This is a genomic window from Pseudomonas sp. (assembly GCF_002796985.1).
Taxonomy (GTDB): domain Bacteria; phylum Pseudomonadota; class Gammaproteobacteria; order Pseudomonadales; family Pseudomonadaceae; genus Pseudomonas.
In genome coordinates this window covers 978,517-1,034,525 of record NZ_PEKX01000007.1, presented here as the reverse complement: position 1 = coordinate 1,034,525, position 56,009 = coordinate 978,517, and the positions used below count along the sequence as shown (strand labels likewise).

Below are 56,009 nucleotides of genomic sequence, written 5' to 3'. Positions count from 1 at the left end.
GAGCACGGCGGCCACTTCATCGCGGCGCTGCTCGCTGTAACGCACGCCGGACGGATTCTGGAAAGTCGGGATCAGGTAGGCGAACGCTGGCTTGCTGGTCTCCAGGCGTTGGCGCAGCGCGGCGACGTCCGGGCCTTCGGCGCCCAGCGGCACGGTCAGGCAGTTCGCGCCGAACAGCTGGAAGGCCTGCAGCGCAGCGAGGTAAGTCGGCGCTTCGAGCAGCACTTCAGTGCCCGGATCGATAAACAGCTTGCTGGCCAGGTCCAGGGTCTGCTGCGAGCCGCTGACGATCAACACCTGGCTCGCTTCGCAGGGCACACCCAGCGCTCGCGCCTCGGCGGCGATGGCTTCACGCAGCGCCGGCTCCCCTTCGCTCATGCCGTACTGACCCACGCTCGCCGGCATGTCGTCCCAGTTCACCTTCGGCAGCATCGGCTCGGCGGGCAGGCCACCGGCGAAGGACATCACCTCCGGGCGCTGCGCCGCGGCGAGAATTTCACGGATCAGAGAGCTTTTCAGTCGGGCGATGCGTTCGGAGAAGGCCATGGGGTCACCGGTAGCGGGAGCGCGGAAGAATGAGTCAAACTGTTTGACCGAAGCTACGACGCCCGAGACGGATACGTCAATATGCCTGACCTAATAAAAAATGCCCTGCAACTCCAGGCCATGGAAGCCTTCTTCTACAGCTACCGGGCCTTCACCGCGAAACCCGACGAAATGCTGGCGCGCCGCGGCCTGGGCCGGGTGCACCACCGCATCCTGTTCTTCATCGCCCGCAATCCGGGGCTGAGCGTGAGCCAGCTGCTCGCTGCATTGGGCGTGACCAAGCAGGCGCTGAACGTGCCGTTGCGCCAGCTGCAGGAGCTGGACCTGATCCACAGCGAGGCTTGCGACAACGACAAGCGCAAGCGCCTGCTGGAGCTGACGACCGAAGGCGGCAAGCTGGAAAAGGCCCTGCGCCAGGAGCAGGGGCGCCTGCTGCAACTGGCCTTCGACGAAGCCGGGGAAGACGCCGTGCGCGGCTGGCTGGCGGTGAATCAGGCCATCGCCTGGTCGCAGGACGAAGACTAGCGCGCGGCGGCTTCCAACTCGCGGGCGGCGCGCAGAAACATCAGCGCCAGCGGCAGCAGGCTGGCCATCGCCAAGGCAGTGCCGGGCAGGAACAGCAGGACGCTGAGCAGGCACACGCCAGAAGTGACCTCCAGCCAGCCCATGACCTTCACCGACGGGTACGGCAACTCGATCTTCAGCAGGCGGATGCCATACCACAGGGTGACAATGCCGGTGGGCACGAACAGCCCCATGAAGCCCATCAGCGCGCCGTTGAATTCGCCGCTGAGCTGTTCGTCGAAGATCAGGCTGTAGACCTGCATCACCAGCGCGATGGCAATCGACAGCCCGACGGGCCAGCCCAGCCCGCGCGCATTGAAGCGATCCTCGAGAAAACGGCGGGCGCGCCACAGCAGGAAGCAGCCGAGCACCGTGCTGAGCACACCGACCCAGAGTTCGTAGCGTTGCCAGGTGCTCGACTCATGCAGCGCGGCCGCGAAGGACAAGGCGAACAGCACCCCATTGCACAGCAGCAGCGCGAGGCTCAGGCCGCCGAGCAGGCGCAGATGGCCCGGGCTCCAACGCCCGCCGAGGAATGCCCCCGGAGCGCGCTGATCCACCAGTTCCACCTTGGGAGCGGCGTAGGGATTCTGTTCCATGGTGGCGATCTTCCATCAGTCGTACGGCTTTCCCGCACCCTACCGGCGCACGTCCCCGAATGCCACTGTCGCTCGCACTGTACGGGCCACTCGGCCGCTGGCTGTTATGGGACAGCCCGGAGGCTGCGGGATTAGGCTGGTCCTACAACAAGACCGGTACCCCGCCATGCCCCTCGAACTCCTCGGCGCCTTTGTGCTCTTCGCCTTCGTCACCTCCATCACCCCTGGCCCCAACAACATGATGCTGCTGGCCTCGGGCGTGAACTTCGGCGTGCGCCGCACCATCCCGCACATGCTCGGCATCAGCATCGGCTTCCTGCTGCTGGTGGTCGCTGTAGGCCTGGGCCTGCATCAACTGTTCGAGCGCTTGCCGGCCACCTACACCGCGCTGCGCTATGCCGGTGGCGCCTACCTGCTCTATCTTGCCTGGAAGATCGCCCGCTCCGGCGCGCCCGAGGCGAAGGGCGGAGACTCCGCCAAGCCGATGACCTTCCTCCAGGCCGCCGCCTTCCAGTGGGTCAACCCCAAGGCCTGGGTGATGGCCGTCGGCGCCATCGCCACCTACCTGCCGGCCAACAGCTGGATCGGCAACGTGGTGCTGATCGCCACCCTGTTCGCCGTGGTCAACCTGCCCAGCGTCGGCGTCTGGACGGTGCTCGGCAGCCTGCTGCGGCGCTGGCTGGAAGACCCTCTGCGACTTCGCCTGTTCAACGTCGGCATGGCTGCGCTGCTGGTCGCTTCGCTTTACCCTCTGCTCACCCGCACCTGATGGAAGTTCGTGCATGACTGACACCACCCCCGCCACCGCGCCGCTGCGCCCGCTGGCCGACTCCTCCCCCGCTGCCGTTGTCGCCGGGTTCGTCGCCATGCTCACCGGCTACACCAGCTCGCTGGTGCTGATGTTCCAGGCCGGCCAGGCGGCGGGGCTCACCACCGCGCAGATTTCCTCGTGGATCTGGGCGCTGTCCATCGGCATGGCCGTGACCACCATCGGCCTGACCCTGCGCTACCGCACACCCATCGTCATCGCCTGGTCCACCCCCGGCGCCGCGCTGCTGATCAGCAGCCTGCCCGGCGTGCCTTACGGCGAGGCCATTGGCGCGTTCATCGTGTGCGCCGCGCTGATCACGATCTGCGGCGTCACCGGCAGCTTCGAGCGGCTGATGCGCCAGGTGCCCGGCTCGCTGGCCTCGGCGCTGCTGGCCGGCGTGCTGTTCCGCATCTGCATCGAAATCTGCAACGCCGCGCAGCAGCAGACGGCGCTGGTGGTGGCGATGTTCGTCAGCTACCTGGTCGCCAAGCGCCTGTCACCGCGCTACGCGGTATTCGCCGCGCTGCTGGTGGGTGTCGCCCTGGCCGGCTTCCTCGGCCTGCTCAACTTCAGCCACTTCCAGCTGGAAATCGCCCGCCCGGTGTGGACCACCCCGAGCTTCTCGCTGGCTGCCACCATCAGCATCGCCATTCCGCTGTTCATCGTCGCCATGGCCTCGCAGAACATGCCGGGGCTCGCCGTGCTGCGCGCCGATGGCTACCAGGTGCCGGCCTCGCCACTGATCTCCACCACCGGCATCGCCTCGCTGCTGCTGGCGCCGTTCGGCTCCCACGGCATCAATCTGGCAGCCATCAGCGCCGCCATCTGCACCGGTCCGGAAGCCCACGAGAACGCACAAAAGCGCTACACCGCCGCGCTCTGGTGCGGGCTGTTCTACGGCATCGCCGGCATCTTCGGCGCCACCCTGGCCGCGCTGTTCGCCGCGTTGCCCAAGGCGTTGGTGCTGTCCATCGCCGCGCTGGCCCTGCTCGGCTCGATCACCAACGGCCTGACCAACGCCATGGCCGATGCGCGCCAGCGCGAAGCAGCGATGGTTACCTTCCTGGTCACCGCCTCGGGCTTCACCCTGTTCTCCGTGGGCTCGGCGTTCTGGGGGCTGGTCGCCGGCCTGCTGACCCAGCTGGTGCTGAACTGGCGCCGCGCGCCCTGAAGCGAGTTTGCTAGCATCGGGCGATTGCCTGAACCGGATCGCCCGCATGCTGCACACCCTCGCCGTCGCCAACTACCGCTCGATCAACTCGCTGGTGCTACCGCTGGGCCGGCTGAACCTGATCACCGGCGCCAACGGCAGCGGCAAATCCAACCTCTACCGCGCCCTGCGCCTGCTCGCCGAAACCGCCCAGGGCGGCGTGGTGAATGCACTGGCGCGCGAGGGCGGGCTGGAATCCACCTTCTGGGCCGGGCCGGAAACCCATTCGCGGCGCATGCGTTCGGGCGAAGTGGAAGTCCAGGGCGGCCCGCGCAATGAAGTGAAGCGACTGCGTCTGGGCTTTGCCGGCGAAGATTTCGGCTACGCCATCGCCCTCGGCCTGCCACCACCGCCGGTGGTCAGCGCCTTCGGCCTGGACCCGGAGATCAAGCACGAAAGCATCTGGGCCGGCCCCTGGTATCGCCCCGCCTCGCAACTGGTGGAGCGCAATGGCCCGATGCTGCGCGCCCGCGAAGGCCGTAGCTGGCAGGTGCTGGCGCAGCACATCCCGACTTTCGACAGCCTGTTCACCCAGATCGGCAGCGGCTCGGATTGCCCCGAAGCCCTGCTGCTGCGCGAGCAGATTCGCGGCTGGCGCTTCTACGACCACTTCCGCACCGACGCCGACGCCCCCGCACGCCAGCCGCAGCTCGGCACCCGCACACCGGTGCTACACCACGATGGCCGTGACCTGGCAGCGGCGCTGCAAACCATCCGCGAAATCGGCGACGCCCACGCACTGGAAACCGCAATCAGCGACGCCTTCCCCGGCGCCGAACTGCAGATCGACTGCCAGCCCGGCGGGCGCTTCGCCGTGGCACTGAAGCAACACGGCCTGCTGCGGCCGCTGAGCGCATCGGAGCTCTCCGACGGCACCCTGCGCTACCTGCTGCTGGTCGCCGCCCTGCTCACCCCGCGCCCACCGTCACTGATGGTGCTCAACGAACCGGAAACCAGCCTGCACCCGGACCTGCTGCCGGCGCTGGGGCGATTGATCATCGCCGCGTCGAAACACACCCAGGTCTGGGTGGTGTCCCACGCTAGCCGGCTGATCGCCACGCTGGAGGAACACCCCGCGTGCAACGGCCTGCACCTGGACAAGGAACTGGGCCAGACGCGCATCCGCGACCAGGGCATGTTCGATGCCCCGGCGTGGCATTGGGCGGATTGAGCCCGCGCCTTCAGGTCGATGCCGAAGTTCAGGGGGCGCAGGAGCGGGCTTCGTCCGCGATAGATTCGAATCACGCCGGAAATCATTGCGGACAGAGTCCGCTCTACCTGGAGAATCGCGCGAGGGCTTGCCCCCACCCTAGCCCTCTCCCTGGGGGAGGGCTGGGGTGAGGGGGAAACACCGGCACGGACTATCCAGAGGAAGACAGTTGCTCCTACCTCGAAAATCCTGCGCGGCGGGTAATCGCGGAGCCATTCTGTAGGCTCGCGCCAAGCGCGCGATTGTGTATAGGCTAGGCGCGCCCGTCCTGCACCACATCGATGGGTATCGCTACGCTCCACGCCATCCTACATCGCGTTCATCCGGCAAGATTGAGCCTGTGCAGCAACCGCCCGGTCAGGAGCGAGCTGGCTTGCATACCGATTGGTTCAAGCGTGGAGCACCGCCGAGGCAGCAGTGCCCATCAGTCGTTGCTGTACGCGCCAGAAGAACGCCGCTTCATAAGCCACGCGCTGTGTGTAGCTCTCCTGTTCGCTGCGGCCGGCGAAGAAGGCCGCCCACAGGTTGGATGAGTATCCCTGCTCGTCGAACCAGCGCTCGACATGCCGAACGGCCGCGTCCATGGCCGGTTGGCAGTCGACCGGCCAATCCATCGCCATGCCGGGCTGGCCATCGGCCGGTGCGACGTGGCCCCAGTACTCGCCGGGGTGTTTGGGTTGTGTGCTTCCCATGTATGAACTCCTTGTGAGCCGCACCGGAGCGGAGCGACCGCGATTCGATGGACTTCCAAAGGGCCGCCAGGTGTCCCAATACACCCGGCGGCCTGCCGCAAACCTCAGGTGCTCGGCAGGGTGAGCACCGAGAGCCGGCCAGATTGGCTACTCGATAGAAGGAATTCCGGAGGGGACGGTCGGTGGTGCGCGGGGGTAAAAGCGGGGTAATGCATCGCTCAGTTCCTACGTAGTGATAAGAGGAACCCGACTCACCCAACTTTCCACTGAAGGGTGGCAGGACCGTGCAAGGGTGGAAATACCGGCTACGTAGGGCCCGGCCGGACCGAAGCCCGCCTTGCACGATCCCACCATAGACAGCACATGACGGGCACAAAAAAGCGCCAGTCGAACCGCCATGGCGCTACCGCGCCTACGTAGCAAAACACCGGGTTTCCACGCCCAGGTCACGACGACTGTCGCGACCCGGAAACCTTACCGGCGGCCTTGCAGGCGCAGCAATGCGGGATGCTACCGGTTCTTCCGAAGGCTGTGCAGGACGGTTCCCGAGTACCTTGTCGCAATTGCGTAGGATCATGCGACTCTGCTTGCAGCTCACTACCAACTCATTGGTAGGAGAACGTGTAGGTGGCTACGGCATTGGCATCGCCCGGCGCCACCACAGCATTGATCTTGATGTAGTTGGCGGTAAAGGGCACGTCCAGTACGCCGTTGGGCGAAGTGCCAACGGAAAACTGGTTGGTGTTGCCGGCGACAGAGGCATCCGGCCCGAAGCGCACCGGAGTGCCGTTGCGCCGTACCTGGACACCAACACCACGAGCCTGAGTCGGCGATGGGCTGAGGCTGAGGATGTCGGACGTGTTGCCGAGATTGTTGGCGTCAGTCAGCGTCATGTAGACATTCATGCCGGTGCTGCAATTGAGGCGCACACTGAAGCTGGCGTTGCCTGCCGTTGTCCCCACCGGCCCGGCGAGGCCCGGCGCGCTGGTCGTGCCGAGGCTGACACTCATGTTCACCGAGCCGGCATCCACGGAGCAGGTCTGGGCTGCCACGCTGGTGCCGGTGATCTTGATGGGTGCGGCTGCCGATGTCGTTCCCGAGCTTTTCTCCGCCACGAAGGTGTTGGCGATGGTTGTTGCGGCAAGGGTACCGGTGGCGATGGGCTCGCCGGTGGCGACCAGCCTTATGGAAGCGCCAAAATCCCAGAAGGTGGACCATCCCTTGACCAGATCGGTGGGCGTCGGTGCTATCGGCACCATGGCGGCATTCTGATCCTTGATGCCGAGAATCAGCCCCACGCCTTTCTGCGAGGTCGCATAAACGGTGTACGTTGCTCCGCCGTCGACCAGTGTTTTGCCGGTTGGATTCAGCAACCCGCGCGCCTGGCCATAGGTGGTGGAGGTGTCACTGGCGGTACAGCTGTTTTCCATTCGCGTGACGCTGGAGGAGATCCAGCCGGTCAACGGAGTACCGAAGCTGCGGTCGCGCGGCGCTGTGATGCTGGCAGGCAGGCTGAGTGTGATACCCGCGGTTGGCGTGCAGGTCACTGTCGCCTCGGCGCGGCCGAGCCATAGCGTCGTCAGCGCGATCAGCAGGATGCTCAGATGGGTTTTGCTCGAAGTCCCGCTCATTTGGCTTCTCCGGGTTAACCTGCGCAAGGCGCATCGATAGCTTCAAGGGGAGCGTCCTTGTCGCCGACCTGATTGCTCGGGACGCTGTAGTGAAGGGTGCAACTCTTGTCGCCATCGAGCGGAACGCGCAGGGTGCCGCTGTCGCCTTCGACACGGGCGAAGATCTTGCCCCCCTGCCCGACCACACCGACTTCCTGGTTTTTCTCATCGTAGACACTGGCGCCGAACGGCAGCGGGCTGCCGTCGCTCTGGCGGCTCTGGATCAGCAGCGCGCGGCCGGTTACCGCGTCGAACTTGACCAGCATGACCGAGCCGCTACGCGGTACGACGTCCTGCGTGGTGCTTTTGAGTTCGACGTCGTCGGACAGGCCCTTGGGGTCCAGTTCCAGGGTGTTCACGCGGTAGGCCGTGAGGTACGGCACCACGGCCTGGCCCTGGCTATTGAGCTTGACGTTGCTGGCACTGCTGACCTGGGCGCCAGCGGCGCCGGGGGCGTCGATGATGGCGATGCTGTCGCCCAGGGTCTGGCCGAAGGTGACGCCCCTGGGGTGGGCGACCACGGAGCCGGCGATGCCGGCCGACAGTTGCCGGTAGTCGCTGCCCTGGCTCACGGAGCCGTTGAGGGTGCCGTAGGCGTCACGGTACTGGGCATTGCCGCCGAGGCTGGCGGCGCCCTGGCCATCGGCCGGGCTGTCGTAGGCGCTGGTGATGCCGTAGTTGATCTGGCCGTCCTGGCCGGCGGTGCCGCTCAGGGTGCTCTGCAGGTTGCTGGCGCCGCTGCTGCTGTGGCTGACGCTGCTGGTGAGGTACGGACGATTGCCGCCGGCCGAGCCGATGGGCAGGGAGACGCTGAGCAGCACCTGGTTCTCGGAGCCGCCGAAGGCGTCCTGGGTCCGCGAGGCGCTGACAGAGGCGCTGCCCCAGTTCCAGCTGTGGTTGTAGCCGGCCTGGAACTGGGTGTCGGAACCCGTGTCGTTCCAGTAGTCCTGCCTTGAGCCGCTGACGAACAGGTAGCCGCGCCCGATGTTCTGGCTGACGTTGATTTCACTGCGGCTGCGGGCACGGCGGATGGCGTCGGCGCCGCCTTTTTCGTCGCCAAACGCCTCGAGCTGGTCACGGGCGTTGAGGGCATCGTTGAGGCCGAAATAGCCATCGGTGGAATAGCGGTACGAGGCGACGGTGAAGTTCGTGCCGGTACTCTGCAGGATCTTGTTGTAGCTGATGCGCAGCGAGCGGCCGCTGTACTGCTGGCTGTTCAGGTCGGTGCTGGCCTGGGTCAGGTCCGCGCCAAAGGCGCCGTATTCGGTATTGAGCACGCCACCGAGCAACAGGGCGGTGTAGCCGTCGGAGCCTGTGCCGCCGGTGTAGGCGGTGACGCTGTTGGTGAGGCCGCGCTGGTAGGTGGCCTGGGCGACGTAAGGGCTGTAGCCGTAGGTGAGGCCCCGTACCTGGCCGACGCTTGCGCTGTAGCGCGAGACGCCGGGGCGCAGGGAACGAGCGACGGAGGAGAACGGCACGCTGAAGTGGCTTTCCTGGCCGCTGGCTTCGGTCACGGTGACGTCGAGGTCGCCATTGTCGCTGGTGGGGTTGAGATCACTGATCTCGAAGGCGCCGGGGGCTACGGTTTCCTCGTGGATGATGTAGCCATTCTGGCGGATGGTGACGCGGGCGTTGGTCGCGGCGATGCCGCGTACCACCGGCGCATAGCCGCGCTGGGAGTCGGGCAGCATGCGTTCGTCGCTGTTCAGGCGCACGCCGCGCAGGGGGACCGAGTCGAACAGGTCGCCGTCGGTATAGGCATCGCCGAGGGTCAGCTGGGAGCGGAGCGAGTCGACGTCGCGCTGGGCGTAGGTGGCGAGGTTCTGTAGGGTTTTGCCGTCCTGGCCCCAGTTGAGCGACGAGCGCTGGCGCAGGCGCCAGTCCCCCAGATTGAGCCCGCCATTGAGGCTGGCATAGGCGGTTTGCTGATCTCTGCCCTGGCTGCTGCTCTGGTAACCGCTGAGGTTATAGTCCAGGAAGCCGGCGTTGACGCCATGGTCCCAGCGCTCGGGGCTGACGTAGCCGCGCGGGTTGCGGCGCAGCATGGCCTGGGGAATGCTCAGATCCAGCCGCTGCTCGCCAACATCGACACTGGCGCTGGCGCCTTCGATAAGGGCCGGCAGGTCGAGGCAGTCGCCGGTCAGTTTGTCTGGCGGCAGTTGGTCGAGCTTGACGCCAAACTGCTCCAGTTGCAGGCGTGAGAAGCAGGCTTTGCCATGGCCGGGCTGGTCGCCCTCGACAAAGTGGATGTCCTGGGGACCGAGCGGCGTTCCATTGAGCTGCACGGCAAGGTTGTGGACGCCCGGCTCGACCAGGTTGCTTTCACGAAAGCGCGACAGGTTCATCGAACGTGCCCCCTGCCCCCAAAGCATGTCGCTCTCGAAGTTGGCTACCTCACCCTCATCCGGCCCCGCCAGCGCAAGGCCGCTGCAAAGACCGCCCAGCAGGCAGACGGCCAGCGCCAGCGGCTTGAACGGAAAAGCCATGGGTTGGGACAGTGGAAAGTAACGTGCGCTGTTCATGCTCGAACCCTGCAGTGGCAGTGCTTTCCGCCTTGCCAGCAAGGGCGGAAGCGATGGGTTCAGTCTCCGATTCGCGCACGAATCGTCCTACCGTAGGTTCCCGGTAAGCCTGTAGGAATTATCCCAACGAATAGCGAGCTATCGAATGAGCGGAGCAGCGAAACTTCTCCGCACGAAGGCGCAAACACGCGAATGGGTGGGGCGGTCCGGTGCAGCTCTGGCTGGCACCGGACCTGGTACGGCGAGGGAGTTGTGCTGGCAGTCAGGGCTTCAAGGGCTGGGAATGCTCGATCATCGCGCCCAGGTCACTGATGCTCGTGTAGTCCACCTTGCTACCCGATGCGAGGCCGGCGGCGCTCTTCAACGGCATCAGCTTGCGCTCGCCTGGGGCGAGCATGCTGGAGTTGATGTCGAGGGCCGGGCTGACGGTCTGCCCGCCTCCGCTCACGCTGACCTTGCCCAGGGAGACGTAGTACGGGCTGTCGTTGCGGCACTCCAGCGTCCACTCGGCACCCTTTTGCTGCAGGCGCCACTGCAGTTGCTCGGCGGCGGCCGTGGCGTTGCCCGGCAATCCCGCAGGGCGATAAAAGAGTTTCAGGCGGCTGCGGAAGGCGATCTTCAGCTTGTTCTGCCCTTCGGCCGATGACGGCGGAACCTCCAGTACGTTGAGCCAGAACAGCGACTCCTTGTCTTGCGGCAGGCTCTTCTGCCCGGTGTAGCGGACTCGCAACGCCTGGCCCTTGTTCGGATCGATCCGAGCGATGGGAGGCGTGAGCACGAAGGGAGCGGCGGAGGTATCGGGCGTCGCCTGGACGTTGCCTTCGTCTATCCATGACTGCACCAGCATCGGCGATTGGCCGTCATTGCCGAGCTTGACCGTCACCTCCCGCTGGGACGCATCGTAGACCACGCGGGTACCGGTGATCACGATGGAGGCTTGCGCCTGACCGATCGTCAGGCAGGCCGCCAGCAGGAGCCCCAGGCCGGAAAAAGCACGCTTCATGGTGAACCTCGGATTGTCAGTGGATGCTCCGCACCCGGCGAAGGCCGAGCATCAGCCTTCGCCGGGTAGTGCCGGGGTGCGTTCGACTTACGGGTAAACGATCGAATAGGTCACGCTGGATTTCACTTCGCCCGCGCTCGGGGTGGCCGAGTTGGAGTAGTACTTCACGGTGAAGGGCATGCTCGCGCCGGTACCCGAGATATTAGTGAATGCCGAGGCCGGCGCAGCGCCCAGTTGCAGAGCCGAACCATTGCGGAAGATCGCCAGGTCGACTTCCGGCGCCCCGCTGCCGATGTTCTTCAGGCGGCCCTGGGAAGTGACGTTGGCGCCAGGCTCGAAGAACACGGCCACACCAGGGTTGCCGCTGACTTCGCTGCCAGTGCAACCGGAGAGGTCGATGGTGAAGGTGGTGTCGCCGCCGGTGGTGCCGACGCCGGCCAGGGAAGTCTTGGAGACCGTGGGCAGGGTGACGGTGCCATCACCCGTGCCTGCGCCGTTGATCTTGATGGTGCAGGTGACGTCCTGGACCTTGCCGTTGAAGTTGATGGTGCCATCGGAAGCCTGTGCGTGCATGGCGGAAGCGGACAGAGCAGCCAGGGTGGCGAAGGCAATCAGGGACTTTTTCATCTGAGGGTTTCCTGCATGAGTGAGTTGGCTCGCTGCACCGGCCCCGGTGAGCGCGATGGCCAAATTCTCATCCTGTGCAGGAAGCAGTCCTACCGTACTTTCCTCATCAGCATGTAGGAGAAATCCCGTTAACAACTCTCCCTGTAGGAACGCCAACGCCTACAGGGGGAGCAGCATGTCAGGCAGCCGCTTGCTCCGGCGCGGTCTTGGCCACACCCCGGCTGACCCACCAGCCGAAGAGGCCAGCGGTGAAGAACATCAGCACGCCGTAGATGGCGGCCGGGATCGCCATGGTCTTGTTGTTCAGCAGCATCGGGCTGAGCGCCAGGGCGATGGCGAGGGTGCCGTTGTGGATGCCGATCTCCATGCCGATGGCGATGGATTGCGGCTTGGATAGCTTGAGCAGGCGCGGCATCCAGTAGCCCACGGCCAGGCTCAGCAGGTTGAAGCACAGCGCCGCCGCGCCGACGATGGGCGCATAGACGAGGAAGGTCTGCCAGTCCTTGGTCACGGCCACGCCGATGATCACCGCCAGCAGCAGTGCGGAGAGGATCTTCACCGGCTTCTGCAACGCCGCCGCTACGCCCGGTAGCAGGCGCCGCACGAGCATGCCGATGGCCACCGGGCCGAGGACGATGATGAACACCTGCACCACCTTGGCGAACTGCAGCGGGATGGTCTGGCCGTCGTTCATGAAGTACAGCAGCGACAGATTGACGATCAGCGGCATGGTGAGAATGGCGATCACCGAGTTCACCGCGGTCAGCGTGATGTTCAGCGCCACGTCGCCGTGGGCCAGGTGGCTGTAGAGGTTGGCGGTGGTGCCGCCGGGGGAGGCGGCGAGCAGCATCATGCCCACGGCCAGCGCCGCTTCCAGGGCGAAGCCAACGGTGATGAGGAAGCAGGCCAGGGGCAGCAGGATGATCTGGCAGACCAGGCCGATGAGCACCGGCTTGGGATAGCGCACCACGCGGGCGAAGTCGGCAATGGTCAGGGACAGGCCGAGGCCCAGCATGATGATGCCCAGGGCGATGGGCATGAAAAGCGTCAGCAAGGGATCGTTGGTCATTGTCATTATTCTCCAACTGGGGGTGGGCCGATTGTTTCGGCCTCTTGGGCGCTTGTAACTGGCCTTGCGAGCCAAAACCACTTCATCCTGTAACAGAGTGCAAAGTCTTGTAGCAAACGGGGCGGGATCGTGCGGGAGGCGGGCTTGTTGTAGGAGCGAGCAAGCGCGCTCCTACAACAAGAAAATCAGCGTCAGGCGGGGACTTTCTGCAACCGGCGACGCACCACTTCCACCAGTTGGTCCGGCTGGAACTTGGAGAGGAAGTCGTCGCAGCCGACCTTCTTCACCATGGCGTCATTGAAGCTGCCCGACAGAGAGGTGTGCAGCACCACGTAGAGGTCACGCAGGCGCGGGTCGTTGCGGATCTCGGTGGTCAGCCGGTAGCCGTCCATTTCCGGCATCTCGGCGTCGGTGAAAACCATCAGCAGCTTCTCTTCCATGTCGTGGCCTTCGTCCGCCCAGCGCTTGAGCTGGTTGAGCGCGCGCAGGCCGTCGGTCGCCACGTTCAGGCGCAGGCCAAGCTGGCCGAGCGTGTCACGCAGTTGGGAAATGGCGACGCTGGAATCATCCACCACCAGCACTTCGCGGCCACGGGTCTGGCTGAGCAGAGTGTCGTCCAGGCGATCGCTGGAAACGCGGGTGTTCATCGGCACGATCTCGGCGAGCACCTTCTCCACGTCGATGATCTCCACCAGGCGGTCTTCCACCTTGGTGATCGCGGTCAGGTAATGCTGGCGACCAGCGCCACCGGGCGGCGGCTGGATCGCCTCCCAATTGAGGTTGAGGATGCGCTCCACCCCGCCCACTAGGAAGGCCTGCACCGAGCGGTTGTACTCGGTGACGATGATGGTGCTGTTGGCATCCGGGGTCAGCGCGCGCATGCCGATGGCGCGGGACAGGTCGATCACCGGCAACGTCTGGCCGCGCAGGTTGATCACCCCGCAGATCATCGGGTGGCGCTGCGGGATCAGGGTCAGGCGCGGCAGTTGCAGCACTTCCTGCACCTTGAACACGTTGATCGCGAACTGCTGCCGCCCGGCCAGGCGGAAGACCAGGATTTCCAGGCGGTTCTCGCCTACCAGTTGGGTGCGTTGATCGACAGTGTCGAGAATACCGGCCATGCCTGCTCCAGATTCGGAATGAGTCGTGCGGGAACGCTATCGGCCGCATCCTCCGAAACAAGATAATGGCCGTGCGCCATCATGCACGACTTGCCCGGCCCGGGCCAGACCGATCATCCCTTCGGCGCGCCGAGCCGCCCGGAGGAAGAGAGTAGCGGCGAGTCCGCCGGCAGGTGCAGGGTGATCGCCGCCGGGCGTATTTCGAAGCGCATTTTTCGGCCTTCCAAAGGTTCGCCGTCGAGGTTGACGTCCAATCCCTCGCGGGCCTCCACCTCGACCCAGGGCAGGCGCGCGCGGACGAACAGGTCCTGGATGCCCAGCCCGCTGCCCAGCAGCGCGCCGAGAGTGCCGACCATGTCCTGCGGCGTCGGCAGGATGCTCACGTCCAGCAGCCCGTCGTCCGCCATCGCCTGCGGGCAGAGCACATGCCCGCCGCCCGCCTGCCGGCCGTTACCGATGCCCAGGGCAAGGAACTCGCCCTCCCAGCTGAAACCCGGCCCGCTGAAGCGACCTTGCGCCGCATGCACCTCGGAAAAACGCGTCAGCCCGGTGAGCAGGTAGGCCGCGCCGCCGAGCAGCTTCTTCAGGTCTTCCGGGGTGTTGGCCGTGACCTTCGAGCCGAAGCCGCCGGTGGCCATATTGAGGAACAGCTGCCCGTCCACTTCGCCCAGGTCGATGGGGCGCGCCGGTACGTCCAGCAGCGCCAGCGCGGCGGCCGGCTCCAGCGGCACGCCGGCAGCACGGGCAAAATCATTGGCGGTGCCCAGTGGCAGGACCGCCAGGCTGGCCTTGCCGCCAGCCTGGGCCAGCGCCTCGGCGACTTCGCGCACGGTGCCATCGCCGCCACCGGCAATCAGCGTCGTGTAGCCCGCCGCCAGCCCCTCCTCCACCAGCCGCCGGGCGTCCCCGCCTTCCCAGGTCACCCTGACATCCAGCTCTCGCCCCGCCTTGCGCGTGGCCAACACGGCGGCGCGCACTTCTTCGTTGGCGGCTTGCTTGCCATGCAGGATCAGCAGGGCCTTGGGTGGCGTCATGGTGGGTTTCCTCCCGCTAGGTTCACTGAACGAATAGTTCACTGACCGAATAGTCCACTGGATATGGACTCAGATTAGCGGGAGGAAATTTCCTCAAGCTTAATTTGCCGCTCAGGCCGGGTAGCCGGTGATTTCCCGAATGCTCTGGTACAGCGGCTTGAGCTGCTTGTACATGCGCTGGTAGACCTCGTTGTACAGCCGCTCGTAGGTGCGCTGCGCCTCGGGGCGCGGGTGGAAGACATCACCGACGCGGGTCATGGCGGCGATGGCGCTGGAGAAGTCCGGGTAGAGCTTGAGCCCCACCGCGCAATCGATGGCCGCGCCGAGGCCGGAAGCCTCGTAGACGTGCGGCCGCTCCGCCGGCAGGCCGAAGATGTCGGCAGTCAGCTGCATCGCCGCATCGCTCTGCGAACCGCCGCCAGCCACCCGCAGGCGCTGGATGCGGGTGCCGGAGCGCTTCTCGATGCGCTCCTTGCCCTGGCGCAGCGCGTAGGCCAGGCCTTCGAGGATGGCGCGATAGATGTGCGCGCGGGTGTGCACGTCGCCGAAACCGATGATCGAGCCCTTCGCCTCCAGCCCCGGCTCGCGGATGCCCGGCGTCCAGTAGGGCTGCAACATCAGGCCCATGGAGCCGGCGGGCACGCTGTTGACCAGTTCGTCGAACAGCTTCTCCGGCTCGATGCCCAGCTCTTCGGCGCGCTGCATCTCGCGCAGGCCGAACTCGCGCTTGAACCAGCTGACCATCCAGAAGCCGCGGTAGATCATCACCTCGGTGTTGAAGTGATCGGGAATCGCCGCCGGGTACGGCGGGATCAGCGGGATGGTCTCCAGGTAGCGCGAACGGGTGGTATTGATGGTCGCGGTGGTGCCGTAGGACAGGCAGGCCACGGTCGGGTCGATGGCGCCCGCGCCGAGCACTTCGCAGGCTTTGTCGGCGCCAGCGGCGATCAGCGGCAGGCCCTCGGGAATGCCCGTCAGGCGGCTGGCCTCGGCGGTGATCGAGCCCAGTGTTTCACCCGGTTTGAACAGCTCCGGCAGTTGCTCGCGGCGCACGTCCAGGGCCTGCCATTTCCAGTCCCGCGGCGCGGCCCATTGCAGTTTCTTGTAGTCGAACGGCAGGTAGGCAACGCTACAGGCCACCGAGTCCACGTAGCGCCCACACAGGCGCTGGGTGAGGAAGCCGGAGAGCAGCAGTACCTTGTGCGTGCGCCGGTGGATGTCCGGCTGCTGCTGGGCGACCCAGTTCACTTCGGCCTGGGTACGGAAGTAGTCCACCGCACCCTGCGCGCCCACCAGCTTGAACAGCCAGCCCCAGGGGCCCTTGATCGATTCGCCAAGCTCGGCGCGCCGCTGGTCCAGCCAGATGATCGCCGGGCGCAGGGCCTGGCCCGCTTCGTCGACATGGATCACCGTGCCGCGCTGGGTCGTCAGCGATACGCCACGGATGCGGCTGCGGTCGATGTCCACGCTGGCCCACAAGCGCTTGCAGGCCTCGCCCAACTGCTCCCAGTAGTAGTCCGGGTGCTGCTCGGCCCAGCCGGGCTGCGAGGAGAAATAGGCTTCCAGCTCGACCTTGCCCTTGCCCACCAGGTTGCCCTGGAGATCGAAGAGCAGTGCGCGCACGCTCTGAGTGCCATTGTCGATGGCCAGCAGGTAGTTGTTGTTATCCATGCGTCTCTCGGTAAATGGGACTCTCGGTCAGTGCGGAAGGCTGTAGCAGCGACGCCACAAGGCCTGGTAGTCCTGTTCTTCGCGTTTCCAGCGCGCGTCGTCCCAGCCCAGGCGTGGCTGGCACAGTGCGCGAATGCTTGGCAGCTCGTGGGCGCCGCCGTCGGCCAGCAACAGGCCGATGCGGGTGCGGCGCAGCAGCAGGTCATCCAGGTGCAGCACCAGCTCGCCTTCCGCCGCCCAGGCCAGCTCGGCCCAGAGCGAATCGGTGTGGCCGATGCATTCGCTGCCCACGCTTTTCAGTACCCGCGCCAGCTCCGGCAGTGCACGGCCGTGGCGACCGCGCAAGCGACGCTGCTGCGGCGGTGTCAGCCCCGGCAGCGCAAGGTCTTCGATAGAAGCGAAGACCTGTTCGCCCGCCGCTTCCACCGGGCGCTCCAGCATCGGCGCGCAGGCCGCGAGCACCTCCAGTGCCAGCAGGCGGAAGGTGGTGAGCTTGCCGCCGGCCAGGGTCACGCAGCCGGGCTCGACCCACAGCGCGTGCTCGCGCTTCTCGTCCGAGGGCTTGAGCGACGGCGCGCCATCGCTGACCACCGGGCGCACGCCGGCCCAGGTGGAGCGCACATCCGCCGCGCTGATCTGGGCAGAGGGGAACTGTTGTGCGCAGGCCGCCAGCAGGTAGTCCACTTCCTCGCGGCTGATGGCCGCGTCGTCATCCAGCGTGTCGCGGTGATCGAGGTCGGTGGTGCCGACCACGGTCGCGCCCTCCCAGGGGAAGACGAACACCGGGCGTTTATCCTGCCCGTGCATGAAACTGAAGGCATGGGCGACCGGCAGGCGCCAGGCCGGCAGCAGCAGGTGGCTGCCACGCAGCGGGCGAATGTGCTCGCTGCCGTGCTTCTGCCGCAAGGCATCAGCCCAGGCGCCGGTGGCCAGCGCCACTGCGCGGGCGCGGAAGGTGAAGTGCTCGCCGCTCTCGCTGTCCTCGGCGACCAGCCCCTGCACACGGCCGTCGCGGCGATCCAGCTCGATCACCTTCAGGCCGTTCAGCGCTTCGCCGCCTTCGGCGCGCGCCTCGCCAAGCACGCGCATCACCAGGCGTGCGTCATCAGTGACAGCGTCCTGGAAGCGGGTACCGCCCAGCAGACGGTCTTCCTTCAGACCCGGCGCCACGTAGCGCAGCTCTTCCAGGCGATAGAACAGATGATTGCGCCGCCCTGCCAGCGCGTCGTACAGCGACAGCAGCGTGCCAAACACACGTGGGCCGGGGAAGCCGCCCTGGTAGTGCGGCATGATGAAACTGAGCGGGTCGACCAAGCCCGGCGCCTCGCCCAGCAGGCGCTGGCGCTCGCGCACCGAGTCGCGGGTCAGGCCGAACTGGCCCTTGGCGATGTAGCGCAGGCCGCCGTGGACCATCTTCGAAGAGCGACTGGAGGTGCCCCAGGCGAAGTCGCGCTGCTCGATCAACAGGCAGCGCCAGCCACGCCGCGCGGCTTCACGCAGGATGCCGGCGCCGGTGATGCCGCCACCGACCACGATCAGGTCCCAGTCGCGCGCCGCCAGCTCCGGCAACGCCTCGGCGCGCCATGCCGCATTCCAGGCAGGCATCGGCTCAGTCCTGCAGCAGGGTGCCGGGGTTGAGCCGGCCGGACGGGTCGAAATGCTCGGCCAGCACCTTGATCGCGGCCATGCCCAGCGGGCCCTTCTCTACTGGCAAATACGGCGCGTGGTCCTTGCCCACGCCGTGCTGGTGGCTGATGGTGCCGCGGTTGTTGGCGATGGTCTGGCTGGCGGCTTGCTTGAGCTTGCGCCAGCGCTCGTGAGTCTCGGCGTAACTGCCGGCCGGGCGGAACACGTAGGTGGTGTAGATGCTCGACCCTTCGCCATAGACGTGGGACAGGTGGGTGAACACGTGCACGCGCTCGCCCTCGGCGGCCAGCCCGTCGCGCAGGCTGCCCTCGATGCGATTGAGCAGGTTGTCGACGTTGCACCAGTCGGTGGCGGTTTCCAGGGTGTCGACCACGTAGCCGTTCTCCCACAGCGCCTCGCGCAGGTAGGGGAAGCGGAAGCGGTTCTGCGCCCACTTCTTGCCCAGCAGGGTGCCGGTGAATACGCCACCGAAGCCTTTGAGCAAGCGGCGCGCGGCGCGCAGCGAAGTCGCGTTCTGGGCGCGGTCGCCGGTGACGCCGAAGGTCAACATGCACTTGCCCTCGGCCGCACCACGCAACTTCAGGTAGCGCTCCAGCCAGGCGATCTGCCCCGGATGGCCGGCCAGCGCCAGTTGGGTAGTGGTCTCGATGGCGTTGGAGAGGCGCAGCATGGACAGTGGCACACGCGCCTGCACCAGGGTGCGGATGCCTTCCAGCGCCTGCTCCCAGGAGGGCAGGAACACTGCATAGAAGCGCTCGTCTTCGGCGATGCGCGTCACCCGCACCTTCACCGACGAGAGAATGCCGAAACGGCCTTCGGAGCCCATCACCACTTCGCGCAGGTCGGGGCCGGCGGAGGACGCCGGGAAGGTCGGGATTTCCAGGCTGCCGGCGAAGGTTTCCAGGGTGCCGCCAGCGAATAATTGCTCGATGCGCCCATAGCGCAGCGACTGCTGGCCGCTGGAACGGCTGACGACCCAACCACCGAGGGTCGAGAGCTCCCAGGACTGCGGGAAGTGGCCGAGGGTGTAGCCACGGGCGCGCAGTTGGCTTTCCACCTGCGGGCCGTTGGCGCCGGGGCCGAAGGTGGCGATCAGGCTCTGCTCGTCCAGCTCCAGCAGGCGGTTCATGTGCTCCAGGGAAACGGTGAGCACCGCCTTGTCGGACACCGGCGGGTTGATGTGGCCGGCCACCGACGTGCCGCCGCCGTAGGGAATCACCAGGCAGTCCCAGAGTTCGGCGAACTTCAGCAGCTCGCGGATCTGCTCGGCGGTCTGCGGGTAGGCCACGCCATCGGGGAACACGCCGAAGTCACCTTCGCGCATCGCCAGCCAGTCCGGCAGGCTCTGGCCGCGGGCGTGCAGCAGGCGATCACGGGCCTCCCGCACCACCAGCGGATGCTCGGGCAGGCGCGATGCCGGCACCTTGGCCAGCACCTGTTCCAGCGTCGCGTCCGGCAGCGTCAGGCCAGGGCCGACCAGCTCGGCGAGAAAGCCGCGCCCGTTATCGGGCAGTTCCACCACCGTCGTTTCTTCACCCCAGCCGTTCCAGCGTCGCATGCCCGCTCCTTCTTGTTCAGGGTCTGAACCCGCTATTTCGATTGCTATTTCGGTGCCGCGTAATGGCTGCCTATACTAGCCAGCCGCCCTGCCCTGTCACTGTCGGATCAAGACAGGCGCAGTTGCCGATCGAGACACCGAAGAACAAGAACGAACGCCATGCATTCCCTCGGCTATACCTCCGTCCCCGCACTGCTGAAGTACCTGCGCCACGCCGAGTCCCTCGGCATGGACCTGGACATCGCCCTTGAGACCGCGGGTCTCGAGCGCTCGCAACTGAGCGACAACAGCCAGCGCCTGCCCAGCGAGGCCCACGAGCGCCTGCTGCAACACCTGTGCGCGCACTCCGGCGATCCGCTGTTCGGCCTGCACTCCGCGCGCTTCGTGCAGCCCGGCTCGTGGAGCGTGCTGGGTTACATCACCATGAACTGCGCCAACCTGGGCGAGGCCATGGGCCGCATCATTCCCTACGAAAAGCTGGTCGGCGACATGGGCGTCAGCCGCCTGGAGCCCGGCGAAGGCCACATCAAGCTGATCTGGAACTGCCGCCACGAGGCCGAGCAGATTCGCCGACACATGGTAGAAAACGTGCTGGCGTCCTGGCTGCTCTATGCCCGCTGGATCGCCGACACCCAGGGCTCGCCGCAGGAAGTCTGGTTCGAGCACGCGCAGCCTGAAGGCACCGACATTGCCGAGTACGAGCAGTTGTTCGGCTGCCCGGTGCGCTTCGCACAAACCTGCAGCGCGCTGCTGGTGCCACTGAACCTGCTGGCCTACCCACTGCGCCAGGCCGACGCCAACCTGTTGCGCACCCTGGAAGAGCATGCCCTGGCGCTAATGGCCGAACTGGATGACGACGAACCGCTGCCGCTACGGGTGAAGAACGCCCTGCGCCTGCTGCTCAAGGATGGCCTGCCGCGCAAGGAGCGAGTCGCCGAGCGCTTCGAGATGACCGTGCGCACCCTCCAGCGCCACCTGCAGCAGGCCGGCACCAGCTACCAGCAGATCCTCGACGAACTGCGCCAGGAACTGGCCGAGCACTACCTGGTGCACAGCGACCTGCCGATTCAGGACATCGCCCAATACCTGGGCTTCACCGAATCGCGCTCGTTCCACCGCAGCTTCAAGGGCTGGACCGACCAGACACCCGGCGAATATCGCCAGCTGAATAAAAAAACGCCGGTCTGAGACCGGCGTTTTTCATCGAACCGCAAGCGGGTTCGGCCTTGCGTAGGAGCGGACTCCGTCCGCGATTGGCTGATCGCCACGCCAGGCTCACCCAAGGAGCGGCTGACAAGACATCGCGGACAGAGTCCGCTCCTACATTCAGTCCAGCAACTCGCTGAACGGAATGAACGCCAGCCAATCACCCTCCGCGAGCGTCATCCCCTCGCGCACCTCCGCCAACCCCTCCGCCCAGGCCGCGCTGCGCAGCACGCCGGAGCTCTGGTTGGCGTAAGGCACCGCGCGGCCATTCTCCAGACGAGCGCGCAGGTACTCGCGGCGGTTGCCCGGCTTGGTCCAGTGGAAGCCCGCCGGCACCTGCAGGCGCAACGGCTCGACCTTCTGCATGCCGAGACGGCGCATCAGGTAGGGCCGCGCCAGCAGCGCAAAGGTCACCAGGGTGGACGCAGGGTTGCCCGGCAGGCCAATCACCGGCACCTGCTGGTAATGCCCGACGGTCAGCGGCTTGCCCGGCTTGATCGCCAGCTTCCACAGCGCCAGCTCGCCCGCTTCGCGCAGGGCCGCGCCGAGGAAGTCCGCCTCGCCGACGGACACACCGCCGGTGGAGAGGATCAGGTCCACATTCGACAATCCGGCCAGTGCCGCGCGGGTGCGCTCCAGGTCGTCCGGCAGGATGCCGGCATCCACCACTTCACAACCGAAACGCTGCAGCCAGGTGCGCAGCAGATGGCGGTTGCTGTTGTAGATCTGCCCCAGCGCCAGCGGCCGGCCTGGTTCGACCAACTCGTCGCCGGTAGAAAGCAAAGCCACGCGCGGGCGGCGACGGACTTTCAGCTCGGCCTGACCGAGCGAGGCGGCCAGGCCGATCTCTATGGGGCCCAGGCGCGTGCCTGCCGGCAGCACACAGTCACCCTTGCGGGTTTCCTGGCCTTGCGGGCGTATATGCTGGCCAACCTTGAGCGCTTCGCGGAAACGCACGCGGCCATCGTCCAGCACTTCGACGTTTTCCTGCATCTCGACGCAGTCGGCGCCTTCAGGCACCGGCGCGCCGGTAAAGATGCGCACACAGGTACCCGGCTGCAGCGGCTCCCCCGCCTGCCCGGCGAAGATCTTCTGGCTGACCGGCAGCGCCTCGCCCTGCCAATCGGCCTGGCGCAGCGCATAGCCGTCCATGGCGCTATTCGGCCACGGCGGCAGATCCAGGCCAGCCAGCAGCGGCTCGGCCAGAACGCGGCCGTCCACCTCCGCCAGCGGCAGGGTTTCGCTGTCGAGGATCGGGGATTGCTCGGCCAGGGTCAGCAGGCGCGCCAGGGCGTCCTCGACCGGCAGCAGGCCAGGCTTGTCGCAGCAGCTCATCCGCGGCTCTCGCAGGGCGCCGCCTTCTTCAGGTGCGGCACGAAGTTGCACGGGCGGTGGCTGGCATCCAGTTGCTCGCCGAGGATGCCGTCCCAGGCGGTGCGGCAAGCATTGGTGGAGCCCGGCAGGCAGCAGACCAGGGTGCCGTTGGACAGGCCAGCCAGCGCGCGGGACTGCACGGTGGAGGTGCCGATGTCGGCCACGGAAATCTGCCGGAACAGCTCGCCGAAGCCGTCCACCACTTTATCCAGCAGGCAGGTCACGGCTTCCGGGGTACTGTCGCGGCCGGTGAAGCCGGTGCCGCCGGTGACCAGCACGACCTGCACTTCATCCTCGGCGATCCAGGTCGCGACCTGGGCGCGGATGCGGTAGAGGTCATCCTTGAGCAGGACGCGGGCAGCCAGGTTGTGCCCGGCGGCCTTCAGGCGGTCGACGAACAGCTGGCCGGAGGTGTCGGTTTCCAGGGTGCGGGTGTCGCTGACGGTGAGGACGGCGATGTTCAGCGGGACGAATGGCTGCTCGGCCTTGTGGCTCATGATGAGGGCCCTTGCTTGTGAGGTGGGAATGCGCGGTGTTATATCACAGGCCCGTTCCGGAGACCCTGACATGCCACAAGCCCTGCTGCCCCCCTGTTCCGTCCTGATTCTCGCCGGTGGACGCGGCCAGCGCATGGGCGGCCAGGACAAGGGCCTGCTGGATTGGCAAGGCCGCCCGCTGGTGAGCTATGCCGCCGCCCTCGCCCGCCCCTTCAGCGACGACCTGATCATCTCCTGCAACCGCAACGCGGACGTCTATGCCGGCTTCGCCGACCGCCTGGTGCAGGACGACAGCGTGGACTTCCCCGGCCCGCTGGCCGGTATCCGCGCGGGCCTTGCCGCCGCACGTCACCCTCATCTATTGGTACTGCCCTGCGATGCGCCACGTCTGGATGCCGAGTTGCTTGAGCGCCTACTGCTCGCATCAGCCGCCGCACCGGACGTGGTGCATATGCTGCGCTGCGGCACGCAGTGGGAACCGCTGTTCAGCATCATTCCGCTGACCCTGCGCGCACGGATAGAAGAAGCCTGGCATCAGGGCGACCGCAGCCCGCGCCATGTATTCTCCAACCTGGGCCTGCAAGCGGTGGATTGCCCGGCCGAAGATCCGCGTCTGGCTAATCTGAATACCCCCGAGCTGCTCTATCACGCCCGATAGCAACGCATTGGAAAATTTTCCGGGAACTATGGCGCGAAACCGTCGGTCAGACTTTTCGTACCTTTTTGTTCGCTCATCAGGAGATTCACTCATGAACAAACGGATGCTTCCCGCCTTCCTGCTCGCCCTGGGCTTCGGAGTGCTCGCTGGTTGCTCCACTCCGTCCGTCATCACCCTGAACGATGGTCGTGAGATTCAGTCGGTCGACAAACCCCAGTACGACGAAGAATCCGGCTTCTATGAGTTCGAACAGCTGGATGGTAAAACCGCCCGTGTGAACAAGGATCAGGTACGGACCGTCAAGGACCTCTGATTCCCCCGCGGATGAGAACGCCCCGCTGGCCCTGATCGGTCTGCGGGGCGTTCGTGTTTTCACGGGGGGACCAAGTTATTTTCAAAAAATTTTCGCTAACCCCTTGTGCATCAAAAGTTTTTCGGTAGAATGCGCGCCATCAAACGGAGCGTAGCGCAGCTTGGTAGCGCGTCTCGTTCGGGACGAGAAGGTCGCTGGTTCGAATCCAGTCGCTCCGACCAAATCCCGAAAAACCCGCCTAACGGCGGGTTTTTTATTGCCTGCGATTTTCCCCCAATGAAGAACTCGTAGGCATGAAAAAGCCCGTCCAACAGGACGGGCTTTTTCATGGGCGACTCCAAGCCGCCCGGACTTGCGCAACGCCAGCGGCGGGGACGCACTCACGGCCAGCTCGCCATTCTCACGGTGGACCGATAGCGAATGCATCAGCGGCTGAGGAAGGCGGCGACCTGTTCGGCATCAAAGGGCCAGTTGAGTTCGCCACCGGAATCGCAGCGACGTAATACGGGGATAGTCAGGCCGTATTGCTCGACCCATTCCTCGCGGTCGGCGATGTCCACCAGTTCGACCAGCAGGCCGTGCTCGACAAAGGGCATCAGCACCGCTTCGGCCACTTCGCAGAGGTGGCAGCCGAGGGTGCCGAATAGTTGGCATTCCGGGGGCATGGAGGGCTCCAGGGTTGGCGGCATGGGTTCAGACTCCGGCGTGCTTGAGCAGAGTGTCTGCCACGGCGCGGGCTTCTCGCCCCTGCTGCGCCGGGCCCTGCATGTGCGCCATCACTAGCACGCCCTCGAGCAGGTACTGCAACTGGCGGGCCAGGGCTTCCGGCTCTGCGGCGCCAAGGCGCGATAGCTGGGCGGCGAAGAAACGGCCAAGGAAGGCCTTGTGCTCGGCGGCCTGCTGGTGAATGGGGTGTTCGCGGTCATGGAATTCGCCGGCGGCGTGGATGAAGGCGCAGCCGCAGAAGTCCGGGCTGTTCAGCACCTCCTGCAAGCCGTCGAAGATCGCCAGGATCGCCTCACGGGGCGCGAGAATGCGTTCAGCCACTTCCATCCGCTCGACCATGCGGGCGTGACGCTGCTCCAGCGCCGCCATGATCAGTTCGTCCTTGGACTTGAAGTGCTTGTACAGCGTCATCTTCGCGACGCCCGACTCGGCGAGGATGCGGTCGATGCCGGTGGCGTGGTAGCCCTCGCGGTAGAACAGATCCTGGGCGGTGTTGAGCAGCAGTTCGCGTTTGCTGGATGCCATGGCATTACCTCCTGACCGGACATTATGCGCGAGGCTTGGCCCCCATGGGGAGCCGGGCCGTTTCCGGCAGCGTCAGCGCGAAGGTCGATTGGCGGGTGGTCATTTCACTTGAACTATACAGACCTGTCTGTCTAATATCTATTGCACCACCCCACACCACTGCACAGGACTTTCGCCATGAAGCTCCACGACGTCGCACTTTCCGGTAACTGCTACAAGGTTCGCCTGTTCCTCGGGCTCATCGGCCAGAAAGCCGAGCTGCTGCCGGTGGACCTGATGGGCGGGGCGCACAAGCGACCGGCCTTCCTGGCGATCAACCCGCGCGGCCAGGTACCCGCGCTGGAGGATGGCGAACTGCGCCTGGGCGACTCCCATGCCATCCTCGCCTACCTCGCCCGGCAGTACGCCGAGCCGCACTGGAACCCGCAGGACGCCATTAGCCAGGGCCGCATCGCCAACTGGTTGAGCTTCTCGGCCAACGAGGTACAGCACGGCCTGGCGATGGCGCGGGTGATCCAACTGTTCAAGCGCCCCGGCGACCTGGCCGCCGCCCAGGCCAAGGGCCGCCATGCGCTGGAGTTGCTGGACGCGACGTTGGCCGATCATCGCTGGCTGGCGCAGACGGACAAGCCGAGCATCGCCGACATTGCCGTCTATCCCTACGTCACTCTGGCACCGGAAGGCGGCCTGGAACCGTCCGCCTATCCCTATGTACAGGACTGGCTGACCCGCGTTCGCGCCCTGCCTGGCTACGTCGCGCAACCCGCCTTCTGACTCGATCTTCTGGTTGGCCGCGCTGCCCACAAGGCGGCGCCCTCCTCCGTTCCACGAAAAGGTATTGCCGATGCGTCTGCCATCCCTCTTGCTGGCTGGGCTGTTCGCCCTCACCTGCCTGAACCTCCAGGCCGCCGACCTGCGTTTCTCGCTGATCCGAACCTCAGGCATCACCACGCTGGATGCCTTCACTGTGGCTGACGGCGACTGGACGCGGAAGGTCCCGATGAACCACACCGCCGTGCTGGTTCAGCACCACGCCGCCACCCTGCTCTTCGACACCGGCCTGGGCAGCCAGGCGGACGCCCAGTTCAAGCAGGACATGCCCTGGTGGGACAAACCGCTGTTCCGCTACGAAGGCCTGAAGCCGGCACGCGAGCAGCTGCAGGGCAGCGGAATCCGCATCGACCGGATCATCCTCTCCCACGCCCACTGGGACCATGCCTCGGCCCTGTCTGACTTCCCTGAAGTCCCGGTCTGGGCGACTTATGACGAGATCAACTACGCACACATCGCCCAGCCACCGGCAGTATTCCCCAGCCAGTTCCGCCATCCGGTGAAGTGGATGCCCTTCCAGTTCGAATCCGGTCCGTTCCTGAGCTACGACCGCAGCCTCGACCTGTTCGGTGACGGCAGCCTGGTTCTGGTGCCGATGCGCGGCCATACGCCCGGCTCGGTCGGCCTGTTCATCACCCTCGATGACGGCCGGCGCTTCTTCTTCAGCGGCGACACCACCTGGCGGCTGTCCGGCTTCACCGGCCCTCACGAGAAGTTCTGGGTCAGCCGCAAACTAGTGGACAGCGACCGTGACCAGACCCTGGCCGAAGTGGCCCGTGTGCACGCACTGATGCTTGCCTATCCAAAGCTGACCGTCGTGCCCGCCCATGACGCCGAGGTGCAGGACAAACTCGGCTACTACCCCCGCTGGATCGAGTGAAAGCCACGCCAGTCACCACTCAGCGCTTCAATAGGCAGCTCACTAATCAGCGACTAAGGTCTAAGAGTCGTCAACATTCGGTAATGATTTAGTAGATAGGCTGTAACAGGTTGACATGTCGGCCCTGATCCAACCGGCATTATCAGACTGCCCCAAGCGCTCGAGGAGACAATAACAATGAGCAAGACCCCGATCGCCCGTGCCGTGGCTTTGGCCACGCTGGGTACCAGCTTTATCGTTCCGACACTCGCCCACGCCGACTTCATCAAGGACAGCAAGGCCAGCGTCGAACTGCGTAATTTCTACTTCAACCGCGACTTCCGCCAGGACAGCCCGCCCCCTGCCCAGAACAAGGCAGAGGAATGGGCCCAAGGGTTCATCCTCAAGTACGAGTCCGGCTACACCGACGGTACCATCGGTGTCGGCGTCGACGCCCTGGGCACGCTGGGCCTGAAACTCGATTCCTCGCCTGACCGCAGCGGCACCGGCCTGCTGCAACGCTCCTCCAGCGACAAGCGCGCCGAGGACAGCTACGGCGACCTGGGCGTCACCGCCAAGCTGCGCGCGTCCAAGACCACCCTGAAGGGCGGCACCCTGATGCCGAAGATGCCGGTGGTGCAGTTCAACGACACCCGCCTGCTGCCGCAGACCTTCAGCGGCTTCGCCCTGAACTCCGCGGAACTCGACGGCCTGACCGTCGACGGTGGCCGCCTCTATCAGGTCAACCAGCGCGATTCCTCGGACTACGAGGACATGACCATCACCGGCGGCGGCAAGCGCAACATCAAGCTCGGCGATAGCCTCACCTCCAACAAGTTCCTGTTCGGCGGCCTCACCTACAAGTGGACCGACAGCCTGAGCACCAGCTACCACTACGGCGGCCTGGAAGACCTCTACAAGCAGCACTACCTGAACCTGATCCATGTGCTGCCGATCGCCGACAAGCAATCGCTGAAGTCCGACATCCGCTGGGCCAAGTCCGATGACGACGGCGGCAGCAACGTCGACAACAAGGCGCTCAACGCCATGTTCACCTACGCCCTGGGCTACCATGCTTTCGGGCTGGGCTACCAGAAGATGAGCGGCGACACCGGCTTCGCCTACATCAACGGTACCGACCCCTACCTGGTGAACTACATCCAGATCGGCGACTTCGCCAACAAGGACGAGAAATCCTGGCAGGCGCGCTACGACTACAACTTCGCCGGCCTCGGCATTCCCGGCCTGACCTTCATGACCCGCTACGTGAAAGGCGACAACATCGACCTGATCACCACCGATGGCGAAGGCAAGGAATGGGAGCGCGACACCGATATCGCCTACGTCTTCCAGGACGGCCCGCTGAAGAACCTGGGCTTGAAGTGGCGTAATGCGACCATGCGCACCAACTACACCAACGATTACGACGAGAACCGTCTGATCGTCAGCTACACCATGCCGCTCTGGTAACCCCCACGGCATGATGAAAAAGCCCGGCAGATGCCGGGCTTTTTCTTGCCTGTTCTTCGTAGGAGCGTGCTGGCTCGCGAACCTCCCTCGGGGGTTGCTTCGATACGAAACGGCTCGCGAGCAAGCTCGCTCCTACAATACTTTCAGTCCTGACTGAGCGCCCCAATCTTGTGGATCGACAGGTCGGCGCCGTAGTACTCCTCTTCTTTCGTCAGGCGGATGCCGACAACCGACTTCACCAGGCCGTACACCAGCAGGCCACCGGTAAAGGCGACGACCACACCCAGCAGCGTACCGATCGCCTGACTGGCCAGGCTGACCCCACCCAGACCGCCCAACGCCTGCTGGCCGAAGATACCGCAGGCGATGCCACCCCAGGCACCGCACAGGCCGTGCAGCGGCCAGACGCCGAGTACATCGTCGATCTTCCAGCGCACCTGGGTCGCGGTGAAAGCCCAGACGAATAAAGCGCCCGCCACCATGCCGGTCGCCAGTGCCCCGATGGGGTGCATCAGGTCGGAACCGGCGCAGACCGCCACCAACCCTGCCAGCGGCCCGTTGTGCAGGAAGCCAGGGTCGTTACGCCCGACCAGCAGCGACGCCACGGTGCCGCCGACCATCGCCAGCAACGAGTTCACCGCCACCAGCCCGCTGGCGCCGGCCAGGGACTGAGCGCTCATCACGTTGAAGCCGAACCAGCCGACAATGAGGATCCAGGAACCCGCCGCGAGGAACGGAATATTCGACGGCGCGAAAGCGACCAATCGACCCTCGCGATAACGACCATTGCGCTGCCCCAGCAGGACCACCGCCGCTAGCGCCAGCCAACCGCCAAAGGCATGCACCACCACGGAGCCGGCGAAATCATGGAAGGCCGCACCGAACTCAACCTTCAGCCAGCCCTGCAGGCCGAAGTTGCCGTTCCAGATCAGCCCCTCGAAGAACGGATAGATGAAGGCGACGATCAGCGCCGTGGCGCAGAGCTGCGGCCCGAATCTGGCGCGCTCGGCGATCCCGCCGGAAATGATCGCGGGAATCGCCGCAGCGAAGGTCAGCAGGAAGAAGAACTTCACCAGCACGTAGCCGTTTTCGTTCGCCAGGGTCGCTGCCGGCTGCAGGAAAGTGACGCCATAGGCGATCCAGTAGCCGACGAAGAAGTACGCCAGGGTCGAGATCGCGAAGTCCGAGAGAATCTTCGCCAAGGCGTTCACCTGATTCTTCAGGCGCACCGTGCCCACTTCCAGGAAGGCGAAGCCCGCGTGCATGGCCAGCACCATGACCGCGCCCATCAGGAGGAACAGCGTGTTGGAGCCGTGGACCAGCGTCTCTACGGCACTATTGAGGTTTTCCATCGCTACAGGCAGCCCCGGAGGTCAAAGGGAAAGCACCAAAACGGCTCGCGGCGACCCAGCGTCGCACCACACTGAAGCAGCGCTGCACCACCGGGGAGCCGAGCACTGAACCAGAATGGCCCACGGGCACTCTGGTCAGCGTTGCAATTTCCTGTACTTCCTTATGTTTTTCAGTGGTTTGAGCGTCTATTCCCGGCCCTTCCAGGCACCGGGAACGCCCCGCCGTGGGGCGCTCGGCTCTCCATGCGCACCAGAGAAATGCAAGCGGCATACCACCGGCAAAACAATCAGCGACTAGGCTTCAACTCGCACACAGGAGCTGGCCCATCGTGAATTTATGAGAAACTTTCCCGCCCCTCTCGGGCTCGAAAACCAGGAACCGCAACTCGCACAAGGAGCATCACATGCCTCGCAAGACCGCAGCGAACTCCGCCAAGGATGAACTCCTGGCCGAATTCCAGGCCCTCGTCAGCGACACCGAAAAACTCCTGCAAAGCTCCGCCGAACTGGCGGGCGCCGAAGCCGACCAGATGCGCGCACAGATCCACGAGAGCCTCAAACGCGCTCGTGACGCCATCTACTCCACCAAGGACTCCGTGCGCGACCAGGGCAAGGCCGCCGTGGATGCCACCGAGGACTACGTCGGTGACCACCCGTGGCAAGCCGTGGGCATCGCCGCCGGTATCGGCTTCCTTCTCGGCCTGCTGGTCAGCCGGCGCTGATCGATGAGCGACGGAATGGACGCCGGGCCGAAGACTTCGGCCAACTCCCCTTCCCCGCGGCGCTTCGGCGCCGCGATTCTCGGCCTGCTGCACGGGCACGTCGAACTGCTCGGCATCGAGCTGCAGGAGCAGAAGTCCCGCACCGTGCAGATGCTGCTGATGGCGGGCCTCGCGCTGGTCTTCGCCCTGCTTCTGCTGGTGGCGCTGTCGGTGCTGGTGCTGATTGTCTTCTGGGACAGCTACCGCCTGCAGGCTGCTATCGGGCTCTGCCTCTTCTATGTTGGCGGCAGCCTGCTCTGCGCCTGGCGCCTGCACAGGCTGATCAGCGACGAGAGCTCGCCGTTCAGCGCCACCCTCGAAGAACTGGCCCGAGACCGGGAGCGACTGTTGCCATGAGCGAAATGCCGGACGCCCGCAACCTGACCCGTACCGAGTTGCGCAAGGCCATCATCCGCCTGCGCCTGGAGATGCAGCGCCAGCAAATCCGCCAGGAAGGCGAATTGCTGCTACAGCCTCTGAAGCAGGCCCGCAGCCTCGGCCAGAACCTGCGCAGCGGCCTGAGCGGCAGCGCTCCGCTTTGGGGGGCCGGCGGGGCCGCCGCACTGGCGCTGCTACTCGGCCGTAAACGCCGATGGAGTCGCTTGCTGCGAGTAGGCATCGCCCTCGTACCGATCATTCTGCAGATGCGCAGTAAACCTGATCCGCAAGGCCCGCCGGCCCCTCGGCGCGCCTCTGACGACTAGACTGGCCACATTCTTGCTTTGTGACAGGAATCCGCGCCACGGCGCTTCCTGTCACGCCACTAAGGATGTGTCCCTTGATCGACGGGCAACCAACAGCCTGCTTCCAGCCCTTCATCGACACCGCGACCGGACTGATCGCCGGGGTCGAGGCACTCGGACGGCTACGCCAGGACAACGGCGATCTCCTCTCGGTCGGCCCGCTGTTCTTCAACCCGCGCGTCGGCCTGGCTGAACTACGCCGTCTCGATCGGCAAATCCGTGACGCCGCCCTCGCCCGCATCCACGAAGCGCCCAAGGACTGGTTCCTCAGCCTGAACATCTCGCCGCGCTGGATCAGCCGCCTGCGCCCCAACCAACCATTGCCCAGCCTCAAGCAATTACAGCAACAAGGCGTATCGCCGGAGCGCGTGGTGTTCGAGATTACCGAACTGGGCGGCGCCCATCGGCGTCTGCCGGAAGTGGTCGCGCGCTATCGGGATGCAGGCGCGCGAATCGCCATCGATGATTTCGGCGCCGGCTACTCGCAGTTGGACAGAGTCCTGGCGCTGCAACCGGACATCCTCAAGCTGGACATGCGCCTGTTTCAGGAAGCCGCCCGCGGCGGCCCCAGCGGCGAAGTGGTGAAAGCCCTGGCACAGATGGCCGAGAAAACCGGCTGCTGGATCATCGCCGAGGGCGTGGAGACCGAAGAGGAAATGGATTTCGCCCTGGAGTGCGGCGCTCGCTACGTGCAGGGCTACCTGTTCGCCAAGCCAGCGCTGGAACTCCCTGCCAGCGACGCCTTCCGCGAATCTTTCGCCCAACACCGCGATCGCTATGTGCGCCGCAAACTGCACGAGCGCGCCAACCTCATCCAACTGCGCCGGCAACTCGCCGAGCTGATGGACATGCTGCGCCCCTGGGCTGAAAGTGGCGCCATCCTCAGCAGCCTGCCACCGGTGCCGGAGTCCTTCAGCCGTCTTCTGCGCATCTACCAATGCGACCGCCACGGTACCCAGACCTCACCCAACCTGGAATGGAACGGCCTGTTCTGGAAGGAGAACCGTCGGTATCTGGGACACAACTGGTCCTGGCGCCCCTACTTCTACCAGTTGCTCGCCGAGGGCTGGGAGGAGCGCCGCCTGACGCTCTCCAACACCTACCGCGACGCCACCACCAACCAGTACTGCATGACCGCAGGCCAGTTCATCGACCAGGGGCGACGCCTTCTCCTCATCGACATCGACGCTGAAGGCCTCTAGCGTCGCGATTGAGATTGCCGGCGCGAACGGCTAGCGTTGCCGGTAACTCTCTCGATCGCGGAAAGAAGAATGGATTGGCATACCCTGCTCCCCCGGGAGCGCCTCGGCAAACCGGTGCACAGCAGCGCCGAACTCGGCCGCAGCGCCTTCCACAAGGACCACGACCGTATCATCTTCTCCGGTGCCTTCCGCCGCCTGGGCCGCAAGACCCAGGTACACCCGGTATCGAGCAACGACCACATCCATACCCGCCTGACTCACTCGCTGGAGGTCGGCTGCGTCGGCCGCTCACTGGGCATGCGCGTCGGCGAGATCATCCGCGACCGCCTGCCGGAATGGTGCGACCCGGCGGACCTGGGCGTGATCGTGCAGTCCGCCTGCCTGGCTCACGACATCGGCAACCCGCCCTTCGGCCACTCCGGCGAAGATGCGATCCGCCACTGGTTCCAGCAGGCCGCCGGGCGCGGCTGGCTGGATGGCATGAGCGACGGAGAGCGCTCGGACTTCCTGCACTTCGAAGGCAACGCCCAGGGCTTCCGTGTCCTCACCCAGCTCGAATACCACCAGTTCGACGGCGGCACGCGCCTGACCTACGCCACCCTCGGCACCTACCTGAAGTACCCCTGGACAGCGCGCCACGCCGACTCCCTGGGATACAAGAAGCACAAGTTCGGCTGCTACCGCAGCGAGCTGCCGCTGCTGGAGCAGATCACCCAGAAGCTGGGCATGCCGCAACTGGAAGACGAACGCTGGGCGCGCCATCCGCTGGTCTACCTGATGGAGGCCGCGGACGATATCTGCTACGGCCTGATCGACCTGGAAGACGGTGTGGAAATGGAGCTGCTCGACTACAGCGAAGTGGAAGCGCTGCTGCTTGACCTGGTCGGCGACGACCTGCCGGAAACCTACCGCCAGCTCGGCCCGAAGGACTCCCGCCGGCGCAAGATGGCGATCCTGCGCGGCAAGGCCATCGAACACCTGACCAATGCCGCCGCACGAGCCTTCGTCGAGCAGGAACCGGCCCTGCTCGCAGGCACCCTGCAAGGCGATCTGGTGGAGCACATGCATGGCCGGGCCAAGCGCTGCGTGCAGCGGGCCAAAGGTATGGCGCGGGAAAAGATCTTCCAGGACAAGCGCAAGACGCTACACGAGATCGGCGCCTACACCACCCTGGAAATCCTGCTGAATTCCTTCTGTGGCGCCGTGCTGGAACAGCACCGTCAGAGCACGCCCTCGTTCAAGAACCAGCGCATCCTCGACTTGCTGAGTCACTACGCGCCGGACCCGAGCTGGACGCTCTATCGTTCCTTCTTGCGCGTAACAGACTTCATCGCCGGCATGACCGACAGTTATGCCACCGAGATGGCGCGCGAAATGACCGGCCGCTCCAGCCCGAGCTGAAGCGGCCGTACAGGCTAGGCGGCCAGTTTCCGCAGTTGCAGCAATAGATCATCCTGCAAGGACGCCATGGCCTGCTCTACAGCCAAGGCACGGGAGCGTAGCTCCCCACTGTCAAGCCCGTCCTTGCAGCCACCTTCCAACTTGCCGCACAACTCCTGGAGCGTATCTGCGTTGACCAGGCGCGCCGCGCCCTTCATGCGATGGGCAAGATCTGCCAATTGCTTCCAGTCACTCGCTTCCCAGAGCGGCTGCACCTGATCGATGTCGATCCGGTTACTACTGTGCAACTCCTCCAGCAGGCGGCGGATCAATCCGGGATTGCCCCCGGTCATCTCCCGTAACGCCTTCAGATCGACCCCATCGGCACCCGCCTCCTCCTCGGCAACCGGACTCTCGGAGACTGCAATCTTCGGAATCACTTCCAGCCGCACACGCAGGTTATCCAGGCCGATGGGCTTGAACAGGCAGTCATCCATGCCCGCTCGCCGGCAGCTCTCGATCTCGTCAGGCTGGGCATTGGCCGTGAAGCCGTAGATCACGCAGGGCTGAGCCTCCATTTCCTGCTCGACTTCGCGGATCCGCCGAGCCAGACCATAACCATTGAGCACCGGCATGTTGCAGTCGGTGATCACCAGATCGAAATCACCCGGATGCCATAACTGCAGCGCCTGAACGCCATCGGATGCGACTTCAACCTGATGCCCCAGGTGCTCCAGTTGCTGGGACAGCAGCATTCGGTTGGCAACGTGATCGTCGACCACCAGCACCTTCAACGAATGGACCGAAGCTTGTAGTTCCACCACGGGTTCCGCTTTGGCCTTCGGCAGCGACTCCAGAGTCTGGAGCAACAGTTTGACCGTGACCGTGGTGCCTTCGCCGGGGCGACTCTCCATACGCACCGTACCGCCCATCATTTCCGCCAGCTTGCGGCAGATGGTGAGCCCCAGGCCCGTACCGCCACGGCTTTCATTGCCGCTGCGAGCCACCTGGCTGAAGGGTTCGAACAACTGGCGCTGCTCGTCTTCGGAGACGCCAATCCCGCTGTCCTGCACGCTGACCTCGAGAGCCAGACGCTCGCCGGCAACACGCTCGCCATAGACGCGGACCTTCACATGGCCATAGTCGGTGAACTTGATCGCGTTACTCACCAGGTTCGACAGAATCTGCTTGAAGCGCAACGGATCGATCAGCACATCGCAGGCCGTCTCCGCTTCGATTTCCAGCCGGAGCTCCAGCGCCTTCTGTCGGGCAAGCCCATCGAATACTCGGGCAACCGACTCCACCAGCTCTCGCAGGTGCGCTCGCTCGGGCATCAGAGTCAGACGCCCGGACTCGATCTTGGCCACGTCGAGAATGTCGCCAATCAGCGTCAGCAAAGAACGCGCCGAGTCATAGGCTACCTCGACCGGTTCACGCTCCCAGTGCCCCTGACCAGCGCGAGTCAATGCCAGCTCCAGCATCCCGATGACCGCATTCATCGGTGTGCGAATCTCATGGCTCATCGTGGCCAGGAACGTGCTTTTCGCGCGGTTGGCTTCCTCAGCCTGCTCCTTGGCGGCCTCCAGCTGATGGTGCAGGCGCTCCCGCTCGGTGACATCCATCCAGCCCGTCACGACACCGGACACCTCCCCGCTTGGCCCGCGGTATGGCGTGGCCCAGTAATAAATCTCACGTACCTCCTCACTAATCTGCAGGATCAGGTCGGAGGCCACCTTGCTGTCCTGGTCCATGGCCTGCTGATGGATCAGTTGCAGCGCTTGCGCATCCCGTGGGGCCAGCCACGGGCAATCGATCACCCGCGAACCCTCCGCCGACTCGCGGGGCATTCCGGTCGCCTTGAGGAAGCCGATGTTGCAGGTCACCAGACGCCCGTCGCGATCCCGGACCGCCACAGGCTGCGGGATACCATCGATCAACGTGCGCTTGAACTCGAGGCGGTAATTGAGTTCTTTCTCGTGATCCTGGCGTCGACGCACCTTGCGCCACAGCCGCCAGTTCCAAATCAGCACGACCAGCAATGCCAACGCCGCCGCCCAGGCAAGCTGAATGAACTGCGTGCGATAGCCTTGCCAGACACTGTCCGGCCTCTCCACGCTGGCGAACCAGCGAGTGGTGATATTGCTCAGGTCCTCGGGCGAGATGGCCAGTATCGCCTTGTTGAGAATGCTCAGCAGTTCCGGGTCAGCCTGGGACACCGCCAGCGAAAATTGCCCCGGCTCGCGATCCAGGGCCAGAGCAATCTTCAGATCCGGGTAATATCGCGAAATCAGGTAGTTGGCGGAAGAAAGCAGGTGGATACCCGCGTCGATCTTCCCCTCGCTGATCATCGACAGGTCGTCGACGTTGTTCTCAACCTCGACCAGCTTCACCTGCGGATGATGCGCGCGCATGAAGTCGGCAATGATCGATCCCTTGGGGACCGCGACATTGTGACCATCAAGGTCGTCCAACGAGTGAAGCCAGTCGCTCCTGCCCGACACCACAACCACGAAGGATGCGCTCATGTAAGGCCGAGTGAAGCCCAGCCACTCCTCACGCTGTGCGGTAGGGGTCAAGGCTGCGATCACATCGGCCTTGCCCGTTCGCACCTGGTCCAGCATCGCCGTGACACTGGGCTGCGGGCGCACATCGAAGTCGATGCCGGTGCGCCCCTGGATCAGATCGAGCAGATCGGCGGCAATACCGCGGAACTGTCCCTGGGCGTCAAAGAACGAAACGGGGGCAAGTGCCTGATCGATCACAACCTTCGGGCGCGGATGCCGGTCCAGCCAGCGCTGCTCCTGGGGCGTCAGGATCAGACGCTGGCTGGCGATGGCGTTGGTCCCGCCGGTACTCCAGCGACGCTGAATGGTTTGCTCGGCCTGCCGTGGGATAGCAGTCAGGGTACGGTCGAGAATGCTCAACAGCGTGTGCTCCGACGCACCCACGGCGAAGCTGAAGCCTTGGTCATTGAAGCTGGCGAAATTGAGCAGCTTGAGATTGGCCAGATAGCCCTGGCTGATCAGATACTGCGCACTGAAAGCATCGCCGACGAACAAGTCCGCCTGACCAAAGGCGACCGCCTCCAACGCCCGGCGAACCGACCGGTAGCTCTGCACCGAAGCACCGGCGAAGTATCTGTCGCGCGTCTCCGCCGAGTAGTAGTCGCTGACCACGGCGATGCGCTTTCCAGCGAGCTGATCCGCACGGTCCAGACGTGTGCTTTCCGGCCCGATGATCACGGGCTGGTTGAAGAAGTACGGTCGGGACAGTGCTATACCAGGCTCCTCCGCCTCATACCCGGTGGCTCGACTCAGCAAATCGATGTCGCCACGCAACAAAGCCGCCATGGCGGAGTCCCTGTCAGGGTAACGCCGTACTTCCAACCGGACATTCAGGGTGTCAGCGAGGATCCCGCTGACATCAGCGGTGATACCCTCCAGGTCCGTTCCACTGCCCGTGATGTCGAAGGGCGCGTAATCCGGCGCACTCACCCCCAGACGCAGCGTCCGCCTGTCCCTGAGCCACTGCCAGTCGGAATCGCTCAATTGCACCTTGACCGGCTCGTCCGCGGAACGAGCCAGCAGGTTCATCGTGGTCCAGTCGTGCTGCTCCGCCATCACCCATCCGCAACCGATGAGTAGCAACACACCAAAGAGAAAGCGGAAGCGGCACATCACTCACCTCAGACCAGCGCGTTCCGCTTGGCGAACTCAATCAGATCCACCAGCGAATGAGCATTGAGCTTCAGCAGCAGCCGGGTCTTGTAGGTGCTGACCGTCTTGTTGCTGATGAACATCTGCTCGGAAATTTCCTTGTTCGAGTAGCCGTTGGCGAGGTACTGGAGCACCGCCATCTCTCGGTCGGACAGGCGCTGGATGAGCTCCTGGTCATCCATCTGTCCATTGTTGCGGCGGGTCTGACGCACGGCGGTGCTGGGGAAATAGTTGTAGCCGGCGACCACCGCGTTGACCGCGCTGATCAGCTCCGACAAACCACCCTGCTTGCAGACGAAGCCCGATGCGCCGGCCTGCATGCAGCGCATGGCAAACAACGAGGCACTCTGCCCGGTCAGTACCAGCACCTTGAGCGGAAGCTCGAAAGCGGAAATTCGGCTGACCACCTCCAGGCCATCGAGCCTGGGGATGCCAATATCCAGAACGACGAGGTCCGGGACCAGATCCTTGACAAGCGAAAGCGCGTCCACACCGTTGTCGGTCTCCCCGACGATGACATGGCCTTCCTTTTCCAGCAGTACACGCATTGCCATGCGTATGACCGGGTGATCATCGACAATAAGAACTTTGCTCATCAAGCTTCCTCCCACAGACTCATCGAAATGAAATATCCGTCGGTAAGATATATGCCAAGCTTGTTCTGTCGAGATTAAACCCCCTCATTATCCACCATTAGAGGGTTTTCCTACGCAACATCTAAATAATTCCTACAAATAACTCTCAACCGAGCAGGCCCCACCATCGCTCCGCAAGAAGATTCCGACACCAAACAGGAGAAAAGCTGACTTCGAACCCTGAGAAACCTCGGCACTATCTCTGCATATCCCGTCTATCAGACCTCAATATGCTTCTGGACATTTTTCCGCGAACTCAGAACGAGCACATCGAAAACAATTTTCGCTCCCTGCTCAACGGAGCCACCTCAGGCAACGAGACGCTCTATCACGGACCTAAGACCGGAGAGTTCCCTCTCTGCCCAAGCCATGTCTCCTTCTCGCATGGCTGGCGACCAGCCTCGCGCTGGCGAATAGCTGGCTATCTTCACATTCGCTGTCGGACAGCGTCTGACAAGTAGAATCGCTATTCCCCTCGGCTCGCAGTTCGTATAGACAAACTCGGAGATTCGATCCCAGCCAATTCGGATACATCCCCAAACACCATGAAAGCCAAGTACCCAGAGACTTGCCCATGGGAAACAGAAAAGGAAACAGCCCTCACAGCCACAACAAATACGACAACAATCAACCCAGTCGCACTAAAGAATAAAAACCCAAACACACCTTGTGATCTGCAACTGGCTTTTCTTTAGCCCATTTCATTTCGTTGAATGCCTGAAAACCGAACGCCAGCAATAAATTTTGACCATCTGAAGCAGCTTCCCGCATAGACGTTCATCAATTGCCTCTCTCAACCTCAAGGAACCATTAGCCATGCAGGACAATAAATTCAGCATCCTGATTGTCGAAGACCATCCTTTCCAGTTGATTGCAGTGCAAATGCACCTGAACAGATTGGGTTTCTTCAGATTGGCTCCCGCCCTTGACGCCAACGAGGCGCGTGAAGAGTGCGCACGCCGCACAGAGCCCTTCGACCTGCTGCTCTGCGATATCAATCTGCCGGACACCAACGGCGTCGACCTGCTCAAGGAGCTCACCGAGGCGGGGCAGATTCGTCAGGCTGTGTTCCTGAGTTGTCGCGAAGCGGAGGAGCTGCAGGCCCTGCAGAACACTCTGCGTGAACGCGGGCTACCCGTTCTGGCCTGCCTGTCGAAACCCCTCGACCAATGGGCGCTGATGCGGGCCCTGGAAGCGGAAGAGGGCCTAAGGCTCATTGAGCAGGCGGATTGACCGACTGCTCCGGATACCAGGCGTCCGTCAGTGGGCCGAGGTTGAAACCGGCGAGTTCCGGTTGCTGTTTCAACCACCCGTCAATGAGCTCCCGCTGTTGCGCGTTTACCGAGCCGCGCCGGGCAAGGCAAATGAAGCCGTACTCATCGCAACCGCTATAGACCAGATTATTTGACTCTACGGCATCGGCGGCGAAGCGCTTCATGAAAGCATCGATAGCTCCTTCGCCCTGTCCTTCCAGGTACTGAAAACTCAATTCGAATCCGAGTTCCTGGAACTCATCGACACACAACTTCTTGCGCAAACGGCGGGAACGCTGGGTAGCCATCCAAACTCTCCTCATGAGGGCATTCGCCTCTCATTGAATGGTGTGTCTAATGCAAACCCTGGACTTGCACCCCCGAGACGACCGGCATTCGAAGGCCAGCGCATCCTGGAACGGCTTGCGGCATAATGTGCCGCAGCTCCCGGTCCAACAGGGAGTATTTCATCTGTAGTGTTGCGCTTCATCTTTTCATTTTTTCAAGTCAATGCCCGACCACTGGGATGTCACCCTTTCTATGTTCAAATCTCTGCGCGTCCTTGCTCTCGCTACTTTATTGCCCTTCGCCCTGCCGGCCATTGCCCAGATCAACTCCACCCTGCCCGAGCGCGTACAGAAAGCGCTGAAGGCCAGCAAACTCACCGATGACGCCCTGTCGCTGGTGATGATTCCCCTGGAAGGTCCCGGCAACGCCACCTATTTCAATGCCGACGTTTCGGTGAACCCGGCGTCGACCATGAAGCTGTTCACGACTTATGCCGCCCTGGAAATGCTCGGCCCGACCTATCAGTGGCAGACCGAGTTCTACACCGACGGCCAGCTCAAGGATGGCACGCTCAACGGCAACCTCTTCCTCAAGGGCGGTGGCGACCCCAAGCTGAACCTGGAGAAGCTCTGGCTGATGATGCGCGACCTGCGCGCCAACGGCGTGCGCAAGGTCACCGGAGACCTGGTGCTGGACCGCAGCTATTTCAATATTCCGCAGCTGCCGGTGTTCAACGACGACGGCGGCGACGATAACAAGCCGTTCCTGGTCGGCCCAGACTCGCTGATGGTCAACCTGAAGAGCGTGCGCCTGGTGATTCGCACCGAAGGCAACAAAGCCACCGTCCTGATGGATCCTCCGTTGGCCAACGTGCGTATCGACAACCAGATACAGGTGAGCAAGGCGGCGGCCTGCCCCGCTTGGCCGAAGTTGCGCTTCAGCCCAATGACCCAGTTCGACGGCACCTCGCTGGTCGCCACCGGGCAGATCCCGCAGGGCTGCAGCGCCCAGACCTACATGTCGCTGCTCGATCACCCGAGCTACACCGCTGGCGCCGTACGCGGCATCTGGCAGGAGCTGGGCGGCAGCATCCTCGGCAAGGACCGCGAAGGCGCCGTGCCGAAGAACGCCACTCTGCTGGCCCGTGCAATGTCTCCGGACGTCGTGGAAATCATCCGCGACATCAACAAGTTCAGTAACAACACCATGGCCCGCCAGTTGTTCCTCTCCGTGGGTCGCCAGTATCGCAACGGCGCCGACGCTGACGACGCCCAGGCCGCACAGCGAGTGATTCGCCAGTGGCTGGCGCGCAAGGGCATCACCGCGAGCCACCTGGTGATGGAGAACGGTTCGGGCCTGTCCCGCGACGAGCGCGTCAGTGCCCGCGAGATGGCAGCCATGCTGCAGGCCGCGTGGCACAGTCCCTATGCCGCGGAATACATCTCCTCGCTGCCGATCGTGGCGAAGGACGGCACCATGCGCAAACGCCTGCGCGGCACACCCATGGCCGGCGAAGCCCACGTGAAGACCGGCACCCTGAATACCGTGCGCGCCCTCGCCGGCTTCAGCCGGGACGCCAACGGGCGTTCCTGGGTGGTCGTGGCAATTCTCAACAGCAACCGACCGTGGGGCGCTTCGTCGATCCTCGACCAGGTACTGCTGGACCTCTACAGCAGCACCAAGCGCTGAGAGCACGCGAACCCCGGCCAACAGGCCGGGGTTTTCGCATCAGGCCTCGACCCGCTCCAGACGATCGCGGCCCAGCCGCTTGGCGCGATAGACCGCGCGATCCACCTTGCGCATGAGGTCGTCCGCGCTCTCGCCAGTGCCCCATGAAGTCACCCCGAAGCTCGCCGTGACCACACCGATGCCCTCCATCGGCTGACCACGCAAGGCCTGCCACAATGCCTCGGCCAGCTGCCAGGCCTGATCCGTGGTGCTGCCGGGGCAAAGCACCACCAGCTCCTCGCCTCCGAGCCGGCAGAACACATCCACCTTGCGCAAGCGCTGAGCGATTCGCTGGCACAGGGTGACCAGCACGATGTCGCCCGCCTCGTGGCCGAAGCGGTCATTGATGTCCTTGAAGTGGTCAATGTCGAACATCACCAGAGACAACGGCTCGCCACTGCGAGAGCAGCGCGCCATGGCCTGGTCCAACTGCTCCTTGAAGTAGCGACGGTTATGGATACCGGTGAGCGCATCGGTGACCGACAGGCGCCGCAACTCCAGCTCCGCTTCCTTGCGCCGGGTGATGTCGGTGGCGATGCCCAGATAACCCGTGGTGTTGCCGGCCGAATCGCGGACACCGGTGATGATCAGGTTGATCTTCAACTGTCGGCCATCACGGCGGATGCAAGTCCACTCGTGCTCCTCGTGGCTCTCGCCCACCAGCGCTCCGACCACCTCGAAACCACGGATCTCACGCCCCAGAACGCTCGACAGATCCTGCCCACGACGGCGGATTTCATCCTTGACGAAGACATTTTCCGGCACCGGCCGCCCGATCACCTCCTGGGCGCTGTAGCCGAACATGCGTTCCGCCCCCACATTGAAGCTGCGTACGAAACCGCGCAGATCGGTGGACACGATGGCCACCTGGGTTGCGGCATCGAGCAGGCCGTGCAGGCGGCTATTCACCTCACCCAGCTCCAGTTCCGCAGCCTTGCGTGAGCTGATATCGGTCTGGGTGCCGATCATGCGGCGCGGCGATCCGCCGCTATCGCGCTCCACCACCTGCCCGCGATCGAGTACCCAGAGCCAGCGCCCACTCTTGCAACGCAGTCGATGCTCACTCTGGTACAACGAGGACTCGCCACGAAGATGCCGGCGCAGCGCCTCGTCGCGCGCGTCCTTATCGTCCGGATGAACCCGGCTCAGGCTCTCGTCGGTTGTCGCCCCCACCTCGCTGTCGCGGTAACCGAGCATGGCTTTCCAGGCGTGAGAGTAGAAGACGCTGCCAGTATCCAGGCTCCAGTCCCAGACGCCATGGCCGGCACTGTCCATGGCGAAGTGCAGACGCGCCTGGTTCTCCTGCAACTCCAGCTGGTTGGCCCGTAGTTCGGCGGTACGCTCGCCCACCAATTGCAGGGCCCGCTGGCGCTGGCCGAGCAGCGCCAGGACGTAGCCGGCCAACAGCAAAGAGGTCAACCCGCCGGCAAAGACCACCCACAACTGTGGATGCCCCTGATTACGCCGCAGGAAGTCGCTGGAAGGCTCGACACGCACCAGATAGTCACGCCCGGCGAAAGGCAGGTGACGCTCCGACACCAGCCCAGCCGTCCGATCCGCCGTCACCGGGCTGCGATACAACGGCACGTCAGGACGGGGATCGCCAGCATCGCGCAGGGTCAACGCCAACTGTTCGCCACGACTCTCCGTACCCTGCTCAATGAGCAGGCGATAACTGATCGCTGCCAACAGGATGCCCTGAATGCCGACGCGGGTTTCCGCCGTCGGGCTGGGCGTCGCGCTGGTGCGATAGAGCGGTGCCGCCAGCAGCAAGCCGGTGGAGTCCGCTGGCGGCGCTCCCGGCAGGACCACCGGCATCGAGGCCGTCAGCGAGCGCATCTTCACGACACGCTGGGTCAGCTCCCGCCCCGGCAAGGTGGAGTTGAGATCCATGCCCAGGGGCATCTCCTCGAGGTACTCGGAAGCTCCATATAGGACGGGAAAGTACCGCTCACGGACCTGTGCCGGGATCGGCTGCCCTTGTAGATCGAGTTCGAACAGCATGTAGTCGAGCATGCCGGCAGCGTGGGCGCTGGCCTCGAAGGCTTCGCGGTTGCGCTGCTCCACGCGGGGCAGCCAGGCATAGCCCAGGGTGTCGCCCAGCAAGGGGCTGACGAAGTGTTCGAACTCTTCGCGCGAGACGTTTTCGGAGTTCTCGAAAAAGCGCTGGATCGACTCCAGTTCGCTCAGTTGCATCGACAGCCGCTCGCGAACCCGGTCAATCCGTTCATTGGCGGTAAGAGCGAACTGTTGCTCCAGGGCCACACGGGCGTTGCGCCAAACGTTCCAGCCCAGCAGGGCCGTCAGCAGCAAACCCGCCACCAGCACGACACCGGCTGCGCGCAAGGCCTTTTTCTGGCTGACGACTCCCTGAGCGGCGGGCAACTGCTCGTAGGCCGGCAACTGAGTCATTTTGATTCCCGCTCCCAGGGGTACTCAGTTTTTATAGCAGCCGATGGCCATTTGCCCAGCCTCGGCGCGACGCACGGCCCCCGCCGCACGCCGCTCGGGAGTCAACGTACGGTGATCCGCCAGGCACGGTGAATCTTGCTGTTGCGGGCGAAATCCTGGTCCAGCGTCTGGGCGCTGATTTCCTCGACCTGATAGCGCGCCGCCAACCCTTCATCCAGCTCGAACTTGCGGAAGTTGTTGGAGAAGTACAACACACCACCCTTGGCGAGCCGCGCCATGGCCAGGTCGATCAGCTCGACATGGTCGCGCTGTACGTCGAACACGCCTTCCATGCGCTTGGAGTTGGAGAAGGTCGGCGGGTCGATGAACACCAGGTCGTATTCGCCGCGGTCTTCGCGCAGCCATTCCATGACATCGCTCTGCACCAGCCGCTGCTTGTCGGAGAAGCCGTTGAGCGACAGGTTGCGCCGCGCCCAGTCCAGGTAAGTCTTGGACAGGTCGACGCTGGTGGTGCTGCGCGCATCGCCCTTGGCCGCATGCACGGTGACCGTGGCGGTGTAGCAGAACAGGTTGAGGAAGCGTTTTCCCGCCGCCTCACGCTGGATGCGCAAGCGCATCGGGCGGTGATCGAGGAACAGGCCGGTGTCGAGGTAGTCGGTCAGGTTGACCAGCAGCTTCACGCCGCCCTCTTCCACTTCCATGAAGCGACCTTCGGCATTCTGCCGCTCGTACTGCTTTTTGCCGGCCTGGCGCTCGCGGCGCTTGATGACGATGCGTTCGGTGGGAATACCCAGCGCCTGCGGCAGGGCTGCCAGGGCATCGAGCAGGCGGGTCTGGGCCTTCTCCGGATCGATGGACTTGGGCGCAGCGTATTCCTGCACATGCGCCCAGTCGCGGTAGAGGTCAACAGCCAGGGCGTACTCGGGCATGTCGGCGTCATACACCCGGTAGCACTCGATCTTTTCCTTGCGCGCCCACTTGCCCAGCGTCTTGAGATTCTTCTGCAGACGGTTGGCGAACATCTGCCCGCCTTCGCTCAGGCGGGCCTGTTCGATCACCGCAGAGCTCTGCGCCGGCGTCGACTCGCTACGCTCCCCGCGATCACCGGTCACGAACTGGCGCGGCTCCACGTCTAGCATGATCAGCTTGCAAGGCAGTGCGCCGTTGAAGAAGGCGTACTGCTTGTGGCTGCGGATACCCATGCGCTTGCCCAGTTCAGGGGCGCCGGTGAACACCCCGGCGCTCCAGCCCAGGCAACTCTGGCGCAGGCGCTCGCCCAGGTGCTGGTAGAGGTACAGCAGGCTGGCTTCGTCGCCCAGGCGCTCGCCGTAAGGCGGGTTGCAGATGATCAGGCCTTTCTGACCCTTGTCCGGGCGCGGCTCGAAGGTGGCCAGCTCGCCCTGATAGATCTTCACCCACTCGCCCAGGCCGGAACGCTCGATGTTGTTGCGAGCCGGCTGGATCAGGCGCGGGTCGGCTTCATAGCCGCGAATCCACAGCGGCGTCTTCGCCAGACCGGCCTCTGCGCGTTGCTGGGCGTCATCGATCAGCTTCTTCCAGATGGCCGGCACGTGGCCCAGCCAGTTGCTGAAGCCCCAGCGCTCGCGCTTGAGGTTAGGCGCCACGTCGGCGGCGATCAGCCCAGCCTCGATGAGGAAGGTGCCCACGCCACACATGGGGTCCGACAGCGCGCCGCCTTCAGCGGCGATCTTCGGCCAACCCGCGCGAATCAGCACGGCAGCGGCGAGGTTTTCCTTCAGCGGTGCGGCGCCCTGCTGCAGGCGATAGCCGCGCTGGTGCAAACTGTGGCCGGAAAGGTCCAGCGACAGCACGGCCTGGCCACGATCCAGGTGCAGGTGCACACGGATATCCGGATTGACCTTGTCCACCGTCGGACGCTGGCCGAACTCGGCGCGCAGGTTGTCGACGATGGCGTCCTTGACCTTCAGCGCGCCAAAGTGGGTGTTATCGATGCCCGAGCCCTTGCCGCTGAACTCCACTGCCAGGCTGCCGGCAGCGTCCAGATGATCGCTCCACTGCACGGCATTCACGCCCAGGTAGAGGTCTTCGGCGTTGCTCACCGAAAAACGCGACAGCACCAGCAATACGCGGTTGGCCAGGCGTGACCAGAGGCACAGGCGGTAGGCCGTCTCCAGGTCGCCCTTGCCACGAATGGCCGAAACCTGGGCGCGCGCCTCGGTCAGCCCGAGTGTCTGGGCTTCTTCCAGCAACAGGCCATCGAGCCCTTTCGGGCAGGTGAGGAAGAGATCGTGCAAATCCGACATGCAAATAATTCCTGGGCCGCAGCCCTTTCAGCAAAGCCGCTTACGGCCTTGTCGGCCACCTTTTGTTCATTCGAGCGAACCCAGGCGACCCGTGTATTCATTTTCAGGGATGAACCGGCAACCCGGCCTGCGGCCTCGCGTCGCAGAAAGTCATCCCACTCGTCGGAACGAGAGGTGGTCTCAATTAGACACACTTTCCTCTTGATCCTTGGCAACCTCCCGCCCCTGGCGGGTTATGCCGTACTGGCACTTTGCAAACCGACAGAACCTTATGGCCCAAACCCATAAGAGTTACGTCCTTATGACAAATTGGTCATTCACAGCCCCGGATCCTTTCGATAGAACTCGGGGTAATCCTTCACCGCAACGGTGTCGGGCGGGGCGCGTCACGCCGGCAATGCGCCCCATTTGGCGGAACATTCCGCCCGGCCTCCCTGGGGGGCCAACGGGACATAACAGTCAACAAGTGAGGGCAACACCCTATGAGAAGACTTAAGCGTGATCCGTTGGAAAGAGCTTTTTTGCGTGGTTATCAGCACGGCATTACTGGAAAATCTCGCGATCTCTGTCCGTTTACCCATCCCACTACCCGGCAATCCTGGCTTAACGGCTGGCGCGAGGGCCGCGGCGACAACTGGGATGGTTTGACCGGCGCCGCCGGTATTCAACGAGTGAACCAATTGCAGCACGCAACAGGCTGAATCCAGGGTCACCCCCGACTTCCCCAAGCCGCCCCATCCGGGCGGAAAAGGGCGCAAGCCCAAGGGCTCCGAAAGGAGCCCTACTTATTTCTACCGACTGTGTTTATGCCCGCTTGGCCGCCGCAATGGCGTCCACCGCTTCGCGGATCAAAGCCGGGCCCTTATAGATGAAGCCCGAATAAATCTGCACCAGGCTCGCCCCCGCCGCCATTTTCTCCGCCGCGTGCGCGCCCTCGGTGATGCCGCCGGCTGCGATGATCGGCAGCCGACCGCCCAGCTCCCCAGCCAGCACTTTGACGATGTGAGTGCTCTTCTCGCGCACCGGAGCGCCCGACAGGCCACCCGCCTCGTTGCCGAACGGCAGGTTCTCGACGCCTTCGCGGCTGAGGGTGGTATTGGTGGCAATCACCGCATCCATGCCCGACTCGATCAACGCGGCAGCAACCATCGCGGTTTCCTCGTCGCTCATGTCCGGGGCGATCTTGATCGCCAGCGGCACCCGGCGGCCATGCTGCACGGCCAGGTCTTCCTGGCGCAGGCGCAGTGCTTCGAGCAGTTGCTTGAGCGAATCGCCGAACTGCAGGCTGCGCAGGCCGGGGGTATTCGGCGAGCTGACGTTGACCGTGACATAGCTGGCATGGGCGTGGACCTTGTCCAGGCAGATCAGGTAGTCATCCACGGCGCGCTCGACCGGGGTATCGAAGTTCTTGCCGATGTTGATCCCTAGCACGCCCTTGTACTTGGCTGCCTTCACTCGCTCGATCAGGTGATCGACACCCTGATTGTTGAAGCCCATGCGATTAATGATCGCGGTGGCTTGCGGCAGGCGGAAGATGCGCGGCTTGGGGTTGCCCGGCTGCGGACGCGGGGTGACGGTGCCGATCTCGACGAAACCGAAGCCCAATTGGGCAAAGCCGTCGATGGCGTCACCATTCTTGTCCAGGCCGGCCGCCAGCCCCACCGGGTTGGCGAATTCCAGGCCCATTACCTTCACCGGCAGGCTCGTCGGCGCCTGGGTCAGCAGGCCGTTGAGGCCCAGGCGGCCACCAGCGCCGATCAGGTCGATGGACAGTTCATGGGAAGTTTCCGGGGAGAGCTTGAACAGGAGCTCGCGGGCCAGGCTGTACATGGTCGGGCATCGGTCGGCAAAATGGGGCGCTATTATAGCCAGCCCACCCCCGCTCAGGCGAGGCGACGCAGCGCCAGCAGCCGCCCGGAATCGTCGAATTCCAACTCGAAGCTGCCGTGAACTCCGGAGTGAGTGACGAATGGGCGCAGGTGATGCGCCGGCAGATTGACCCGCCGGCCATCGCGACTGGTCACCTGGACCCGGCTGACATGCCCGCGATAGAGCGCCTGCAGCCGGTCCAGCGGCAGGGAAATATCCAGCACAACGCAAGCCATGGAGGCCTCCTGGAAGTGAAGCAAAGAATTTTGCCACAACGCATGCACCCAACCGCGCCAGGGTTTTCTATGCTTAGGGCAATTCGCCGCGCTTCCGGCCCGGCGCGTCTTGCACGGGCCAGCCGGCCATCGGGAGTCTTGCGTCGCCCATGAGTCAAGCACCTCGCCCCCACAGCGTTGCCAGCCGGCTGGCCGCCCTCGCCCAGCGCTTGGGCATCGGCGGCACCGATGGGCGCAACGTCGCCGAACGCAGCCGGAGCCTGTCCCTACCCTTCGCCCCTTTACCCGATTGGCCTGCCGGCCTCGGCTGGCAATCAGGCCCGCCGCTGTATCGACTGATCGACCTGCCCCGCGGGGCGCTATCGGGCCCTGTACAGGAAGACAAGGCGCGCATCCACGCGGTACTCAAACGCCTGGTGAGCAGCCACTACGAGGACCATCCCGCCGTTGACGTGCGCAGCATCGATGGCCTGTGTAGCCGAACCCTGCTCGACAGCCCGCTGGCCGGACTGGAGGAGCTGTCCAACAGTGAGCACTGCCGCAAGGTGCGGATCATCAGCTACAACGACTTCACCAAGGTCCTGGGCGTGGCCCTGCCCGGCTTCGAGCGCAAGACGCAGTTGCAGTTGCGCAGCGCCGGCTGGCATGGCGCCAGGCTGTTCTGGGACGACGACAACCACCCTTGCGAACTAGCCAATGCAGTGGTCTATGCGCGCCGTCGCGGGCTGGAGATTGTCCTGCCCGCGAGCATCCAGCGCTTCGAGCTGCAAACGTCGGTGCTGGATGAACTGGAGCGCGACTTCCACATGCTGGCCATGCCGCCCAGGGCCTGGAGCGACTCAGCCTTCATGGAACTGCTGCTGGAAACCGGCATGCCCTATGCCCGCTTCGGCCTGTTCAACTCGGAAACCCCGGAGAGCCTGTTGCTGCCCAGGGATCATCCGCAGTCGGATGCCTTCGGCCAGGGCCTGCGGGAAGCAGGTGCCCCCGACGTAATCGACTATTTGCGTCGCGCCAGCAAGGCAGACTGATAGCGTCACTACCCTTCGAGCTGCTCCTCCCCGAGTCGACGCTCCTCTTCGCCCAGGCTTTCCAGCACCTCATGGTGCCGGGTTCGCCACTCCTCCAGACTGAGGCCGAGCGGCGCCAGCAGCTGCGGATTGCTCTTCACCAGATAGACCGCCGCACGCTGGGCGGAATCCTCGACCTTCCAGGTCACCTCGGCCGAGTCGATCGGTCCTTCGTAGGTGATCCAGCGACTGAAATCCGGGTACACGCTGCAGACCTTCTGGAAATCCAGATCGCGCATGCGCTGGTTGCCGTACTCGATGTTCTCCACATCCTTGGGCTTCATGCCGACTGTCTCGGCGAAAGCACGGCGCGACAACCCCGTCAACGAACGAAGCGCCCGTAGTCTTTCTCCTGCGGTGAACAGGAAATGTTTCTTCATCATGCGTCATCCATCTCCGAGACCACCAAAGTCCGGAAAAACACCCTAACAATTAGGATAAATTAGCTATTCAGACCAAAGCAGTCGCCGTGGGCTCAAGGAACGGGATGGTGCGGGGCGTTGCATGAAAGAGGAAAGAGGATTCACCCCTGACCTGCTCGCAGGTGGTTATTACGTGACGCCCCAGCGCTTTGCGCAGCTGATTGGCCTGTCCGACCACCAGGCCATTGTGCAGCGCTGGATCGAACAAGGTGAGCTTCCCAGCCGCCGCATCGGCGGCCAGCTCCTGGTGGACCTGGGCGCCCTGCTCAGGAAGGCGCAGTCAGATCAGTCCTGATCCGCTTCCTGCGCAGCCTGCAGCGCGGGCACGGCGGGAATGCCGATTTCCACGCAGAGCGCCATGACGCGCTCCAGGTCGTTGCGGTAAACCAGCACGCACTGCAGCTCGGTATCCAGCGGCTCGCTGAAGTCCACCAACACATAGCCGCCCTTCTCCGGATACAGCGCGCCAAGCTGGGTCTGGATGCGATTCAACGCCGCCAAAGGCTCGGTCTTGCGCAGTTGCTTGGCCTGCAGCACGAAGCTGACGCTCGGATCGAAGGAAGCGCGTATCTCGCCGAACAGCTCTTCGTAGCTGTCGCCCATGAACAGCACGATTTCCGGGAGGCTACCCACGACAACCCACTCACCGAGCGGGATAGGGAAGCTGTCGTCGTAGTTGATGTCGGCGTTGGTCGCGAGGAAGGCCTGCGGGTCGGCGTAGGCCTGGGCGGCCTCGCTGGCAATCTGCTCGATCTCTGCCGCTTCCAGGCAGCCGGAGCTGATCAGCGTGAGGAGTTCGGCGAGTTGGGCTTTCATGGGGATATCCTGGAGAGAGTGAACAGCCGGGAAGGATATCCGTATTCGCTAAAAAACGCCGCAGCCGGGAACTTTCCGTCAGACAAAGGCGTCGGAAGTCGCCAGAAACAATACTCACTATTGAACGGGATGATTTTTGCTCGCTTCGAGCGGTTGATAGCCTGACAACCATCCCGAACCAGCCTGCGTGTGAAAACCATGAACCGTGCCCTCGCCCTTCTCTCCCTGATCGTGCCCTTGTGGCTGGTAGGCTGTAGCAGCCAACCGACGCCGCAGCAGGAGCCCTACAGCGATGAGCAAGTGAAGTCCTTCGCGCTGAAGATGCTGGGCGCCAGCAACCTGTCCGATGAGCTGTACGCCAAGTACCGACGGGCGCTGACCGAGCCACGCGCGGAAGGTCGGAGCGGGAGCTGAGCAGACTGCGGCGGACATCTGCCTGCTCAGATGTGCTAGCCCTGCGCATTAAAAATCCGATGCCGGTTCAGGCATCGGATTTTGTTTTTTGCGGCTGACGACACGCCAGGAAAACTTCACCCGCTGAGGTCAACCGCTAGTGGCTCATTCACACCTCTGAATTTGCCGGTCTATTGGCTATAGACAGTCTTGCCACGGAACACCGTCTGCATGACCTGGGTGTCGGCAATCTTCTCAGGCGTGCCCTGCTGGACCAGATCGAACAGGTTTCGGTCCAGGACGACGAAGTCGGCGGACTTGCCCGGCTCGATCGAACCCAGGAGTTTTTCCTGGCGAACGGCGCGGGCTCCGTTGATGGTGTAGGCGTCCAGCATCTGCTCCAGTGTTGCACTCTGCCCGGGGTTGTAGGCCGGCTTGCCGGGGATGGCGCGAGTGATGCCGGCCGCGATGTTCACGAACGGCCGTGGGTCGCGCGTATCGACCGGCGCATCGCTACCCGCCACCAGCACGGCGCCGGCTTTCGCCGTATTGCCCACCGGGTAGACAGCTCCCCAGGTGTAGTTCTTCGGGTTGTAGAGCAGGTCGTTGATGTCCTGGCCCTTCTTGCTCGGCTCGAGGAAGGGGGTAATCAGGACATCGTACTCGGGCTGCTCGTTGATCCAGGCGTAGGTGTAGGTGAGGAAGGTCCCCAGCTCGCCAAGGCGCTTCTGGTCATCCGGGTGGACCATTTGCAGGTGGGCAATGGTGTGCGGGATATGCCGATCGCCATTACGCTGGCGAGCCGCTTCCAGCGCATCAATGGTCACGCGGGTAGCACGATCACCGACGCTGTGCACATGGATGCTGAAACCATCGGCATCCAGGGCAGTGGCGTAATTCTTGAAGTCCTCCGCCTTGTAATTGACGATTCCGTTGTTTTTCGTCTCCTCACTGTCGCGGGTGACAGTGACAGTACCGGTCTCCTCATCCTGCTTGAGGTGGGGTGTCCGGTAAGGGTGCAGCATGCCGGCGTTGGGTGAGAACGGCGGCTTGCTGAAGGGATCGCCTTCGAGCACGCCGTCGGCGAAGATTTTCACCGCGTCCGCCTTGATCAGCGGATTGCCGGCGAACTCCGCGCGTACCTCCCGAGCCTTCTTCAAATGCCCGGCGATATCCACCTTGCCCTTGTAGTCATCGGAGATGAAGCAGGTGGCGGCGGTGACGTGCATATTCAGCAGGTTCTGCTGTTGCATCTTCACCAATTGTTCGCGGATGAAGTCATTGGTGCAGGCATCCTGAATGCTGGTGATACCACTTTGCGCCATGACCTGCGCAACCTTCGGCAGGATCGCGCCGTAAATGGCTTCGCCGCGGGGATCACCTACTTCCTGGGCAAACATGTCGAAGCTGCCGACCGGAATCTTTTCCTTGGCCGCATCGCGGACGACCCCGCTGTCCAGGCTGACGTAGGGAGCAAGCTCGGCGAACACGCCGCCCTTGCCCAGCGTTTTGGCATTGAAGCCAACGACCTTGCCACTATCGTCCTGCGCCATGCTCAGGGCTTTCGAGTTGTAGGCGCTGGCGTGACCGTCCACACCGGAAAGGACGATCGGGTGGCCATCAGCCACCGCATCCAGGGCCTGGCGGATGGTCTTGTAGTTGTCGGTGGGTTCGTTGTTCTCATAGGGAACCCACTGCTCGATCTTCAGCCAGGAACCGGGCTCGCTGGCGTAGCGCGGCAGGCACTCCTTCACCTTGCTCGCCAGTTGATCGAGGTTGACGCTCTGGCCTGCCAGATCGCAGACATCCAGCGGGACGACGCCCATGACATGAATGTGGTTGTCGTGCAGGCCAGGCAGAACCATCTTGCCGCCCAGGTCGACCACACGGTAACCCTGATCGATGTAGCTCTCCGCGCCTTCCCGGTTACCGGCATAGACGAACTTGTCGTTCGACACGGCGATGGCTTCGACCTTCCGGCGCTGGGCATCCTGGGTATAGAACTGGCCGTTCACGTACACCGTGTTGTCGCTGTTATCGGTGCCCGGCGCTGGCGTCTGGCTGCATCCGGCAAGCCCGGAGAGCAGAACGAGGGAGGATAGCGTCAGGTGTTGTTTTGGTTTGAGCCGCATAGATTCTCCGATTAAATTACAGTAATTACTGTAATTTAATTAGTACCAGCGATGCTCCTGGGCGTCAATTGCCCGGTTTGACTCTGTCTGGCGGGTCAATGTGAAATGTGCAGCACTGAACGATGAGGCTGGGCACTGGATGATTCCGCAAGACTTGAAGATGCGTCGCGAACCGCGCCAGCAGCGCACCCTGGAGATCATCCGGAAGATCGAGCAGGCGACGCTGGAGCTACTCAAGGAAGGCGGCATGACCCCGCTGAATACCAATGCCATTGCCGAGCGATCCGGCGTCGACATCAGTTCGCTCTACCGCTTTTTCCCGAACAAGGAGGCGATCGTGTATCGCCTGGGGCAGCAATGGCTGGATGCCATTCGCCGCCGGGAAAAGGAAATTTTCGAGGGGGAGTTGGGCCTGATCGAAACCTGGGACGCGCTGGGTGAAATGATCGACGAGATCGAGCAGGAGTACTCCGGTTACGGTGCACTGTGGCAGGCCATGGATGTGATCCCGGAGTTGTATGACCTGGAGGTGCAGCATGAGGCCTTCCAGCTCGACAATATGCGGGTATTGCTGAGAAAGCATGGTTGCCAGTGGCCGGAGAAAGAGTTGACCGAGTTGCTGCGCTACCTGTACCGCACCTGGGATGTGGTCAAGCAGGGCTGCATCGAACAAGGCGAAGCCGGCGGGCTGATGTGGCGTGCGCACCAGAAATGGCAGTACCGGCTGCTGCGCTTGGCAGTCAGCACCCAGGGAGCGGACGAGTTCGAGCGCGAGTTGCAGGTGTGAGCACGCCGCCCTGGCCCTGGTTTGCGCTATCCCCCTCCGTGTAGGAGCGAGCTTGCTCGCGAACGCTTTTGCCTGACGCCAAGCATTGGCCGGCGTTCGCGAGCAATAACGATGGCGTCCTCCTCGCCCCTGCAGAAGAGGCACCGCGCACGCCTGCAAGTCCCGGTAATCCGCACCCGAAAAAAAGCCCCGCACTAGGCGGGGCTGGAGCATCAAAGGGTCAAGCGAATCAGAGCATCAGGAAGGACACACGCCCTGCTGGTTGCTCTGCGCCAGGTCGAGCAGTTCGCGGTTGGCCACGGCATACATCGCGTAGTCGGTGCTGGTGGAAGCACGCAATTCAGTGAGCATGGCGCGCCAGCGGGCGACGATCGGAGCATGCTGCGCCAGCCACAGCGCTACCCGTGCGTCGATCTCCGCCGGGCCATCCTGCATCTGCAGCACGGAGACGGTAATTGCCCGCTGCTGCCAGTCCAGGTCGTCGCGGAAGGCTTCGCGAGCCAGCGCCTGCCAGTTGTTCTCCACCGGCAGGGAGCTGATCTGCTGCAAATACCAGGTCAGTTCCAGCTCGCTGCCCAGGGCGAAGTAGGCACGCGCCACATCGGCCGGGTCGCGGCCAGTGACGTCCGCCGCCTCGACTATCGGCAGCAGGGTGTAGAGGTGGCTGGTGCCGGCAACCATGCGCGCCAGCAACTCCGGTACACCGGCATCGACATAGGCCTGGTAACGCGCCTGCCACAGCTCGCGGGTCGGGCCTTCGAGCAGCTCGTTGAGTTTCAGGCCCAAGGCAGCGATGCGCGGTCCGAAGTGCGCCACGTCGCGGGCAGCATCCTGCTCGTTGCGACGACTGCGCAGGAACCAGCGGGTCGCGCGGCGACCCAGGCGCATCAGTTCATCCATCAGGGTCAGCTGCACTTCCGCCGGCACCTGGTAATCCAGCGATTCGATCTGACGGAACCAGTGCGGCAGATGGAAGACATCACGCACGATCACATAGGCGCCCGCCACGTTCGCCGGCGTCATGCCGGTGGACTCCTTCAGGCGCTGCACGAAGGTGATGCCCATGTGGTTGATCAGGTCGTTGGCGATCTGCGTGCTGACAATCTCGCGCTTCAGGCGGTGCTTGCGCATGGCCGGGCCGAAGGTGTCGACCAGGGTCTGCGGGAAGGCTGTCTCCATGTCTCGGGTCAGGTAATCGTCGTCCGGCACCAGCGAGCGCAGCAGTTGCTCCTTCAGATCGATCTTGCTGTAGGAAATCAGCACAGACAGTTCGGCGCGGGTCAACCCCTGGCCAGCGGCGATACGCTCGGCCAGCACATCGTCGGTGGGCAGGAATTCCAGTGCGCGGTCCAGCTTGCCGCGACCTTCCAGGTCGGTCATCAGTCGCTTGTACTCGGCAATGCGCTCGCGGGCGCGGCGCTCGGCCAGGGACAGCGCCTGGGTCTGCTTGTAGTTGTTGCCCAGTACCAGCTCGGATACTTGGTCGGTCATTTCCGCCAGCAGCTTGTTGCGCTGCTTGCCGGTCATGTCGCCAGCGGTCACCACTTCATTGAGCAGGATCTTGATGTTCACTTCATGGTCGGAGCAATCCACCCCACCGGCGTTGTCGATGAAGTCGGTGTTGCACGCGCCGCCGTTGAGGCCGAACTCGACCCGCGCCAGCTGCGTCATGCCGAGGTTGCCGCCCTCACCCACCACTTTCACCCGCAGGTCGCGGCCGTCCACGCGCAGGCCATCGTTGGCCTTGTCGCCGACGTCGGCATGGGTTTCCTTGCTGGACTTCACGTAGGTGCCGATACCGCCGTTCCACAGTAGATCCACCGGCGCCTTGAGCAGCGCATGGATCAGCTCGGTCGGGGTCAGGCGCTCGGCGTCGATGTCGAAGCGCGCACGCACTTCCGGCGTCAGGGTGATGCTCTTGGCGCTACGCAGGAAGATGCCGCCACCGGCAGAAATCAGCGAAGCGTCGTAGTCGGCCCAGCTGGAGCGCGGCAGGTTGAATAGCCGCTGGCGCTCGGCGAAGCTCGCGGCCGGGTCCGGATTGGGGTCAAGGACGATATGCATATGGTTGAAGGCCGCGACCATCTGCAGCTTGTCCGACATCAGCAGGCCGTTGCCGAACACGTCGCCCGCCATGTCGCCGATGCCAATGACGCTGACACTGTCCTTCTGCACGTCGATGCCGCGCTCGCGGAAATGGCGCTGCACCGAGACCCAGCCGCCACGGGCGGTGATGCCCATGCCTTTGTGGTCATAGCCGGCCGAGCCGCCGGAGGCGAAGGCGTCGCCCAGCCAGAAGTTGTAGTCAGCGGAGAGGCTGTTGGCGATGTCGGAGAAGGTCGCGGTGCCCTTGTCGGCCGCCACCACCAGGTAGGGGTCGTCCGGATCGTGGCGCACCACGTTGGTCGGCGGCACGACCTGGCCCTCCTTGAGGTTGTCGGTGATGTCCAGCAGGCCGGAAATGAAGAGGCGGTAGCAGGCGATGGCCTCGGCCTGGATCTCGTCACGGCTACCGC

The 56,009-nt window shown here is 63.9% G+C and carries 51 protein-coding genes and 1 tRNA gene (2 of these 52 only partly in view); 23 read left to right on the top strand and 29 right to left on the bottom strand.

The window, feature by feature from the left end:
• A protein-coding gene (locus tag CTR55_RS10460; RefSeq protein ID WP_296285924.1) for a PLP-dependent aminotransferase family protein crosses the window boundary here: on the bottom strand, positions 1–546 show its start. It extends 618 nt beyond the left edge of the window; the window shows 546 of its 1,164 coding nt (coding positions 1–546); its start codon is at positions 544–546; the stop codon falls past the left edge of the window.
• 81 nt (positions 547–627) lie between these two features.
• Between CTR55_RS10460 and CTR55_RS10455 the strand changes: the two genes are divergently transcribed.
• Positions 628–1,071, top strand: a complete 444-nt coding sequence (locus CTR55_RS10455; RefSeq protein WP_296285923.1) for a MarR family transcriptional regulator — start codon at positions 628–630, stop codon at positions 1,069–1,071.
• Here CTR55_RS10455 and CTR55_RS10450 read toward each other — a convergent pair.
• Complete coding sequence (locus CTR55_RS10450; RefSeq protein WP_296285922.1) at positions 1,068–1,709, bottom strand: hypothetical protein; 642 nt, start codon at positions 1,707–1,709, stop codon at positions 1,068–1,070. The two genes, CTR55_RS10455 and CTR55_RS10450, sit on opposite strands and share 4 nt — an antisense overlap.
• Before the next feature lie 166 nt (positions 1,710–1,875).
• Here CTR55_RS10450 and CTR55_RS10445 point away from each other — a divergent pair, with 166 nt between their 5' ends.
• The 3 genes from CTR55_RS10445 to CTR55_RS10435 are packed head-to-tail and all read left to right on the top strand — an operon-like array spanning position 1,876 to position 4,901.
• A complete protein-coding gene (locus CTR55_RS10445; protein WP_296285920.1) occupies positions 1,876–2,478 on the top strand; it encodes a LysE family translocator in 603 nt (200 codons plus the stop codon).
• 13 nt (positions 2,479–2,491) lie between these two features.
• Entirely contained in the window at positions 2,492–3,691 is a 1,200-nt protein-coding gene (locus tag CTR55_RS10440; protein WP_296285919.1) for a benzoate/H(+) symporter BenE family transporter, read from the top strand.
• Between the two features lie 46 nt (positions 3,692–3,737).
• Positions 3,738–4,901 (top strand): AAA family ATPase, encoded by a 1,164-nt coding sequence (locus CTR55_RS10435; protein WP_296285918.1) that lies wholly within the window; start codon positions 3,738–3,740, stop codon positions 4,899–4,901.
• A gap of 428 nt (positions 4,902–5,329) precedes the next feature.
• On the opposite strand, the gene CTR55_RS10430 is transcribed toward CTR55_RS10435, so the two are convergent.
• The 11 genes from CTR55_RS10430 to CTR55_RS10380 all read right to left on the bottom strand — a co-directional run bounded on the left by CTR55_RS10430 (position 5,330) and on the right by CTR55_RS10380 (position 19,554).
• Positions 5,330–5,632 (bottom strand): LasR-specific antiactivator QslA, encoded by a 303-nt coding sequence (locus CTR55_RS10430; RefSeq protein WP_296285917.1) that lies wholly within the window; start codon positions 5,630–5,632, stop codon positions 5,330–5,332.
• A 605-nt stretch (positions 5,633–6,237) separates the two neighbouring features.
• Positions 6,238–7,263 carry a fimbrial protein gene (locus CTR55_RS10425; protein WP_296285915.1) on the bottom strand — a complete coding sequence of 342 codons (1,026 nt, stop codon included), beginning with the start codon at positions 7,261–7,263 and terminating at the stop codon, positions 6,238–6,240.
• A gap of 14 nt (positions 7,264–7,277) precedes the next feature.
• Complete coding sequence (locus tag CTR55_RS10420) at positions 7,278–9,824, bottom strand: fimbria/pilus outer membrane usher protein (protein ID WP_296285914.1); 2,547 nt, start codon at positions 9,822–9,824, stop codon at positions 7,278–7,280.
• Positions 9,825–10,086: 262 nt separating this feature from the next.
• A complete protein-coding gene (locus CTR55_RS10415; protein ID WP_296285913.1) occupies positions 10,087–10,827 on the bottom strand; it encodes a fimbria/pilus periplasmic chaperone in 741 nt (246 codons plus the stop codon).
• 87 nt (positions 10,828–10,914) lie between these two features.
• Positions 10,915–11,454, bottom strand: a complete 540-nt coding sequence (locus CTR55_RS10410) for a fimbrial protein (RefSeq protein WP_296285911.1) — start codon at positions 11,452–11,454, stop codon at positions 10,915–10,917.
• Between the two features lie 178 nt (positions 11,455–11,632).
• A complete protein-coding gene (locus CTR55_RS10405; RefSeq protein ID WP_296285909.1) occupies positions 11,633–12,523 on the bottom strand; it encodes a bile acid:sodium symporter family protein in 891 nt (296 codons plus the stop codon).
• A gap of 191 nt (positions 12,524–12,714) precedes the next feature.
• The gene (locus CTR55_RS10400) at positions 12,715–13,644 is read right to left on the bottom strand and encodes a chemotaxis protein CheV (RefSeq protein WP_296285908.1); all 930 of its coding nucleotides are present in this window, start codon (positions 13,642–13,644) and stop codon (positions 12,715–12,717) included.
• A 113-nt stretch (positions 13,645–13,757) separates the two neighbouring features.
• Positions 13,758–14,678, bottom strand: coding sequence for a lipid kinase YegS (yegS, locus tag CTR55_RS10395; RefSeq protein ID WP_296285906.1), 921 nt, complete (start codon positions 14,676–14,678; stop codon positions 13,758–13,760).
• 111 nt (positions 14,679–14,789) lie between these two features.
• A complete protein-coding gene (locus tag CTR55_RS10390; RefSeq protein WP_296285903.1) occupies positions 14,790–16,349 on the bottom strand; it encodes an FGGY-family carbohydrate kinase in 1,560 nt (519 codons plus the stop codon).
• Positions 16,350–16,376: 27 nt separating this feature from the next.
• A complete protein-coding gene (locus CTR55_RS10385; RefSeq protein WP_296285901.1) occupies positions 16,377–17,954 on the bottom strand; it encodes a glycerol-3-phosphate dehydrogenase/oxidase in 1,578 nt (525 codons plus the stop codon).
• A 4-nt stretch (positions 17,955–17,958) separates the two neighbouring features.
• Positions 17,959–19,554 carry an FAD-binding oxidoreductase gene (locus CTR55_RS10380; protein ID WP_296285899.1) on the bottom strand — a complete coding sequence of 532 codons (1,596 nt, stop codon included), beginning with the start codon at positions 19,552–19,554 and terminating at the stop codon, positions 17,959–17,961.
• Positions 19,555–19,713: 159 nt separating this feature from the next.
• Here CTR55_RS10380 and CTR55_RS10375 point away from each other — a divergent pair, with 159 nt between their 5' ends.
• Positions 19,714–20,742 carry an AraC family transcriptional regulator gene (locus CTR55_RS10375; protein WP_296285898.1) on the top strand — a complete coding sequence of 343 codons (1,029 nt, stop codon included), beginning with the start codon at positions 19,714–19,716 and terminating at the stop codon, positions 20,740–20,742.
• A gap of 138 nt (positions 20,743–20,880) precedes the next feature.
• Here the strand turns inward: CTR55_RS10375 and glp are convergent, their stop codons facing one another.
• Entirely contained in the window at positions 20,881–22,095 is a 1,215-nt protein-coding gene (gene glp, locus CTR55_RS10370; protein WP_296285897.1) for a gephyrin-like molybdotransferase Glp, read from the bottom strand.
• Positions 22,092–22,631, bottom strand: a complete 540-nt coding sequence (gene moaB, locus CTR55_RS10365) for a molybdenum cofactor biosynthesis protein B (protein ID WP_081519428.1) — start codon at positions 22,629–22,631, stop codon at positions 22,092–22,094. The genes glp and moaB overlap by 4 nt, the downstream gene beginning before the upstream one ends.
• A gap of 70 nt (positions 22,632–22,701) precedes the next feature.
• On the opposite strand from moaB, the gene mobA reads away from it, so the two are divergent.
• From mobA to CTR55_RS10350, 3 genes are all read left to right on the top strand, one after another.
• Positions 22,702–23,289 carry a molybdenum cofactor guanylyltransferase MobA gene (gene mobA / locus CTR55_RS10360; protein WP_296285895.1) on the top strand — a complete coding sequence of 196 codons (588 nt, stop codon included), beginning with the start codon at positions 22,702–22,704 and terminating at the stop codon, positions 23,287–23,289.
• 91 nt (positions 23,290–23,380) lie between these two features.
• Positions 23,381–23,602 (top strand): YgdI/YgdR family lipoprotein, encoded by a 222-nt coding sequence (locus tag CTR55_RS10355; protein WP_296285893.1) that lies wholly within the window; start codon positions 23,381–23,383, stop codon positions 23,600–23,602.
• 144 nt (positions 23,603–23,746) lie between these two features.
• Positions 23,747–23,823, top strand: a tRNA-Pro gene (locus CTR55_RS10350).
• A 204-nt stretch (positions 23,824–24,027) separates the two neighbouring features.
• Here CTR55_RS10350 and CTR55_RS10345 read toward each other — a convergent pair.
• Positions 24,028–24,267, bottom strand: a complete 240-nt coding sequence (locus CTR55_RS10345; protein WP_296285892.1) for a glutaredoxin family protein — start codon at positions 24,265–24,267, stop codon at positions 24,028–24,030.
• Positions 24,268–24,295: 28 nt separating this feature from the next.
• On the bottom strand, positions 24,296–24,853 hold the full coding sequence (locus CTR55_RS10340) for a TetR family transcriptional regulator (protein ID WP_296285890.1): 558 nt from the start codon (positions 24,851–24,853) through the stop codon (positions 24,296–24,298).
• A gap of 177 nt (positions 24,854–25,030) precedes the next feature.
• Between CTR55_RS10340 and CTR55_RS10335 the strand changes: the two genes are divergently transcribed.
• The 3 genes from CTR55_RS10335 to CTR55_RS10325 all read left to right on the top strand — a co-directional run bounded on the left by CTR55_RS10335 (position 25,031) and on the right by CTR55_RS10325 (position 28,013).
• Positions 25,031–25,627 carry a glutathione S-transferase family protein gene (locus CTR55_RS10335; RefSeq protein ID WP_296285888.1) on the top strand — a complete coding sequence of 199 codons (597 nt, stop codon included), beginning with the start codon at positions 25,031–25,033 and terminating at the stop codon, positions 25,625–25,627.
• A gap of 70 nt (positions 25,628–25,697) precedes the next feature.
• A complete protein-coding gene (locus CTR55_RS10330) occupies positions 25,698–26,564 on the top strand; it encodes an MBL fold metallo-hydrolase (RefSeq protein WP_296285886.1) in 867 nt (288 codons plus the stop codon).
• A gap of 177 nt (positions 26,565–26,741) precedes the next feature.
• Positions 26,742–28,013, top strand: a complete 1,272-nt coding sequence (locus CTR55_RS10325; protein WP_296285884.1) for an OprD family porin — start codon at positions 26,742–26,744, stop codon at positions 28,011–28,013.
• A 143-nt stretch (positions 28,014–28,156) separates the two neighbouring features.
• On the opposite strand, the gene CTR55_RS10320 is transcribed toward CTR55_RS10325, so the two are convergent.
• The gene (locus CTR55_RS10320) at positions 28,157–29,365 is read right to left on the bottom strand and encodes an ammonium transporter (protein ID WP_296285882.1); all 1,209 of its coding nucleotides are present in this window, start codon (positions 29,363–29,365) and stop codon (positions 28,157–28,159) included.
• Positions 29,366–29,769: 404 nt separating this feature from the next.
• Here CTR55_RS10320 and CTR55_RS10315 point away from each other — a divergent pair, with 404 nt between their 5' ends.
• The 5 genes from CTR55_RS10315 (at position 29,770) to CTR55_RS10295 (ending at position 33,472) form a co-directional block, all read left to right on the top strand.
• Positions 29,770–30,087 (top strand): YqjD family protein, encoded by a 318-nt coding sequence (locus CTR55_RS10315; protein WP_296285880.1) that lies wholly within the window; start codon positions 29,770–29,772, stop codon positions 30,085–30,087.
• A gap of 15 nt (positions 30,088–30,102) precedes the next feature.
• Positions 30,103–30,483 (top strand): phage holin family protein, encoded by a 381-nt coding sequence (locus CTR55_RS10310; protein ID WP_296286513.1) that lies wholly within the window; start codon positions 30,103–30,105, stop codon positions 30,481–30,483.
• Entirely contained in the window at positions 30,480–30,830 is a 351-nt protein-coding gene (locus tag CTR55_RS10305; RefSeq protein WP_296285879.1) for a hypothetical protein, read from the top strand. The genes CTR55_RS10310 and CTR55_RS10305 overlap by 4 nt, the downstream gene beginning before the upstream one ends.
• A 74-nt stretch (positions 30,831–30,904) precedes the next feature.
• The gene (locus CTR55_RS10300) at positions 30,905–32,071 is read left to right on the top strand and encodes an EAL domain-containing protein (RefSeq protein WP_296285878.1); all 1,167 of its coding nucleotides are present in this window, start codon (positions 30,905–30,907) and stop codon (positions 32,069–32,071) included.
• Between the two features lie 69 nt (positions 32,072–32,140).
• Positions 32,141–33,472, top strand: coding sequence for a deoxyguanosinetriphosphate triphosphohydrolase (locus CTR55_RS10295; RefSeq protein WP_296285877.1), 1,332 nt, complete (start codon positions 32,141–32,143; stop codon positions 33,470–33,472).
• 14 nt (positions 33,473–33,486) lie between these two features.
• On the opposite strand, the gene CTR55_RS10290 is transcribed toward CTR55_RS10295, so the two are convergent.
• Together CTR55_RS10290 and CTR55_RS10285 are read right to left on the bottom strand one after the other, a co-directional pair.
• Positions 33,487–37,128, bottom strand: coding sequence for a transporter substrate-binding domain-containing protein (locus CTR55_RS10290; protein ID WP_296285875.1), 3,642 nt, complete (start codon positions 37,126–37,128; stop codon positions 33,487–33,489).
• Positions 37,129–37,136: 8 nt separating this feature from the next.
• Complete coding sequence (locus CTR55_RS10285; RefSeq protein ID WP_296286511.1) at positions 37,137–37,763, bottom strand: response regulator transcription factor; 627 nt, start codon at positions 37,761–37,763, stop codon at positions 37,137–37,139.
• A gap of 855 nt (positions 37,764–38,618) precedes the next feature.
• On the opposite strand from CTR55_RS10285, the gene CTR55_RS10280 reads away from it, so the two are divergent.
• Entirely contained in the window at positions 38,619–39,035 is a 417-nt protein-coding gene (locus CTR55_RS10280; protein ID WP_296285874.1) for a response regulator, read from the top strand.
• On the opposite strand, the gene CTR55_RS10275 is transcribed toward CTR55_RS10280, so the two are convergent.
• Positions 39,016–39,363, bottom strand: a complete 348-nt coding sequence (locus CTR55_RS10275; RefSeq protein WP_296285873.1) for a 50S ribosome-binding protein YggL — start codon at positions 39,361–39,363, stop codon at positions 39,016–39,018. The genes CTR55_RS10280 and CTR55_RS10275 overlap by 20 nt on opposite strands.
• A gap of 232 nt (positions 39,364–39,595) precedes the next feature.
• On the opposite strand from CTR55_RS10275, the gene dacB reads away from it, so the two are divergent.
• Positions 39,596–41,032 (top strand): D-alanyl-D-alanine carboxypeptidase/D-alanyl-D-alanine-endopeptidase, encoded by a 1,437-nt coding sequence (gene dacB, locus CTR55_RS10270; protein ID WP_296285871.1) that lies wholly within the window; start codon positions 39,596–39,598, stop codon positions 41,030–41,032.
• Between the two features lie 39 nt (positions 41,033–41,071).
• Here the strand turns inward: dacB and CTR55_RS10265 are convergent, their stop codons facing one another.
• Together CTR55_RS10265 and rlmKL are read right to left on the bottom strand one after the other, a co-directional pair.
• Entirely contained in the window at positions 41,072–43,483 is a 2,412-nt protein-coding gene (locus CTR55_RS10265; protein WP_296285870.1) for a diguanylate cyclase, read from the bottom strand.
• Between the two features lie 101 nt (positions 43,484–43,584).
• The gene (gene rlmKL / locus CTR55_RS10260; protein ID WP_296285869.1) at positions 43,585–45,768 is read right to left on the bottom strand and encodes a bifunctional 23S rRNA (guanine(2069)-N(7))-methyltransferase RlmK/23S rRNA (guanine(2445)-N(2))-methyltransferase RlmL; all 2,184 of its coding nucleotides are present in this window, start codon (positions 45,766–45,768) and stop codon (positions 43,585–43,587) included.
• A gap of 482 nt (positions 45,769–46,250) precedes the next feature.
• Between rlmKL and rmf the strand changes: the two genes are divergently transcribed.
• Positions 46,251–46,469 (top strand): ribosome modulation factor, encoded by a 219-nt coding sequence (gene rmf / locus CTR55_RS10255; protein WP_081519407.1) that lies wholly within the window; start codon positions 46,251–46,253, stop codon positions 46,467–46,469.
• Between the two features lie 103 nt (positions 46,470–46,572).
• Here the strand turns inward: rmf and CTR55_RS10250 are convergent, their stop codons facing one another.
• Together CTR55_RS10250 and CTR55_RS10245 are read right to left on the bottom strand one after the other, a co-directional pair.
• Positions 46,573–47,598 carry a quinone-dependent dihydroorotate dehydrogenase gene (locus CTR55_RS10250; RefSeq protein ID WP_296285866.1) on the bottom strand — a complete coding sequence of 342 codons (1,026 nt, stop codon included), beginning with the start codon at positions 47,596–47,598 and terminating at the stop codon, positions 46,573–46,575.
• Between the two features lie 53 nt (positions 47,599–47,651).
• Entirely contained in the window at positions 47,652–47,873 is a 222-nt protein-coding gene (locus tag CTR55_RS10245) for a DUF2835 domain-containing protein (RefSeq protein ID WP_296285863.1), read from the bottom strand.
• A gap of 149 nt (positions 47,874–48,022) precedes the next feature.
• On the opposite strand from CTR55_RS10245, the gene CTR55_RS10240 reads away from it, so the two are divergent.
• Positions 48,023–48,904, top strand: a complete 882-nt coding sequence (locus tag CTR55_RS10240; protein WP_296285862.1) for a DUF6685 family protein — start codon at positions 48,023–48,025, stop codon at positions 48,902–48,904.
• An 8-nt stretch (positions 48,905–48,912) separates the two neighbouring features.
• On the opposite strand, the gene CTR55_RS10235 is transcribed toward CTR55_RS10240, so the two are convergent.
• Complete coding sequence (locus tag CTR55_RS10235; protein ID WP_296285861.1) at positions 48,913–49,227, bottom strand: hypothetical protein; 315 nt, start codon at positions 49,225–49,227, stop codon at positions 48,913–48,915.
• A 220-nt stretch (positions 49,228–49,447) separates the two neighbouring features.
• On the opposite strand from CTR55_RS10235, the gene CTR55_RS10230 reads away from it, so the two are divergent.
• Positions 49,448–49,660, top strand: coding sequence for a helix-turn-helix domain-containing protein (locus CTR55_RS10230; protein ID WP_296285860.1), 213 nt, complete (start codon positions 49,448–49,450; stop codon positions 49,658–49,660).
• Here the strand turns inward: CTR55_RS10230 and CTR55_RS10225 are convergent.
• Entirely contained in the window at positions 49,651–50,181 is a 531-nt protein-coding gene (locus CTR55_RS10225) for a hypothetical protein (protein WP_296285859.1), read from the bottom strand. The genes CTR55_RS10230 and CTR55_RS10225 overlap by 10 nt on opposite strands.
• A gap of 198 nt (positions 50,182–50,379) precedes the next feature.
• Here CTR55_RS10225 and CTR55_RS10220 point away from each other — a divergent pair, with 198 nt between their 5' ends.
• A complete protein-coding gene (locus CTR55_RS10220) occupies positions 50,380–50,595 on the top strand; it encodes a hypothetical protein (RefSeq protein WP_296285858.1) in 216 nt (71 codons plus the stop codon).
• A gap of 170 nt (positions 50,596–50,765) precedes the next feature.
• Here the strand turns inward: CTR55_RS10220 and CTR55_RS10215 are convergent, their stop codons facing one another.
• Positions 50,766–52,706, bottom strand: coding sequence for an amidohydrolase (locus CTR55_RS10215; RefSeq protein WP_296285856.1), 1,941 nt, complete (start codon positions 52,704–52,706; stop codon positions 50,766–50,768).
• Between the two features lie 160 nt (positions 52,707–52,866).
• Here CTR55_RS10215 and CTR55_RS10210 point away from each other — a divergent pair, with 160 nt between their 5' ends.
• Positions 52,867–53,493: a TetR/AcrR family transcriptional regulator gene (locus CTR55_RS10210; RefSeq protein WP_296285853.1), complete on the top strand. Its 627-nt coding sequence runs from the start codon at positions 52,867–52,869 to the stop codon at positions 53,491–53,493.
• 237 nt (positions 53,494–53,730) lie between these two features.
• On the opposite strand, the gene CTR55_RS10205 is transcribed toward CTR55_RS10210, so the two are convergent.
• On the bottom strand, positions 53,731–56,009 hold the 3' end of the coding sequence (locus tag CTR55_RS10205; RefSeq protein WP_296285851.1) for an NAD-glutamate dehydrogenase. The gene runs 2,584 nt beyond the window's last position; 2,279 of the gene's 4,863 nt are visible here — the last part of the coding sequence; its start codon lies off the right edge, out of view — the gene reads right to left on this strand; its stop codon occupies positions 53,731–53,733.

What these genes read in the sequence shown, in the direction of transcription:
- CTR55_RS10340 (WP_296285890.1), bottom strand. Translation starts at nt 24,853, where the DNA reads ATGGCATCCAGCAAACGCGAACTGCTGCTCAACACCGCCCAGGATCTG.
- CTR55_RS10210 (WP_296285853.1), top strand. Translation starts at nt 52,867, where the DNA reads ATGCGTCGCGAACCGCGCCAGCAGCGCACCCTGGAGATCATCCGGAAG.
- CTR55_RS10410 (WP_296285911.1), bottom strand. Translation starts at nt 11,454, where the DNA reads ATGAAAAAGTCCCTGATTGCCTTCGCCACCCTGGCTGCTCTGTCCGCT.
- CTR55_RS10435 (WP_296285918.1), top strand. Translation starts at nt 3,738, where the DNA reads ATGCTGCACACCCTCGCCGTCGCCAACTACCGCTCGATCAACTCGCTG.
- CTR55_RS10445 (WP_296285920.1), top strand. Translation starts at nt 1,876, where the DNA reads ATGCCCCTCGAACTCCTCGGCGCCTTTGTGCTCTTCGCCTTCGTCACC.
- CTR55_RS10385 (WP_296285901.1), bottom strand. Translation starts at nt 17,954, where the DNA reads ATGCCTGCCTGGAATGCGGCATGGCGCGCCGAGGCGTTGCCGGAGCTG.
- CTR55_RS10330 (WP_296285886.1), top strand. Translation starts at nt 25,698, where the DNA reads ATGCGTCTGCCATCCCTCTTGCTGGCTGGGCTGTTCGCCCTCACCTGC.
- glp (WP_296285897.1), bottom strand. Translation starts at nt 22,095, where the DNA reads ATGAGCTGCTGCGACAAGCCTGGCCTGCTGCCGGTCGAGGACGCCCTG.
- CTR55_RS10440 (WP_296285919.1), top strand. Translation starts at nt 2,492, where the DNA reads ATGACTGACACCACCCCCGCCACCGCGCCGCTGCGCCCGCTGGCCGAC.
- CTR55_RS10305 (WP_296285879.1), top strand. Translation starts at nt 30,480, where the DNA reads ATGAGCGAAATGCCGGACGCCCGCAACCTGACCCGTACCGAGTTGCGC.
- CTR55_RS10390 (WP_296285903.1), bottom strand. Translation starts at nt 16,349, where the DNA reads ATGGATAACAACAACTACCTGCTGGCCATCGACAATGGCACTCAGAGC.
- CTR55_RS10315 (WP_296285880.1), top strand. Translation starts at nt 29,770, where the DNA reads ATGCCTCGCAAGACCGCAGCGAACTCCGCCAAGGATGAACTCCTGGCC.
- dacB (WP_296285871.1), top strand. Translation starts at nt 39,596, where the DNA reads ATGTTCAAATCTCTGCGCGTCCTTGCTCTCGCTACTTTATTGCCCTTC.
- CTR55_RS10265 (WP_296285870.1), bottom strand. Translation starts at nt 43,483, where the DNA reads ATGACTCAGTTGCCGGCCTACGAGCAGTTGCCCGCCGCTCAGGGAGTC.
- CTR55_RS10345 (WP_296285892.1), bottom strand. Translation starts at nt 24,267, where the DNA reads ATGCCCCCGGAATGCCAACTATTCGGCACCCTCGGCTGCCACCTCTGC.
- CTR55_RS10335 (WP_296285888.1), top strand. Translation starts at nt 25,031, where the DNA reads ATGAAGCTCCACGACGTCGCACTTTCCGGTAACTGCTACAAGGTTCGC.
- CTR55_RS10280 (WP_296285874.1), top strand. Translation starts at nt 38,619, where the DNA reads ATGCAGGACAATAAATTCAGCATCCTGATTGTCGAAGACCATCCTTTC.
- CTR55_RS10285 (WP_296286511.1), bottom strand. Translation starts at nt 37,763, where the DNA reads ATGAGCAAAGTTCTTATTGTCGATGATCACCCGGTCATACGCATGGCA.
- CTR55_RS10275 (WP_296285873.1), bottom strand. Translation starts at nt 39,363, where the DNA reads ATGGCTACCCAGCGTTCCCGCCGTTTGCGCAAGAAGTTGTGTGTCGAT.
- CTR55_RS10425 (WP_296285915.1), bottom strand. Translation starts at nt 7,263, where the DNA reads ATGAGCGGGACTTCGAGCAAAACCCATCTGAGCATCCTGCTGATCGCG.
- CTR55_RS10235 (WP_296285861.1), bottom strand. Translation starts at nt 49,227, where the DNA reads ATGAAGCCCAAGGATGTGGAGAACATCGAGTACGGCAACCAGCGCATG.
- rlmKL (WP_296285869.1), bottom strand. Translation starts at nt 45,768, where the DNA reads ATGTCGGATTTGCACGATCTCTTCCTCACCTGCCCGAAAGGGCTCGAT.
- CTR55_RS10405 (WP_296285909.1), bottom strand. Translation starts at nt 12,523, where the DNA reads ATGACCAACGATCCCTTGCTGACGCTTTTCATGCCCATCGCCCTGGGC.
- CTR55_RS10320 (WP_296285882.1), bottom strand. Translation starts at nt 29,365, where the DNA reads ATGGAAAACCTCAATAGTGCCGTAGAGACGCTGGTCCACGGCTCCAAC.
- CTR55_RS10310 (WP_296286513.1), top strand. Translation starts at nt 30,103, where the DNA reads ATGGACGCCGGGCCGAAGACTTCGGCCAACTCCCCTTCCCCGCGGCGC.
- CTR55_RS10355 (WP_296285893.1), top strand. Translation starts at nt 23,381, where the DNA reads ATGAACAAACGGATGCTTCCCGCCTTCCTGCTCGCCCTGGGCTTCGGA.
- CTR55_RS10220 (WP_296285858.1), top strand. Translation starts at nt 50,380, where the DNA reads ATGAACCGTGCCCTCGCCCTTCTCTCCCTGATCGTGCCCTTGTGGCTG.
- CTR55_RS10230 (WP_296285860.1), top strand. Translation starts at nt 49,448, where the DNA reads ATGAAAGAGGAAAGAGGATTCACCCCTGACCTGCTCGCAGGTGGTTAT.
- CTR55_RS10380 (WP_296285899.1), bottom strand. Translation starts at nt 19,554, where the DNA reads ATGCGACGCTGGAACGGCTGGGGTGAAGAAACGACGGTGGTGGAACTG.
- rmf (WP_081519407.1), top strand. Translation starts at nt 46,251, where the DNA reads ATGAGAAGACTTAAGCGTGATCCGTTGGAAAGAGCTTTTTTGCGTGGT.
- CTR55_RS10430 (WP_296285917.1), bottom strand. Translation starts at nt 5,632, where the DNA reads ATGGGAAGCACACAACCCAAACACCCCGGCGAGTACTGGGGCCACGTC.
- mobA (WP_296285895.1), top strand. Translation starts at nt 22,702, where the DNA reads ATGCCACAAGCCCTGCTGCCCCCCTGTTCCGTCCTGATTCTCGCCGGT.
- CTR55_RS10240 (WP_296285862.1), top strand. Translation starts at nt 48,023, where the DNA reads ATGAGTCAAGCACCTCGCCCCCACAGCGTTGCCAGCCGGCTGGCCGCC.
- CTR55_RS10455 (WP_296285923.1), top strand. Translation starts at nt 628, where the DNA reads ATGCCTGACCTAATAAAAAATGCCCTGCAACTCCAGGCCATGGAAGCC.
- CTR55_RS10245 (WP_296285863.1), bottom strand. Translation starts at nt 47,873, where the DNA reads ATGGCTTGCGTTGTGCTGGATATTTCCCTGCCGCTGGACCGGCTGCAG.
- moaB (WP_081519428.1), bottom strand. Translation starts at nt 22,631, where the DNA reads ATGAGCCACAAGGCCGAGCAGCCATTCGTCCCGCTGAACATCGCCGTC.
- yegS (WP_296285906.1), bottom strand. Translation starts at nt 14,678, where the DNA reads ATGACGCCACCCAAGGCCCTGCTGATCCTGCATGGCAAGCAAGCCGCC.
- CTR55_RS10375 (WP_296285898.1), top strand. Translation starts at nt 19,714, where the DNA reads ATGCATTCCCTCGGCTATACCTCCGTCCCCGCACTGCTGAAGTACCTG.
- CTR55_RS10400 (WP_296285908.1), bottom strand. Translation starts at nt 13,644, where the DNA reads ATGGCCGGTATTCTCGACACTGTCGATCAACGCACCCAACTGGTAGGC.
- CTR55_RS10415 (WP_296285913.1), bottom strand. Translation starts at nt 10,827, where the DNA reads ATGAAGCGTGCTTTTTCCGGCCTGGGGCTCCTGCTGGCGGCCTGCCTG.
- CTR55_RS10450 (WP_296285922.1), bottom strand. Translation starts at nt 1,709, where the DNA reads ATGGAACAGAATCCCTACGCCGCTCCCAAGGTGGAACTGGTGGATCAG.
- CTR55_RS10250 (WP_296285866.1), bottom strand. Translation starts at nt 47,598, where the DNA reads ATGTACAGCCTGGCCCGCGAGCTCCTGTTCAAGCTCTCCCCGGAAACT.
- CTR55_RS10290 (WP_296285875.1), bottom strand. Translation starts at nt 37,128, where the DNA reads ATGTGCCGCTTCCGCTTTCTCTTTGGTGTGTTGCTACTCATCGGTTGC.
- CTR55_RS10420 (WP_296285914.1), bottom strand. Translation starts at nt 9,824, where the DNA reads ATGAACAGCGCACGTTACTTTCCACTGTCCCAACCCATGGCTTTTCCG.
- CTR55_RS10225 (WP_296285859.1), bottom strand. Translation starts at nt 50,181, where the DNA reads ATGAAAGCCCAACTCGCCGAACTCCTCACGCTGATCAGCTCCGGCTGC.
- CTR55_RS10215 (WP_296285856.1), bottom strand. Translation starts at nt 52,706, where the DNA reads ATGCGGCTCAAACCAAAACAACACCTGACGCTATCCTCCCTCGTTCTG.
- CTR55_RS10325 (WP_296285884.1), top strand. Translation starts at nt 26,742, where the DNA reads ATGAGCAAGACCCCGATCGCCCGTGCCGTGGCTTTGGCCACGCTGGGT.
- CTR55_RS10295 (WP_296285877.1), top strand. Translation starts at nt 32,141, where the DNA reads ATGGATTGGCATACCCTGCTCCCCCGGGAGCGCCTCGGCAAACCGGTG.